Raw genomic sequence first — 57671 nt, 5'->3', positions numbered from 1 at the left:
TTCACGGATTTACCCTGCGGCAGATTGTTAACGCCTATCGTCAGCGAAGCGATTTGGTTGTAGTCCACCCACACATGATACATAGGATAGGCATAGGCCGTGACCCGGGACACATCCCGCAGCAAGTCGTTCCTGCGCCTGGTGTGCGCCCATTCGTACCGCGAAAGTTCTTCAGACTCCGGCTCGACCAGCCTGAAATACCGCCGTCCCGTGAAATTGATGCGGATATAGTGGTCCGCGAACCCTCCGCCCAGATGTTGGGGAGTCCGCACCTGCACATTGAGCACCTCGCCTTGTCCGTCACCGTCGACCCATAGACCCAGTCCCCGCTCTTTCATGCCGGCCGGCGGCGCAAACTCCTTGCGGAAGGCTGCCCACGCCCGGCCGCTCTCTACATCCGTGTTTTGCGCCGCGAGAACGGCGCCTATGCCCTTGTCGTCCGCGTTTTCGGGCAGCCTTTCCAGCGTTGCCGTGACGCCCTGCTGGGTTTCGGCCGGTCCGAACTCGCCGGGATTGCGCGGGTCCGCGAGCACCGTACCCGCCGGCGAATCGTAGTCTTCGGCATCAAGAAGCGCCTCGATACGCACCCGCAGGGGCTGTGGCCCGTACGGGTTATTGATCACCAGCTGCTCCGCTCCCGTCTCGGCCGTGATTTTGTGACGGGAATAGCTTGCGGGACGAAAAGCCCATTGCCCGTCATCAGCCACCTCGAGCGCAAACTCCTTGCCGGGAACCGCCAGTCGAGATTTGATGGAATCCGGCACGGCGCCGGCACTCCGAAGCGTCTCGTACTGCCGCGCGATAGCCGCCAACCGTTGCCTGTTCGCACGCTTGAGGCTGTCGGGACTGAACCCCACGATGTACGACAGACTGCTGTCCGTCGCCAAGGCTTTTGCGCAGAGATACTCCATGTCGTCCGGCATGGTGCGGTCCGGCTGGATGCCGTTCCAGTCAAAACACCCCCACCATCCCAGATGCGTCGGCAGAAAGGCCGATTTCCACTGCCTGTTGTGCAGCACATGGGAATCGACGAAATCCTTTACGCCGCGGGCCGGGCAGTCCCATGCCTGCATGCGCGACCGCACGCACCACAGATGATGGGAAAACGTGCTCATCTCCATGACGGGCGGCTTTTCGAGGCGGCGGGTCAGTTCATACACGAACTTGGCTGAGTAGTGCCAGGCGTATTCCGCTCCGCCCAGGATGTCCGCTCCGTCCAGGGCATCCAGGTAGAGCATGTCGAAACCGCACGCGTTATACAGATCTGCCGTGCGCTGGGCGACCTCCGCGAAGAGCGAGGAATCGCCTTGGGGCACGAACAACCCGAAACATTCCTTCAGGTGATACGCTTTGGTTCCCCGCGCGTGGCGCGCAGCATGTGTTCCGTAAGCCCCCCTCACACAATCTTTGAACGTAAACGGCGGCTCTTTCCCGATACCGCCGTATGTGATGAGTTCGTCGTCAAGCCGAAGGGTCACGCTGTTCCGCACCTGGAACCCAGTGACGGTCGACATCGCCTCCGTGCTTTCCTCGACGCCAATTGTGGCGTCGTCTTCATTGATGTCGTCAACGATGGTGAACACGGCATCCGTATCCAGTCGCGAATCGGGGACAGGCGTAACCCAGGGCGTTTCTTTGGCGATGAAGAAAGCGTACGTGTGCAGCCCCGCCGCAAATCCCGCATCGTGAATGGCGTCTACAACCGCCTTCAGGCTCTCCCGGCCGCGGGGGTACATATCCCTGTTGACCTCGAAATCGCCGAAGCGGAACGCATCGCCGCCGTGCAGGTCGATCTGGCTGGCGCCCACGCACCGGGCGGCGTCGAGCCACTTGCCCACGTTTTCCTGCGTGACATGCTCCTCCATCGCGATCAGGTAAGACCCCTGGTTGATGTCCGCATCGAGGGCCCACGGCCCTCCCAAGAGAGACGGCGCCAAGTCCGGCGATGATTTCACCGCGTCCTTCAACGCATCACGCAGCTCGCCAGGGTGGGCCGCTACGATAGCGCCCCGCGCGCCCACGAACCCGAAGCGCTTTGTCGCAATGAAGCCGGAGATGCCCGGGCACAGGCCCGGGATCTGAACGCAGTTGGTTTCAAGATTAAGCGCCAGCGGGCTGGCCCCGAAAGGCTCCGTGAACTCGCCCATGAGCGTCAGAGGAATCCGGGCGAACGTGAACTCCTCCGCGTTGCCGCACGTAAACGTGATGACCTCGAACACCAGACGCCGGGGTTCGGGAATCACCCGGAAGACGGCCTGCCCATCGATACCGGCGAATTCGAGCGTAAGCAGTTGCTCCCCGTACGCTGCAGCCGTGACGGGAAAGGTTCTGCCCCCGCCTCGAACTGACCCGAATGCTCCAGCCGCGGCGTGGTCACAGTAGTCAATCCCTGATCCCACGTCTACAAAACGCGCTACACGGCCGTCCGCGCCCACCCCGATGACGAACGAGTCCGTCTCGAGCAATATGGCGTCCTGCGCGCCAGAGTCCGCACTCGCTCCGGCCACGGCGATGAGCAGCGTCATCGAGACTGTAGAGAGGGTCATGCGCACATCCATCCTTAATGGACCGGCGCCGATTTCAAGAAATGATGAAAACCCGCTGCCATGATTCCGGCATCATTCCACAGACGTTCAGCCAGCCACAACTATTGTGTGCTCAGACACGCCCTTTGTCTTGTTACGTTTGGGCGTGCTATTGTAGGAATCCGAGTAACGCGTCATGCAACATGGGCCGTTTGGTCCGTATTGTGCGTTCCCAGGCGCCTGTTTGGTCTGGCGTTCGTTCTTTCAAATGCTATAACGTATCCGAGATGGGGTGCTGCGTTCGGGCCCGCGGGGCTGAACACGGCGCGGAGGTGAAGCGCTCAACAAGGCGCAATCAGCGGCGCTTGTGCGCGGGGGTGCAAGCATCATGAAGGAACATGGCTATGCCTTGGGCAATATCAAAGCCAGGGTCCGGTTTCGAGCCCCTCTACACCTCGACCCTTGACAAGGTAGGCGTGTCCGCGGACCGGCCTGTTCAAGTCGGTTCCTGGATGGCCGGAGACGGAGAATTCCGGCGCCTGGCCCCGGGCCAGCCCGAGTACCCGGGATGGCACTACGGATATCCGGTGTATGTGCCCGACCTCCAGGACCGCCGCCCGCACTCCCATGACCACTTCGAGATCTCCGTCATCCGGCAAGGAAAGGCCCTGCACCGCACCTGCTACGCGACGGATGAACTGGGGCCCGGCACCGTGATCGTCCTCGCCCCCGGTATGACCCATGCCATTTATGGGATTGCCGGGCTCCATCAGACGAACATCTATTACCTTACCGAATGGCTGGCCGACGACTTGATGGCCCATTGGCGTGAGACCGGACTGGTGCCGATGTTCCTGGCGGCCGCGTTGTTTCGACAACCCAAGGACGGGCCAGCGGTCTCGTTCAGCCTTTCGGAATCGGAATTGACGGCGCTGGACCGAGAATTGGCCGATATCACGCGCGAGTGCGTTGTCTCACAGCCCTCGCTCACGTTCCTGCGGTCGAGTCTTCTCAAAGCGCTGATACTCCTGAGCCGGTCCTACACCCGGCAAAGCCCGGTCGAGGTGGGACTCGGGTTCCGCGAGGAAATCGTTGCCGCTCTCGAACACATCGAGGAGTCCATTCTGCGGTGCGAACCGTTCAACGTGGGGCAATTGGCCGGCGGACTGGGCGTGTGTCCCGACCATCTGGGCGCCATTTTCCGCAAAGCCACCGGATGGAGTCCCATGACGTACTACCAGCGCCGGCGCGTTCAGCACGCATGCAACCACCTGCTCGACCTCAACCGGTCCCTTACCGAGATCGCGCACGCGCTCGGGTTCTGTGATTCCGCTCATTTCACGAACATGTTCAAGAAACATCAGGGCACTACGCCCATCATGTACCGGCACCGCTATACTTCGGGACAACGCAATCCTCATTCCTGAGAGGGTTGCCCGGTTGGCTCCAATGACGCGGCCACCCCGGAATCGCGCGGCATCTCTTCTTCGCGCGGCATGTTGTTGACCATGTACCAGCCGCTCACTGCGCTCACGGCAAGCGTCACAAGGGCCGAGCTGTATCGTCCTATGCATAAATAGCCCGTCCCGAACAAGCCCGTGTATATGCAGACGGTGCCAGCGAACCAGCCTATCCAGAGACGGCGCGAGGACGGCGCCTTGATTTCGGGATGCTTCCGGGCTATGTGGCCCCACCAGCCCCCGGGCCGGATGCGCCGGTAGAAGCGATCGAGGTGCGCATCCGACACAGGCGGGGTCAGGTACATCACTGCGATCCAGATCAGCGTGCAGATGCCGATGATGAAGATGATGCGGATGGCGTAGGTGTCCGAAGCATAAAACCAGTCAATTCGTTCCACGGCCTGCGGCGAAATGAGGCCAAGCCAAGCCAGCGGCTTGCAGAAGACGTTGCCGTTGGCGACGATCAGCGAGCTGATCATCGCGCCTATTTCCGCCCACGCATTGACGCGCCACCAGTACCAGCGCAGAAGCCCCACAAACGCTCCGCCCGCCCCGATGGTCATCAGGTATATCCACACCTTGGCGATGCTCTCCGATTGCCAGGCGGCAAGCGCTCCGAGGAGCATCAACACCAGCATGAGGACCCGCGATGCATTCACATAGTGGCGCTCGGAAGCCGCGGGGGCCATGAACCGCTTATACAGGTCGCTGACGAGGTACGAAGCCCCCCAGTTCAATTGGGTGCTCAGGGTGCTCATGAATGCGGCGAAAAGCGAGGCCACCATCAGTCCGCGCATCCCGCCAGGCATCAACTTTGCAATCATCTGGGGATAGGCCAGCTCGGGATCCTCGCCCGCTTGAAGCGGAAAGTACACCAGCGACGCCAATCCCACCACGATCCACGGCCAGGGCCTTACCACGTAGTGCGCGATATTGAACCACAAGAAGGCTTTTGCCGCGTGCCGCTCGTCCTTGGCTGAAAACATCCGCTGCGCAAGATAGCCGCCCCCCTGGCCGCCTCCCCACCACAGGAGCGATACCTGCACGACAAACGTGATAATCGCCAGGTTCGTAGCCGTCCGGAAATCCGGCACAAAGTGGAGCACCTTCGGTTCTACCCCTGGCGCCGCCAGCACCTGTTCCACCATCGGGCCCGGGCCGCCCATCTCAATCAGCACAATGACCATGAGCGTGATGGCCCCGAACATGGCCAGGGCGAACTGGAAGAAGTCCGTTACCACCACTCCCCAGTAACCCGACAGCGTCGTATACACCAGCGTGAGGATTACAAGGATGGCCACCGAAAAGACCTTGTCCCACCCCATCATAACGTTGAGGATCTTGCTCATCGCGAGCGTGACCCAGCCCATTACGATGCAGTTCACGAGCAGGCCCGAGTACACCGCGAAGAACGCGCGCAACGCGGCCGCCGACTTGCCTTCGTAGCGCAATTCCACGAACTCGACGTCCGTGATAAGCCCCGCGCGTCTCCAGAGGCCGGCGAAGAAGTAAACGGTGAGCATCCCGCCCATCAGCGCGCTCCACCACAGCCAGTTCTCGTAAATTCCTGCCTTGCGCACCAGTCCGGATACCACCAGCGGCGTGTCGGCGGCGAAGGTCGTGGCCACCATCGAGGTACCGACCAGCCACCACGGGAGGCTGCCCTCAGCCGTAAAAAACTCGCGCAGGCTGCGGCTGGCCCGCTTGGTGAAGTAGAGCCCTATCAGCAGCGAGAATACCAATGACGCGATGACTATCGACCAATCCAACGGGTTCAGTTGCATACGCTGTTGTCTTTCCTGCCTTGGTTATCGCGCCCCCGGGCTGTCAGGCCAACGTGCTCATCGCCGGCTCGTCAAGTTGCAGTCCTTCCTCTTCCGACAGATAGCGCAACAGTCCCGATTGGGTTCCTCTCAGAATCAAGGTCTCCGAAAGGAGCGTGCTGGCCAGCAAACGGTCCCCGGCCGCCTGCATGGCCCCAATCGTCTCAAGTTCAAAGAACCCGAGTTCGCCGCCGTTGAAAATGCTGTACAGGTCCGCCGTCGAAAACGGCCCCGCGAGCTGGTCATTGTCCGCGATATTGAAATAGACCCCCTGCAGGGGCGGGGTCTTGCGCAGGAACAACATGGAACGCCCCCGATCCAGAGCGCCGATGAATTGAGGTTCACTCTGGACCCGGACCCCTATCTGATGCCGCGCTTTTCCTCCCAGCCTGAACGAGAAATGGTCCCGGCGCCGGGCGATTCGGTCCCCCGGATCGCCGTAGAAATCACAATTCAGCGCATCTTCGAGCTCGGCCACTTTGCCGAAGGCGACGACGCCATCCGCTCCGGGGAACTGCTCGAGTGACCAGGGCGCCAGAAGCACCTTTTCCGGATCATACTCGCCCAAGGGTTCGAACGTGTCTTCCGTGTGGTAGCACATGCCTTCTAACGCGTACTCCTCCACGAGCGGACGAATGTCGCGCGCCGACACCAGCCTGCGGTACTCGAGGTCAACGCGCGTGCCTTTACGGTTCGTCAAGACGATGCGCTTCTCTATACCCACACAGTTTCTGTCGTCGCGGAATACCCTGGGCACCGCCTTGGCGATGCCGTGTTGCACCGTCCACGTGTTGCTGCCGGGAAGGTAGTTGAACGCAAAGGGCCCGCCTTCGGGAGCGGGCCAGAGGGAGTTGCCGCCAAGATTGTCGTATTCCGCTGGCGAGGGATGCGCCAGCGCCTTACCGTCAAGCCGGTGCACCAGTTCCCCGCCCAACTGACAGAAAATGCGCCCATTAAGCGACGGCGGAATAAGCATGCTGCCCTGCCCGCACTCCAGTTCGACCATCTTCGCATCATGCGCCCGTAACTGCTCCAACATCTCCGCACCTCCTCATTCCAGACGATGACCTGCGCTACAGTCCCAGACGAACCCCAAGCGACAGAAACCATTCGCCCCGTGCCAGCAGTACGCGCTTCGGTCCAAGCGACTGCGGCAGTCACTCCGTGAGCATCGTGTCCATTTTGGCGCTGAACGCGACGGGGCCATCCTTGGTGATTTCATAGCCCGTTTCGATGCGGGCGCCGTTCCATTCGGGATGGCCAAAGAAACTCACATCAACGCAAATCGTCATACCGGGCCTGAGGGCGTCCTGGCTGTTGGGCCCGAAGAAGGGGGCCTCGGCCTCATGCAGCCCTATTGTATGCGCGAACGGGCATACCAGGTATTTCAGCAGGCCGTGCTTCTCGAAATAGGCGCGGCCCGGCGCATCGATCTCGGTTCCTTTCCGGCCGGGCATCAATTGCGCTTTCGTCAGCCGAAACACCTCCTTGAGATGGCCCAGAAGTTCCTTCTGCGACGCCGTGTACTCGCCCGACACCGGCAGGGTGTGGCCCATAACCCCCGCGTATCCCTGTACTTTCGGGGCGAGACCAATCATGACCAGGTCGCCGGCCACAAGCCGTTTCGTCGTTGCCGTCGGCACAACCGCATTGGCCCGCGCACCGGACCCTACGATGGCGCTGAACCCGAAGCCCGTGGCGCCCCGGCTCCGCGCTGCATATTCGCCCGCGGCCGCCACTTCTATCTCCATGGCCCCCGGCTTGATGGCCTTCGCCATCGCGTCGTAGCACTGGTCCGCAAGCCCAAAAGCCGCACGGATTTGCTCACGTTCCCATGCTGACTTGTCGTGGCGCAACGCCAGGAAATCCTCCGTGATGTCCACCAGCTCCACACCCTTGAACCCTTCGGTGATTTGCCGGTAACAGTCCGCGGGCATTCGGCCGCCCCCAACCAGTCCCGCGCGGCGAATCGTCCCTTCCTTAGCTTTGAGTTCCGCGAACAGCGACGGGAAATCCGTGATCGTCGCGTTCGGATACTCCTCGTCCGGGACCATGAACACCGGGAAATTCCGTGTCTCGGTAATAGCGCTGTCCTGCTTCGCAAACGGCTCGCTCTCCGGCCCGCCGAGCAACATCGCACTCCCATCTTTCAGGACCAGCACGGCGCCGCTCTCGAACTGCGGACACCACCCCGTCAGATACCACCCATTGCCGATATTGAATTCGTCATAGTAGACAAGGGTCAGATCAAGGTTTTTCGCCTTCAGAATCGTCTGAACCTTGGCAAGCCGAATGTCGCGTTCTTCCTGACTGAGGTACCCCATCTTGTCATCTCCTTATAAGCCCTTCCCGGGCAGGTTGCCAGGTGTGCGGAGCCGTACCCGGGCAGCACAAGCACAGTTCCCGGAACCACTTCACTATACGCTCTTAAGTAATCTTTCACATAATTCTCCAACCCGATTGAGCATTTCTGTGGCCGCCTTGTAAGGAACCGAGGAACCCAGCCCGGCCGCGCCATCCGCATAGGCCGCTTTCGGCAAGGCTCCCCGGCTACGGCGCAGCGGCACGTTGCCTGAACAAACGCACGAACTCCTCGCGCGGCACGGTTGCGGCAGGAGAAAAACGGCTGCCGTTCATGTAGTCCCAGAAACATTTCAGGAGATACCGGGCCTCGACCGTCTCGTTCGGACACAAGGCTTCGGGCTTGTCATACGATGTCTGGCCCGCGGTATGAGGCCTCAGACACTGCAAGACACCCAGCGTGCACGCGAGCACGCGGCCATCTCCCACCTTGAACTCAAGCAGGTGGGCATTGTTGCGATGGGTGTAGTAGTGGTCAATCCCGCGGATTATCGGCGTTACCCCATAGCCCCGCAACGGGCTGAATTCCATGGGCAGATTGCCTTTCAACATGTTGATAAACGGCAGGTCGCACATCCCTTCGTGAGGAAACGCTTCCATCGCGGGATGTGGGCTTATGAGGGTCCCCGAGTTGCCGCTGTCCCCCGCGTTCCACGGAATCGTACGGAAAAGCGGGTAGAAACTGATGTTTTCATAGTACATCTTCATGTTTTCGAGCTCGGACCCGTGCGTGAACAGCAGACAGCGGCCTCCTCCCTCGAGGTAGTTTGCCAACGCCTCATCCGCTGTATCCGCAATGACAACCCGGGCCGAAGCCGGGATGGGCGCGAGTTTCTGGGCATAGGTGCGGAGAAACAGGCCGGTATCGAAGAGTTTTCCGGCATTTTCGGGAAGTGCCGCTGAGCGCAGCGGCTCCTCGACGTCCGGAAACGCCCAGAACGACCAGTTGTTGGTGTTGATGAGCCGGTTCTTATGATACAACGCGGCTTCCAGGCCGAGCTTGTACGCCCGTTTCGCGGCCGGCGGCTCGAACTGCGCGGAACCCGCGCAGGTGAACGCCCCCTGAGGCAAGGTATCAACCGGGATCTCGCCCTCAACCGCCCCCCACGGCCCCGTCGTCTTCCATTTCAACACGCTTCCGTCAAGAGAGGACTCACCATAGTGACTGATGCCCAGAGGAATGTCTGTCTTTGCACCCATCGGCAAACACCGGTTGCCGTCCTGCGCCAACACGATGACCGTGTCACCGTTGGATTTCAGGAATTCCTCCGGCGTGATGTTCTTCGGACTCCAGAAATCGTCGAGAAGGCCCTCGGTCCAATGCCCGTAGTCGATCAGCAGCCACAAGATGTACCCTTCGATCAACTTCCCTCTGCGCGCGTATTCGATGCCGTCTTTTCGGGACAGCGTCTGCAGCCAAGTGGAGTTCTTGTGATAGAGCGGTATCAGCTCGGCCTGGCCTTGAGCCCGCGCGGTCTCTTCGAGTCTGTCGAGCCAGAACGGTTTCAACTGTGAATCCGCGTATTTGTCCCTAAGGGAGACGTCGGGATAGCTGCTCCACCAGTTGTACTCGTGCAGAACCATCGGTGCGCGGCCGTCTGACTCCATATCCAACTCTTCAAACACGTCTTTCAACCACAAGGGATGTATTGAGGCATAGAAATCGGTGTCGCGCGCACCCTTTTTCGTTTCCATTGTGTTGACATAGCCCGTGCAGTCTATCACCAAGGCGTGCGGCGCCAGGCGCCGCGTCTGCCCCGGCAAACCGCCTGCGCCGCTGAAGTAATCGAACGATTCCTGGGTCTGGCTGTCAAAGGACATCTCGCTCGACATGCTGTAGGCCATGACGGACGCATGGTTCCGGCTGATCCGCACAAGGCCGTCGAGTTCGCCCGAATAATACCGCCTGAACCGCTCGTCGATGGTGTACCGGTTCGCGCGCAAGGTGGAAAGGCCAAACGGCATTTCCTGAATGACCAGTATTCCGGCTTCATCGCACGCTTCGAGGAATTCCGGCGGCACCGCCTCCACGCATCCCTTGACCGCATTCATTCCGTACTGGCGCGCCAGGCGGAGACGGGGCGCGTACCAGTTGACGTCCGATGGCGGACACAGCGTATCCGGGTAATAGAGGTGTTCGCCGAAACAGCGCACGTACAGCGGCGCCCCGTTCAGGTAGAACTTGGTCCCCTCCGTCTTGAATTCCCGCATGCCGAACCGCATGCCAACCTTGTCGGACTCGATGGACGCCCCCCGTTCCTTCAAACTGATTTCCAGCGTGTACAGCTTCGGATGTTCCGGCGACCACGCCTCAAACGTGCGCAGTTTCACTGAACTTCGCGCGTGCGTCTGCCTTTCAGGCATGCGCCCCAGCGCCCGGCCCAGCCGTTTCTCGCCATCCTTGACGGCCAGTTCGAGGTCCGTGGGAACCTCCGGCGCATGCGACAGGTCGACATCGACTTCCACAACCCCGTCCGAAAGCCGCGTGCGCACATACGCATCAATCACGCTGCATTTACCCGCGATTTCGCAATAAATGGGACGGTACGGGCCGCTCCACAACTGCGTACCCTCGTTCCACTCCAACATCCCGTCCATGCGGACTTCCGGAAGCTCGCACACCTTGATGGCGATGGCATTCTCGGCATTGGCGCGCACGAAATCCGTAATATCCACGCGCTGCGGCGTACGGCTGCTCTTTGTATAGCCCGCTTCACGGCCGTTGACGTAGATCCTGGCCGCCGGGAGAATGCCTCCGATGCGCAGCCATAGCCGCTCACCGTATGCCAACGGTGGAACAGAGAACGAGCGGCGAATCCAAAACGGTTCCATGAACATCGTGCGTTGGTACTGGTGCGGTTCGCCGTGACCCTGTGCCTGGGGCGCCCCCGGAACCGTCATGCACGCTTCAAACGCGCCCTTCCCCTCATGCCACCCCTGGCTCTCACCGATGTTGCCCGGGTCTCGTTTGAACTCCCAGACGCCGTTCAAATCCACCTCGCGCCGGTACGATATGCGGTGCGAGAAGACATCGGGCAGGAATCGTTCGCTCGGCTCCAGGTTCTTTTCGTCGGCCGCACTTGCGGGTACGGCCTGGGCAAAGGCAATGGGGACCGCCAAGAGCAACGCCAGCGCAACGCATAAACGCAGCCTCATCGTTAGCCCCCTTCGAATCTTCGCGGACAATACCCGGCTGCGGGAGTTCCGCGTCCGGCAATCCGGATGCGCCGCGACAAATCATATCTCAGATTGCCCAACGCAGACTACCATACCACACCCCGCTGATATTGGCGTTTTCCCCGCGCGCGTTGCATGGAACCCAGTACACGCATCCGCTATAGTGTGCGTCATGAGCAAACCCAAGAATAGGACCACGTTCACCCGGCGCGCATTCATAGGTGCGGGGGCAACGGGGATTGGTCTTGCGGCGTCGGCCAGCGCCGCTAACCCCCGCCGCGAAACGAAGAAATCCCGGGAGCAGCGCCCGGCGGCAAAGGAGCAATCCATGGGCCCGAAAGAAGCCGTGACAATTACGATGGTCCAGCTTACCACGGGGCCGGAAGCGCCGCCGCCCATCGAGCGAATGCCCCTGTTCTTCGAGAAGGCGGCGGATCTCGGCTCCGATTTGGTTGTCTTCCCCGAGTACGTCCTGGGCGATACGATCACACCCAAAGACGCGGTGGCCCGGGAGTTCTTCGCGCTGGCCGCAAAGCACAAGATCAACGCGGTCACCGGCTGCGTCGAAAAACACGGCACGGACCAGTGGTCTACCAGCGCATGGGTGGTCGATCGCGCCGGCAATTTTCTCGGCCGGTATCTTAAATGCCACCCCGCCTCGGGTCCCGAGCCTCACTTCTGGCCGCCGAACCAGGGCAACGATCGGGAAGCCCGCGGCATCCTCGGCAGCGAATTCAAGGTGTTCACGCTGGACTGCGCTCCGGTCGGCATTCTCCAATGCTATGACGGCTATTTCCCGGAGGCGTGGGGATGTACCTCATACATGGGCGCTGAGATCATCCTTTGGATAAACGGCCGCTTCGGCATGGTCGAAGACTCCCACTGCATCATGGCCGCGCAGTGCTACGGCTGCGTCGTCGGCGCGAACATCACCATGGGGTTCAACACCGGATTCGCAGGGCCGGGCTGCGTCACGCCCGCCGGCGGCTACTCCCAGGAACGCGAGCAGGCACGCCTCTATCCTCGCATCAAAGACAAGGGCGACGCCTGTGTCAGTGCCTCCATCAACCTCGCCGAACTTCGATGGAAACGCAAGCACTTGCGGACCATGCACCAGCGCCGGCCCGAACTCTACGGACTGCTCACGCGCGACGTCAAAATGTGGCAGAACTATCCAGAGATCCAGTGGGATTTCCCCGAGTGCGCGGGACTGGTCAATAAAGCTCAGCTTTAGGAGACCCTTGTCAGGGGCGCATGCCGTCACTTCTGCCTTCCGAAGCGGCAAGCGCAGACCTGTCCACCAGGCGCGGGGCGGCCTTTGTAGCAACCTCCAACTCGTCAATTCCCATTCGCTGACAATGCTGGCTTGACCTCGGAATCACATCGTATATCGAGATGGCCTTCGGGAAGGAACCATCTGCCGATACTTGGGGTTCAACAGGAAGGATTTCTCTGGAGAACCAAAAGTCATGAGACGCACTTTCTCACGAACGCCGGCAGTTGTGGCTGGTCTTCTCATTCTGGCTGCGGCCGGTTTGTCCCAGGAACAGGAACATCACCTTGGGGGACGCGGCCAGCTCGATGCCGTTCCAATGCGCGCAAAAGAACTTCAACGTGGTCCTTCGTCCGTTTTCTACACGGGCGTGCCAGCGCACGATTTCGACATCATTCTCGGGCGTCCGACTGGCCACTGCATAACACTCAGCATTCTGGGTTATATCCCCATGGACGGGTATGTTGCCTACGGAACCGCCGTCGGAGATTTGGTTCGAAAGACGAAGATATTCCCCCTTGGCCCCGGCCAGCCCCAGGAGGTCCTGCTCGATGAATTGACGCCCGGTACGCAGCATTACTATCAGCTGTACTTGCGGCGCGCAGGGACGGACGCTTTCGTACCGGATGAGACTTGCACATTCCACACCCAACGTACTCCGGGGACGTCATTTACGTTCACGGTGCAGGCCGATTCGCATCTTGATAGCCCGGAATCTCCTGAACTGTACGCGCGCGCCCTTCGCTCGGCCCTTGGCGACGCCCCTGATTTTCACATCGACCTCGGCGACACGTTCATGACCGACAAGCGCAAACAGGACTATCAGGCCGCGCTGCCTCAGTATCTGGCTCAACGCTACTACTTCGGTTTGCTTTGCCATTCGGCCCCGCTCTTTCTCGTTCTCGGAAATCATGATGGTGAGTTCGGACAACGCTTCAGCGCCCAGGGGGATTGCATCGCCGGATGGTCCAATGCCATCCGGAAGCGGCTCTTCCCGAACCCCGTTCCCAACGATTTCTATGCCGGCAACGATACCCCGTTCGAGTCACTGGGGCTGCTGGAAGACTACTATGCTTGGAAGTGGGGCGGTGCGCTCTTTGTGGTCCTGGATCCCTACTGGTACACGACAACTCGCGCGCACGGAGCACACGGGCAGTGGAACACAACGCTCGGGGAAGAGCAATACCGGTGGCTCGAGAGCACGTTGAAAGATAACACGGCGGCATTCAAGTTCGTCTTCATCCACAACCTGGTCGGGGGTACAGATGTCTCCATGCGGGGTGGCGCGGAAGCTGCCCGGTATGGTGAATGGGGCGGTCATGACTGGGATGGCCGACACGCCTTTCAGGAGCAGCGCCCCGGTTGGGGTATGCCGGTTCATGCACTTCTCGCCCGGTACGGAGTCAACGTAGTATTCCATGGTCACGATCACTTCTTTGCGCGCCAGGAACTCGATGGCGTGATTTATCAACTCGTGCCGCAGCCTTCCCGCTCGGGCGGCCGGGGAGCTGCGCGAATGGCCGCCGAGTACGGCTATGTGCAGGGAGACTTCCTGGCAAGTCCCGGCTATTTGAGAGTTAACGTCGACAAAGCGCTTGCGACCGTCTCCTACGTCCGCACGCCGGTGACAAATCGCACGGACGGCGCCGAAGGCGGTTCTCAAGTCGCTTTCGAATACCGGATAGCCGCGAGGGCGCAACAAGGGCAATCCAGAACAGGCGGTACCGCGGACGGTACAGGGCTACCCACCTCACAACAGGACCCCAACGATGAGATCCATGCTCAATAACCCCAGGCTTGCAGCCATTGTGTCACTGATCGCCCTACCGGCTTTCTGGAGCTGTTCTCTGAGGGAAACCGCCGACTCGCAACAACCATCGACTGTCCCGGAGCCGGCGCGAGCCGCCGATGCGTCCGCACCCGATGGCTGTGTGTTGATCCCGGCCGGCATCTTTGAGATGGGCGATCATCATGGCTTTGTGGACCCGAAGCATGGCGGCGACGAGACGCCGGTGCATCAGGTGCGGCTGGACGCCTTCTACATGGGCATCTACGACGTCACCACGCGGCAATACTGCGAATTCCTCAACGCCGCAGTTGCCCAACGGACCATTGAGGTGCGGCAGGGGGGCGTATATCTCGCCGGCGCAAACGAGTTGCTCTGCGAGACGCGGGCCATGTCGCCGTACAGCCGTATCGCGTGGGATGGGGTGCATTTCGCGGTCCTTGATCGCAAAGAGGACCATCCCATTGTCTGTATCCGCTGGCCGGGCGCCGCGGCATACTGCAATTGGCTGAGCGCGCAACAAGACCGCCCGCCTTGCTACGACACCGCCACTTGGGAGTGCGATTTCAGCCGGAGCGGTTTCCGGCTGCCCACCGAAGCCGAGTGGGAATACGCCGCGCGCGGCGGATTACACGATCCCTACTGCAACTTCCCCTGGGGCGACGATGCCGATCCGGCAAAGGCTAACTGGCCGGAATCGAATAATCCATTTCGCACAGGCCCTTTGCCGTGGACGACGCCCGTCGGTTTTTTCAACGGACAGCTTCGTGCGAGGGCCGATTTCGGCTGGCCCGGAACCGAGGAAACCTTCCAGACCGGCGACGGCGCAAACGGCTATGGTCTCTACGACATGGCCGGCAACGTGTGGCAGTCTGTCAATGACTGGTATGCCCGCGATTACTACGGATATAGCCCCGCGGACAATCCGCCGGGACCGGAACGTCCCAGCCTGATGCCTGACGGCAAGCCGTATCGTGGCATGCGCGGCGGGAACTGGTATAACGGCGAGTATGGCCACAGCCGCGTGTCGAACCGCAACCCCTCGTACTGGCGGGGGCCCGAAGACCCGGACCATCCTTACTACCATGTAGGATTCCGCGTCGTGCTGCCCATCAACGCCGAAACCCGGGCGGTTGCGAAATCAACCGCGGCGCAAGCGGAAAATCGCGGTAAACCTGCCACAAACGGCCGGCCGCGACAGCCCCTCCGTGAGCAGCGTCCGCCCCGGCGGGAAGAACGTCGAGGCCGTCCGGGCGGACCGGGTCCACGGAGAGGCAAAGACGCCGGCAACCCGCCTCCGCCGCGGGAGGGAACCCCAAAGAGACAAGCCGCGCTCGATATCACCACACTCTCGGAAGGAAAGCTCGGCCTTGTGGCCGATACCCCCAAAGCTTCGCCAGGCTATACCCTGTTCGCCCCCAAACACCGGACTATGACATATCTCATCAATAACGAGGGGCACGTCGTCCATGAATGGACCAAGAGTCAGTTTGAACCGGGGCAGACCGTTTACCTGCTTGAAAACGGACATCTCCTGCGGTGTTGCTTTACACATGCCCAAGGGTTCACCCGAGGCGGCGAAGGCGGCCGGCTCGAAGAGTACGACTGGGACGACAACCTCGTGTGGGAGTTTGATTATGCCAGCGACGAACATATGCTCCACCACGACGTTGCGGTAATGCCTAATGGCAATGTCTTGGCCCTTGCCGTCGAGCGCAAAACCCTTGAGGATTGTGTCGCCGCCGGTTTCGATCCTGACCTGCTCCGCGACGGTGAACTGTTCCCGGACTATGTAGTGGAAATCGAGCCCGTGCGGCCCAAGGGCGGAAGAATCGTCTGGGAATGGCATGTGTGGGACCACCTGATTCAGGATCGGGAGCCGGACAGAAGAAACTATGGCAATGTCGCCGAGCATCCTGAACGCATCAGTGTAAACTGCAACGGACGCGGTATCCCTGCCTTCTGGAACCATATGAACTCCATCGCGTATAACGCGAAGTTGGACCAGATCATGCTAAGCGTTCGCGGGTGCAACGAGATCTGGATCATCGACCATGCGCTGACAGCGGAGGATGCGGCTGGCTGCACCGCCGGACGATACGCCACGGGCGGCGGCCTGCTTTACCGCTGGGGCAATCCGGCCGCCTATGACCAGGATGACGGTCACGGCCGCCGGCTCTTCCAGCAACACGATGCGCACTGGATCCCGAACGGCTATCCGGGAGCGGGGAACGTCCTGATCTTCAATAACGGATTGGACCGCGGCTTCTCTTCCGTCGAGGAAATCGTGTTGCCAGTGGACGTCAGGGGAAGCTACCAAATGGCCACGGACCACACCTACGGTCCCTCGGAGCCGGTCTGGTGTTACGCGTCGCCCGACAAGGCCCATTTCTACTCGCCCGAGATCTCGGGCGCCCATCGACTGCCTAACGGAAATACCTTGATATGCGCCGGCGTCCTGGGAACTTTCTTTGAGGTCACCCCTGAGGGCGAGACCGTTTGGAAATACGTCAACCCGGTTGTCCGGGGAGGAACCCTTGCCCAGGGAGAACTACCCGGTGTTGATGAGCGCGGCCATTACTTGAATGCGGTATTCAAGGTGCATCGATATCCGCCGGACTATGCAGCGTTCGCAGGCAGAGATCTCACGCCCGCCGGGCCTATCGAACTGCCCGCCGCCATGAAGGGCAAGACCGGCCTGGACAGAGTGAATACGGCGCCCGAGCGAGGGCGTCGCCAGCCCGGCAAGGATTCAGCGCCCGAAAACGAAAACATCCTGCGCTCCCTGGGCTACCTGTAAAGGAAGCGAGAGAAACAACGGCGTTTCTATCCTGTCTGACGACCAAGAATGGACAAAGCCAGAACAGAGCGCATGGGAAGACAGCAATCCGCTCCTTGAATCTTCCTGGCCCAGAAGGAATACTGGACCTGCGGGGCGCCACGTCTTGTGAAGGGCGCCCGTTCCATTCCCAAACCGCCTCCGGCAGCGCTGAAATCAGGCCATCGAGAGGCAGAGGATATGTCAAATGGTTTCAGCAAGGAAAACATCGTTCACGGGCGTCTTCATGCTTGCCGGGTTGTGCGCGTGGTGTTGCGGGGCGGCCGCCGATTCTCTGGCCGATGACCTGTTGCCGCGGCCACGGCACGTCGAGGCGGGGGACAGGGCATCGGGCCTGAACTGGCGCATTGCGGAGATTCGGCTGTACACGCCGCAACCGGATGCTGGGACGCGGCTCGAGGCGCGGCTACACGAGTTGTCGCTGTGGAAAGGCCGCGAGGCGGCGGCGTCCATCGCGCTGGCGCAAGGGGAGGCCTTCAAGATTTGCCTCGGCGCACAGGAATCCGTTCCGCCGGCGGCTTTCGAGATTCCGGACGCCGGACGCGAGGAAGGGTACCGGCTCACAATCTATGAATCCGGCATCCAGGTCCTGGCGGAAACCGAGCGCGGTCTCTTCTATGGGATGATGACGCTCGACCAGCTTGTCGAGGCGGCCGAGCTCCGGGGTCTGACGGCGCTGCCGTTGCTGGATATCGTCGACTGGCCGGCCCTGTCCATGCGGGGACCTCACGAGGATTACGGCCGCGACCAATTGCCCACGATGGAGGACCACAAACGGAGCATCCGTACGGCCGCGCGGTACAAGATGAACACGTACTGCTGGTTCATCGAACCGGATCACTTCGTGTATGCGTTCGACCCCGCGATCAGCACGGAATACGATCGGTTCACGTTCGATGAAATCCGCGAACTCGTGGCGTATGCCCGCGACTATTACATCGAGGTCATACCCGTGGTCGAACTTCTCGCGCACATGGAGATGACCTTGCGCCACGACCGGTACCGGCATCTGTCCGAGACGGGCGACGGCGGCGGCACGTTATGCCCAACGTCCGATGAGTCCTTCGAGCTGGTCCGTTCCATGATCGACGAGATCGCCCCCGCTTTCGGCGCGCGGTACTTCCACTGCGGGTTAGACGAAAGCCAGGTCGTCGGCAGCGGCCGCTCCGCCGCAGCCATCCAGGAGAAAGGACTCGAGAAGGTGTATGCGGACTACTATACCCGCGTGAACAACACCGTCAAGGCCCACGGGCAAACCATGATCATGTATGCCGACATCGTGCTGAACCACCCCGGCATCCTCGAACTGCTTCCCAAAGACATCGTCATGATGTTCTGGGACTATGCGCCCCGCGAACACTACGAGGGTTTCGACAAGCTCAAGGAAATGGGGTTCACGACCATGGCCCTATCCGGATTGTGGGACTGGAACAACCTCTACCCCATATACCCGCCCGCGTTTCAGAATATGCAGGCGCTTGCGAAGCAAACGGCCGAACTCGGGGGGATGGGGCATTTTGTGAGCAGTTGGGGCGACGGCTACCGTGGGGCGGCCGGCATCAACCTCAGCGAGCTGAATCAATACGGCTTTATCTACTGCGGAACCGTCTCGTGGAATCCCGATGTGCTCGCCCTCGACGACTATTCCCGCGCGTTTGCCCGAAGCTTCTTCGGCGTCGATTCCGCGCCCTTTGCTGAGGCGCTGACGCGCCTGGCGCGCTGCCAAGGCGACGACCTCGCCCATGTGGCATGGGCGCGCCGCCTGTTGCATGACGATGTCAGACAACGCGTGCTCGAAATGATGGGGCAGCAAGACGGCGAGCTTTCCTTCCGGAATAATCTTAAAGCGGAGTCCGAGGCGGCGCATGCCGTCTTTTCCGACACGCATGCGCGGCGCAACGCCGATTATCTGCGTTCCGTCGATCTGTCCGCGCGTATGCTCGCCTGCGCTGCCGATATGGCCTTGGCGTACCGCCGCGTGGCGCAAAGCACGGCCGCGCCGCCTGCTGGAACCGAGGAGGTCGTGCCGCTATTGAACGAACTCGAGGCGCGGCACCGTGCCCTGTGGGAGGAGTATCGCCAGGTGTATGCGGCCACGAACCGCCCGCTCAATCTGAACCATATCGGGGCGGCATGGAACCGGACCAGCGACGAGTTGGCTGCCTTGGCCGCCGATGTCGCATCCCGCGCGTTCCCCCCCGAATGCACCAAGGAATTGCTGGCATCATTCACGTTCGACGGCAGCGGCTCCGAGGCCTGGAAGGAATCCGGCTCGACGGGCATGGTATTGCAGCCCGTTGCGGACCGGCCGCAACCGGAGATTGTCGAAGGGGGACCATCGGGCGCGGGCAGTTTTCTGCGCCTTCCCCATGGCGCCCATCTCGAGGCCACTGACCAGCAGCACGTGCTTGATGTAAGCTATTGCCCGCTGCTCGTCGAGGCATGGGTGCGCCACAACGGCCAGCGCGAGCAACAGTACGGCGCCTCCATTTTCAGCTACGGTCTCGGCGGCGGGTTTCGACTCGGCATCAATCACAAGGGGGAGGTCCTGTTTACGCTCTACGGAATCGGCGAGACCGCCGGAACCCATTCCATCGTTCCTCCCGACGGCCAATGGCATCATGTTGCAGTGAATTTCCATGACGGCCGGTACGTGGACAGCTACGTCGACGGCAAATTCACCGAGCGGCTCGAACTCCGCGGCTGTCCGGGCCACCCGGCTACGCCCCTGATCCGCGTCGGCAACGAAATTGGACTGGTTACCCCGTTCATCGGCGACATCGACCGGATCCGCGTCAGCCGCGGGCTGTTCAACGCAGACGAGCTTGACAGCACGCCCGCTCCTTAACCGGCGGGACAACCGGGTTCGAGCAAGGCGCCGGGCGCTCTATTTGACTCCCTCGCAGGACATAGGCTAAAATCTTGCCGCGATGCCGGATAGCCTAATGGTAGGGCACCTGACTCTGGATCAGGGTTGTCTAGGTTCGAGTCCTAGTCCGGCAGCCAAAAAAGGTGTTACTCTCTTTTAGTGCGGCCCGTTCATCTAGTGGTCTAGGATGCAGGATTCTCAGTCCTGTCACAGGGGTTCGAACCCCCTACGGGCTGCCATAAATACGGCAAGGGTTTACGCACGTTCGCGTAAGCCCTTTTCCTTTTCTTGTGACGCCTGCGTGGCGTCGTGAACCCCGTCTTCCCCCGTGTGCCCGCAGAATCCGCGAATCTGCGAAATTCCCCGGATGCCAGGGACTCTTCCCAATGCGCTGCACGTGCGAAATGCCTGTGCGGCCAGTTTCGCTTTCGCCTTGTCACTGGACGCGCACACATTCATCGAGACGGCGCTTGAATGGTCCACAGGGCCGTGCCGGGAGAATCGTCCGGGTCGCCGGGATACGACTCAAACGCGATTCGCCCGCCGTCGGGCGACCACGAAGGCGCACCGTCATATCCCTTGGAGTACGTGACGCGGGTACCGGCGCCGCCCGACAGTGGAACAACAAACAGGTTCGCGAACTCGAGGCCGCCCTCGTCCGAACTGTAGACGATCCACTCGCCATCAGATGAGAAGGATGCGTCAGTCTTATCGCCTGACCCCGTAGTGATCTGTTCCCCATCGGAACCGTCGGGGTTCATCACCCAGAGGTCCCATTGACCATTCTCCAGACGCTGATACACAATTCGATCGCCGCGCGGCGACCAGTTGGGCTGGCGGGAATCGTCCTCCGGGGCCGTGAGCGCCACGTAGTCGTCCGAGCCATCCAGGTCGTAGCGCATGATGACGCCATTATCTTCCACGTCGAGGAGGTGCGATTCAAAAACGACGGACTCTCCGTCCGGTGAAAAGGACGGTTCGTACGCCATATGGGCCGGCCGGTCCGTGACCTGTTCCTCGTCCCCGGGCGAGCCGTCCGCGTCGATGGCATAGACCTCGTCATGAGGCTCCCGTGACGAGGAAAAGACGACCTGATTCGTAAACCCGTTCCAGCATAAACCCGGAAGGTTGACATTGGCGCTCCCATCCGACACCAGGACCCGCACAGCCAGGGTGCCGGCGTCAACCACCATCAGGTCCGCCGGTTCTGCGTTATATCCCCCTATGAATCGCGTGAAGACCAGTTGAGTCCCGTCAGGAGACCAGGCCGGATTCTGTAAGCTTCCCCCTACGGGCACTTGGAGTTGCACTGCGGCGTCCCCGCGTTCGCCTTCGTTGCAGGAAAGGAGCATGGCAATGGACAACGCCACGCCGCTGCAGAGCGTCCACCGGGCGGAAAGTTGCTTCATTGGGTGTTTCGCCCTCCCTGTTTTCCTGCCCCATCTGCCGTGGTCAGAAAAGCCGCGCGCCGCTCGGCTTGACTCTCCGCGGGCACTCCCGGGGACGAATATCGACGCCCCGGCTTGTCCAAGGACGAGGTCAAGCCGTGATGTGCCGCCTCCGCCTCAAAGAGGAGACCGCACTCCTTTCAGCTACGTGATAACCAGGCTCTTATTGTAACACCACGTGTTCCATTCTCAACCCGGTTTTCCGCGCCATTTCGCTGGCAAGCGGTCCGGCGCGGATGGGGGGAAGTCAGCAACATGTCGGCATGAACACAGTGGACTATCGCGATCATGCTGGCTACGATCACCAGCAACGGCACAATTAGGCTCAAGACAACTACCACGGCACACCCGCTGCCACTCTTCAACATCCGCTTCATTTTTAGTTGCCGGCCCCTCTTTGTCAGCGGGACCCCTGTTGCCCGGGATAACTGCGACTTCATCCGGCTTATGCCCGTGGCACGCTTCCAGGAAAACCGTCTCCTGACCATCGTCCCTCTCCTCTCGTCGCAGTTTGGAGATCCGTTCTAGTGCAGGGCAGCCTTTGCGCTTCCCCCAAGTACGTACGCCGCCGCCCGCGCCACATGCTCAGGCGCTATTTCGTCCCCGTCGTAGAGGTCAGCTATGGTTCGCGAAACTTTGGCAACACGGTCCATCGCCCGCGTAGAAAGCGTGTTCTGGTCGATGATTCTCCGATAGCGATCGAATGCCTCATCAGTGAATTGGCAAAACTCGCGAATCCTTCCTCCTGGCATAGCCGCATTGAAGGGGATTTGGGTGCCACTGAAGCGCTCGTTCTGTCGTCGCCGCGCCCGCTCGACTCTCGCCCGGTACTGTTTACGCAAATTGGGATCCGTCTCACTGAATCGTTCATCGGTTGTGAGAGGCTTCAGGTCAACCTGGAGATCGATTCGATCGAGAATCGGCCCGGAGATCTTCTTCTGGTACTTCTTCACTTCCTGTTCCGTACACCGGCAACGAAGTTCATCGCCGTAGAATCCGCACGGGCAGGGGTTCATTGCCGCAACAAGTGTGAATCGGCATGGATATTCGATGGAGACGCCTACACGGGAAATCCGTACGCAACCCTCTTCCATGGGTTGTCGGAGGCTATCGAGGGTCGATTTACTAAATTCTGCAATCTCGTCTAGGAATAACACGCCCAAGTGACTGAGTGTGATTTCGCCCGGCTTAGGCTGTTTGCTGCCTCCGCCGATCAGAGATTGTTTCGAGGCCGAATGATGAATACTCCGCATCGGGCGGCGGCTCACGACAAGACCGTCGCGGTCGAATGCACCATACGCCGAATAGATGCGGGTGAGTTCGACAACTTCCTCATTCGAGAGCCGCGGGAGAATGCCAGGAATGGCGCTCGCCAGCAACGATTTGCCCTCGCCTGGAGGCCCGATAAGTAGCAGATTGTGCCCGCCGGAGGCCGCAATCAGCGCCGCCTCCTTCGCCCGGTCCTGCCCTTTGATACTCCCGATATCGGTGCATTTCGGAATGAAGTCTTCAAATTCCACACGTGACGAGAGTACGTTCGTCAGTTCGCTCTTTCCACTAAAAAAATCAATGACTTGCTTTAGACTCGATACTGCGGAAATGGTGCATCCTTGGTGTCCTGGAGCAGCGACGATAAGGGCACATTCCCGCTCATTGCCAGCGGGAACGACCAGATTCTGCCCGGCCTTTGTCGCCGCTGCAATTGAAAGAATACCCGGAACACGGCGAATCTCCCCGTGTAGACCTACTTCGCCAACCACGATGTACTTGCTCTCCCAGGCTTCGTGGAGGTCAGGCAAAATACCGGCAGCCTGGAGTGCTATGATAGCCATCGGCAGGTCGAGTAGTGCTCCCTCTTTTGGCAAGTCCGCAGGGGTCAGGTTAATCAGTATGCCTACTTCGGGTTCAGGTATCTCGAACTTTGCGAAGGCACCCGCTATCCGGTCCCATGATTCCAGAATGCTTCCTCGCGCCATGCCTGTCACCGAAACTGCTGACCTCCAAGGTCGAGGGTGGCGGAGTATCTCAGTTGCTCGGGCTTGGATTTCAATGATGTAGCCGTCCAATCCGAGAAGGACGCCCCCGAAAAGTGTGTGATCTCTCTTGAGAAGAGCAGTGAGTTTTCTTTGCTCAGCCGAAGTTTTCTCGCGCATATACCCCCCTCCAATGCGACATATCCTGCGTGCGCCAAGAGTCTCTTTGTACCACGGGAGGTCCAGAGACTGCAAATCAAAAATGCAAAACTAGAAATACCCCAGCATCTCAATCTGCTCGGCATCATAATTTCCGCGTCAATATCCAATATGATTTGTTTACTGGCCGGACAAGTCTGCTTGGCCGGAAAAGGGCTCCATCCAGGTGTCCGGCTCCCCACGCAGAGAGAACTCGACTGGCTGGCCCGGCTTCTTCAAAACTGTCTCGTCAACCATATCCCTGTATGAGAGTGGGCCGCCGCGAACACATCGGCAATCTCGTCCCGTGGATAACGGTCCGAAATAACCAAGCGGCATCAGATAGGAGGAGGGCTGAAGGCACGAAACATCCTCATCCCACACTCACTTGGTCGCATCTTCGTCCGCCTCATCTTCACGGTCAAAGGCAGCCGGGGACCGCCGGACCGCGAGTTCCGTTTGCGCAACCACGTGTATCTCGCGACCATCTCCTGTAACGTGAAATGAGAATGTTTTCGCGGCCGTTTGAACCATGTGCCGGGCCTTCAGCCCGGGGGATGCTTGGGACCCATTTCCCCCAGGCCTTCAGCCTGGGCTGGTATGTTTCGCGCCGTTGGCGCTGGGGAAGGGGAGTCCATTTCCCCAGGCCTTCAGCCTGGGCTGGTATGTTTGCGCGCCGTTGGCGCTGTATCGGATTGTTGTGTCCCAAGCGGGGACCTCCCATAAGCGGGCCGGGATATTTGCCGCGTCCACATCGACCACGACGTCCGGATCGGCGGCGGCATGGGGTCTCCGGAGCGCCGAAGGCGGCGGCACGGGGCCCCTCCGGAGCGCCGAAGGCGCGCAACATACCAGCCTGGCCCTTCGGGCCAGGCTTGCCCTCTGCAACCTTTGCGCAGCTTGGAAGGGTGTCGTGCAAGAATTGCTCGCATGGCGGGCCGCGCGGGCGTCGTCAAGGACGCGAATGGGCCCGAAAACAGGGTCTCTAGCCTGTTCAGGGTCGCGCCTGTCCGCTGGCACGGGGATTGCTCCTCTCTATCCGACACTTCACAACGTGAAACGCCCTGGTTACTGATGATATGGGAGAGACCGAATGAGAAACCCGGTGATACTGGCTGCAATCGTCCTGATGGCGTTTGTTGGCGTCACGCTGGGCGCGTACCTGCTGACAAAGGACGACCAGACCCCGGCGGCCCCGGCGCCTGAACCCGCGCCCGAAATCCAGCCCCAGGATACGGCGTCGGAGGTTCCCCAAACACCCGGTGACGGCCACCCCAGAAACAGGGCCCGCATGGATGTAAACGCCGACGGAACAATCACTTATGAGGAGGCGTCCGCCGCGCACCCCGAGATCACCCGGGAACAGTTCCAAGCCCGCGACACCAACGGTGACGGCGTTTGGAACGCGGATGAGGGATTCGGTCCGGGCAGTGGAATGGGGCCCGGCCGCGGCATGCGCGGACAAGGCGGCGGCGGCCGCGGGATGCGGGACCAGGGTGGGGGAGGCGGCGGCCGCGGCATGCACGGACAAGGCGGAGGCGCAGGCGGAGGCTACCGTGGAAATAGATAGAGTCTTGGTAGGTTTGGCGCGCAGCGACACACAACGCGCCTGACATCATCCCGTCGACTCCCAGGAGCGCCGCGGAATTCTCCTTGCTTCCGCGGCGCTCCGTTTTCTTGAATAATTGCCCTGTGGGCTCACCTGCCCCAATCGGAGGTCTCCGCCGCACCCGCTGGCGCTATGGCTGCACAATCACCCGCATCCCTGCATGGGATTCGGCCATTGCGAACGCCTCGGCTATCTTGTCCAGCGGATAACGGTGCGAAATGAAGGGTTTCACGTCCACCACGCGGTTGGAAATCAGTTCCGCCGCTTTCCGGTGATGCCGCGGCACGCACCCGTGGGCGCCGCAGATGAACAGTTCCTTGTAATGGATAATGTTGGTATCGAGGGTGACTCTTGATTTGTCTTTCGGAAGCCCGCCAAAGAAATTGACCCAGCCGCGGTTCTTCGCCATCTGAACCGCATCCACTTGCGCGTCGGGCGATGGGCACGCCGTAATAATGACATCCGCCCCGAGTCCGCCGGTTTCCTCTTTCACGCGCTCCACCGCGTTCTCCTCGGACGAGCAGATGTACACATCCGCATGGAATTGCCGGGCGTTCTCGAGACGAGGCCGCGAACGCTGGACCACGATGACTTTGCCCGCCCCCATTTTCTTCGCCACCTCGATGATCATGCAGCCAATGGGGCCCGCCCCGATGATGACAACGGTGTCGCCGAATTTCGGGGGCGAAAGCTCAAGGGCGTTCAACACGCACGCCAGAGGCTCCGCAAGCGCCCCTTCCTCAAACGTGACGTGCCCGGGAATCTTGTGCACCGGGCCAAAGGTGACCACGGTCCGGTTCAGCAGGACGTATTCGGCAAAGCTTCCCGGGAACTGGTACCCCATGGCGTAGTTGATCTGGCAATTATTGCCGATGCCCGCCTGGCAGAAAGCGCACTCGCCGCACGGGACGTCCGCCCCGATACAAACCCGGTCCCCCTCTTTGAGATGACGCACGTTGCGCCCTACGGCCACCACCTCGCCGGCGGACTCGTGGCCCATGATCGCCGGGGGTTTCAGACGCGAATTCCCGTGGTGAAACATCCGGATGTCCGAGCCGCACACCGCGCACGCCCGCACACGGACGACAACGCTGTCGTCGTCAGGCGCCGGCGTCTCCACCTCTCTGATGGCAAAACGCTCCAAACCTTCCAACACGGCCGCCTTCATGATACCGCTCCTTCGTTGTGAACACCCCCGGCGCGGGGGCGAAGAAAATCCAGTCTGCGCAGAGACCGCCGGGTCTCGCGAAGCCCGGCCCGGCAACCGCGCGCCTAGGCATTGCGCGGCGGATTGACCATCAGCACTTTGCTGCTGAATTCCGTCTTGTCCCGAATGCTGGCCAGCATCCCGGGCAGTTCCGAGAGGCCGACCCGGTGCGTGATCAGGGGGGTAGCCTCCAGTTTGCCGCTGGCCATGAAATCGAGTGCCAGCTGCCATTCGTCGCGGGGCGCCGAACGGTACAACGAGTTCCAGGTGCCGAATACTGACAATTCCTTCCTCAAAATCGCCCAGTACGCTTCTTGCGAGACTTTCATTTCGCCCGCCGGATTGCCCATGAGAACTACCCGGCCCAGCGTTCTCGCAGACAAGAGACTCTGCTCGTATGCGGCCGGACTCCCGGACGCCTCGACGACCACGTCCGGCGCCCGCCCGAAAAAGTCCCGCGCCCAGGAAACGCAATCGGTCCCGGCGGCATTGCACACACCCTCGAACCCCATTTCTTTCGCAAAGGCCAGCCTCCGCGAATCAATGTCCGCCAGCGCCACACGGCTTGCCCCCATCGCGCGCGCCCATTGGCCCAGCATCAGGCCGACAGGTCCCGTGCCGAAAATCATGACCGCATCGCCGGCATCGACCCCCGCACGCCGCAGCGCGTGAACCGCTACCGCGGCCGGCTCCGTCAGCGCGGCTGCTTCCTGCGAGACGCCCGGAGGCACCGGGGTAAGATTCCATTCCGGAGCGACAACATACTCGGCAAATGCGCCGTCGCTACGTGAACCAAGATAGCCGTAGTCCTCGCACAGAGCGTATCGCGCCGCCTGACAGGAGACACATTTCCGGCACGGAATGAGAGGAAACACCACCACTTGTTTTCCCACCCAGCGCGCATCGACGCCCTCGCCGCACTGCAACACGGTTCCCGAGAACTCGTGACCGGGAATGGTCGGGAACCGGTACGTCCCCTTCTGAAATACACGCGGTATATCAGAGCCGCACACGCCGCACGCATCGACGCGCACCAAAACCTGCCCCGGATACGGCCGCGGATTCTCGACATCTTCATACCGCAGATCGCCGATCCCGTAAAGCACACAGGCTTTCATCTCTTCCGCAATCTCCTCTCATTGCCAAGGGGGCCCGAAGGAAAGTCCTGTCCTTTAGTCTTGCCTGGGTTATGCGATCACGACCTCGAAAGCCTCACCTTGCTGAATGGTCACGTCTTGAGCCAGAGTCACCGTCACACGTCCGTCCGCGACGTTCGAAGAGGCATCAACGGGCTTGCCCGCGGCCTTTACCGTCACGGAAGCGGCCGTCTTGCCTTCGGCGAGGGCAAACGTGAAGGTTTTCGCCCGGAGTTTGCCCCATTTCAGAGCGATACGCCCGGTCTGCGCGCTGCCCGACCGCGATTGCTCGAACGTCCCCCAGCCCTCGGCCCATGTGAACGCCGCTTTGAATGCCTCGGGGGTGACCTTGGGCGCGAAACCCAGGTGACCTTTCGGTCCGTGGTACTCAAAACCCGCCAGGGCAAGGTAAACGCCCCAACTGGCCAGGGCACGAGCATAGTGATCCCCGCACTCGACCTCGTTGTACGGATTCTTGAGGTTCGGGTGGTACCGGTCGTGCACGGCGCGGCACATAGCCAGGGCTTCTTCCACGAACCCCTCGGCGGCAAGATGGCCCGCCACCTGGTACTCGATGCCGGTCCACACCTCGCTATGGTATAGAGTCCCCTCGGCAAGAAACTCGCTGTGCGGCCACGTGCACGTCAACAGCCCTGCCTGGCCCGGACTGATGAACCACCGGAACGGTGGGTGCTCGTCGTTGTAGGGCGTGATGTCCGGCGCCCAGTTGTATTTCCAGATCGACTGAAGGGCCGTGCGCACGTTCTCTTTCGGATAAATGTACCCGAGACCCAACTGGTGCGCCCAACCCTGGCCGAACAGGTGATCCGAAAGGCAACCGTCCTTGTATTGGTGCTTCGGGTACTCCTCGAGACTCACATCTTGCACAAAGTACTCACCGTTCCATAGCCGTTTGAGGGTCAGGTCCCTGCCGCTCTCGAATATCCTGCGGGCGCGGCCGGCAAACGCCGTGTCGCCCATTTCTTTCGCCATTTCCTCGCCGGCGCGCAACGCGGCAAGATACAGCGACCCGACAAACGTATTGGCCCCGTGGTAATTGATGTCGTAGGTGTTGTGCTGCTCGTCTTCGATCAACCCGTCGTCGTTCGCGTCGTGGCCAATCGAAAATTCCAAAGCCTTCTTGATGCTCGGCCAGTTTCGTTTCAGAAACGCGTCGTCGGCCGACATGAGGTGCTCGCGATAGGCCTTCAGGATCGTTCCGCACTGGCCGTCCGCGGCGTACGCATCGTTGCTGCGGAAACCTACCAGACCCGTGTCGGTATGAAATCCGCCGCCGTTCTCCCGGGGATTGAAATCCTGCATTTCGCGCACGCTGCGGGCCAGCTCGGGGAACTGGCGCGCGTGGCCATGAGCGTAGTTCCAAACATGCGTGCAGTTGCCGGCACAACACGTTACGCCCTCGTACGCATAGAACCGCTCATTTTTCCACCACTGGCATGTGCCCGTGGCGAGATACGACAGCGTCGAGTGCAGCCTGTCGAGAAGCCAATACGGCAACGAACTGTCGTAATACGTGTCGCGCCAGAGACGGGTGTCCGCCGTGAGACGCTCGTGATTGTCGAGCGCGCAGTTCGCTACTGCGGCCGCATCCTCGAACCGCGCGGCGTAATAATGCCCATTCTCCTGCTCCTGATTGGGGAAATGCCATGCAACGACGTACGTGAAGGTGTGTTTCCCGCCCGGTTCCAACCGCACGTCCTGTGTGCTCAGCAACCCCAGGCGCTTCTGTTCAAGCGCGTAGGTGTGTTCCCCTTCGATGAGATAGGTCTCGGGCGCGCCGGCGGGATATATCCGGCTTTCGAGAACGCCCGGCTCCAGCGCCTCCATGCATGCCAAAGCCATCGTCCCGTAATCGCGCGCATCCTTGAGCGGCGGCATCTCCGGTTTACGCGCTTTGTCGGCAAACTCGATCTGGTCGATGTTGATATGCCCCCACGGTCCGCTGGCGTCGTCCACAATCTCGAGATGCGCTTCTTTGCCCTGGATATCGCTGACGTCCCAAGCGTGCCATGAGAGGGCCTCGTCATTTCTGCCCGTAGCCGTGCGCGCAACGGCGCCGCCTACGACGAGGTTCATGCAGGTCTTCTCCTTATCCGAACCGCCTCCAATCAGAAAGTTGATGAACTTCCGGTTGATGGTGAATGCCGGCGAGACCAGCCGCCCGGTCGGTTCGTCGCCTCCCAGGAACGTATTCACAAGGCCTTCGCCTTGGTACCCGCTCACCGCCTGCTGGCCTGCTAAAGTGCCCCGCGCGGGCTTCTCGCCGAACGCCTCGCCCGACGCCGTCCAGTCGCCGTAATCATCGCCTTCGAAGGTCTCGAACACGAGCGGCTCGCGTTCAGCCCCGGCCTGCTCGACGGGCTTCGGCGGCTCCTCCGAGGCGTGCAACACCAGCCCGCGAGACCCCGTCCGCGTTATGCGGGTTTTCCCGACGACCGGACCCTGGTTCCTGTACTCGTTCGCAACCGCGTTCTCCAGCCGGCCCAGCACGCTCACCGTCAGCGGTCCCGGCGACACATTCTCGATGGTGATATTGAACACCGTCGCGGGCAGACACGATTCGCGGGCATTCAACGGAATAAATGGCGAATAGGCCTCCATTTCGGCACAAACCGGCGCATCCCCTCCCGAATACGTCACCGTCGCAATAGGGTATTCACCCTTGAACGATACTTCTCTGAAACCCTCCCTGCTCAACGAAGCGAAATCCCGTGCGCCGCCCGGCTTCTCCGCCACCACGGTGAACCCCTGCTCGAAGGGCTTGGCGATCCCTTCGTGGGTGTACGTGGAATTCGTCTGCCCGACCCAATACGACCGGGCATTGTTGAAGATCTGCCAGTCGCCAAGGGTTCCATCGCCACAAAGATAGAGTTGGCCCGACCCGATGCCGCCGCAGGGCATGCCTATCGCATCCAGGGCCGCACCCGAGAAAGCTTCTTTCGTCCCGCGCTCGAAGAGCCCGCGCACCCACTCCGGCGAAAGTTTCTTGTCGGCAGGAATAAGATGGCCCCCGCGGGTATCCGCTGCGCCAAACGGACCCGCCATAATGGCCGCCGGATGTCCCAGCGAACCTGCCAGCACGCCCCCGCCAGCCACTTGCAGAAACTCACGGCGCCGAATACCTTTGCGCCCCGGGGCGCCACAACATCCCGAAGGGCCGCACCCGCATGCCGGAACCGGCTGCAAACCGGGTTGCTCTCCCGGGCTGGTGTGCGTGCGGTTCTCCGTGAAGGGCTTCTCCTGTTTCGCCATGGTGGACGTCTCCTCTGATGCCGCTGAGGAAAGGGAATCTTTCCCTGGCCCGTGACTCGAATGGCCACATGCTCCGCGGTGAGTTTATCAGAGGGTGGACAGTCATTGCACCCGTGAGACGCCTACGCGCGTGTGTCGTAACGCGCGCTTGTCCAAACCCCACGAATGCGGCGAGGGGAAGGGGTTCCGCCTCCAAACGATATGCCATTGCGATGATGCCCGGCGCCCCCGCTTTCGAGAAGCCAAGACGTGTCGCGACAAAAAAACCACCCCCAGCGCTTCCCCTGGCGCCCGGGAGTAAAGGGTACCCTCGTCTCGTTCCCTCCTTGCCTGCATGCCTGACGCAAAAGATTACTAAAGGCCCTTCCCTCTCCCGAGAAGAATAGACAGGACATTCCCTACCCTCTGAGCGTCAATAACGCAGCCACCAGACCGTTTTGTAGGCGACTCCTCCAAACACTCTGTTCCTGGGTACATACGACTTTCTCACCAGATGGCATCCCAAGAATTGGCATAGATACCATGCAACGAGATGGGACGACGTCCGTGTCAATTCGTTTGTATCCCTTGCCTTCCCGGCGACATCAAAGGCAACCCCCGCGCAGGGATCGGAGAACCCCTCTGCCCCTTTCCAGCCGGTGCCTTCTCGTGTCAGCACGGTGACTTCGCCTCCTTTCAGTTTCAGTCCCGCAAGACTGTACGTTTTCCGGACACCCATTGTTTTCTCACTCACAACCTGCTGCTTTCCCTAAAGCGGACACCTTCGTAATCGTTTCAAATATCCGATTAACGGCATATGAGCATTTTTTCCTGCAACGACCCCGTAACTTGGTAAGGATGCACGGTCCTCGATTTGCCTCTTAACACCACAGGACCCATCGCGATGGCCTGAACCTCCGATGCCACCATTTCATAGGTAGCCTCTTCCACAAGGATCTGGCCGGGCATGGCGATCGAACACAGCCGCCGCGCCGTATTGACTGTATCGCCAACCACGGTGAACTCGCGAAGAAGCGGAGACCCCACATAGCCCGCAATCACTACGCCCGTGTTTATCCCAATGCCGAGCCCAAAGGTCGGCTGCTTCTTCTTCCTCCTAATCGTGTTGAGTTCGCGGTTCCTCTGCTGCATGGCCAGCGCAGCGCGGACACAACACGCCGCATCGGCCTCCTTGGTCTCCATGCCGCAAAAGACCGCCATCATCTCGTCGCCGAAGCACTTATCCAACGCCCCGTGATGGTCGAACAGAGTTTCCGTCATCGCCTCGAAATGCTCGTTCAACAGGCTTACCAGGGCATCGGGCGGAAAATCCTCCGCTATCTTCGAGAAACCCCGGATGTCGCAGAACATCGCCGTCACGATGCACTTGGCGCCCAGCGCAGCCGGATCGCCGTCGCCCAACCGCGACTCCGGATGGCAGGACAACGTGGAGACGTGGTGAAACGCTGCGTACGTTGGCCGGGCAGGCTCGCACTCGTTCTCGCATTCCTGCGATACGCACAACGCTCTGCCCACGTTTTTATGCGCATACAGCATGCCGAAAACCCCTCGCCTATTCTTACCTGACTGACTCTGCCCTACGGGTCACTCTTACCCTTTAGAATGCGCCCATCGGACAAGGGAGCATATCCCGTTCCAGTTTCTGCCGTATCCCATGTATTGTCTCGCAAACCATTATCACGAGTGGTGTTGCAAAAACATCACAAAGCAGGTCCCTCTTGCCATTGCATCGTGATTTCCCAGGATATGTCTAGATTTCAGACAATTCAGGTGTCCGAATTCCGAACAGCAGGCGCCAAACCGCACCGGTTACAGACTTCGAAGCGGCGATGTATCCCGGTTAATGGTTTTGTCTGTGGGCGTAGATTCCGGTGTGAGCATCTTTGACGTACTTGAGGAAGGTCTCGTGGGGCACGTCCACGCCGGTGACGAGTCCGATACTGTAGTTTTCGCCGTCGAGGGATCTTCCTGTAAGCGGCTGGTCGGTGTACTTGAACCAATGGCATCCCACGAAATTGGGATGCTCGGCGACACTTCTCACGTATTGGCCATAGAGTTTGCCGCGTTCGTCCTGGTTAGCCGCGGCGCAGAGGCCCGTGTGAAACATGCCCCGGTCGAGAGCGCCGAAATGGAACTCGCCGATCACAACAGGTTTATCGATGTCGCTCAAGATAGCCGGCGGCACCTGGGGAAGGTAGAAGTTGATGCTCACGACATCCACCACGTCAGCACACGCCTGCAACACGGGTTTCGGACAATACACCGGCGTGAACCGGCAACCCAGGTAAAGCTGGTTAGGGGCGTACTTGTCGATGGCTTCGGCGATCGTCTGGAAATAGTGGTGCGCGAAGGCATACTCGAATTCTTCCGCATCGGCCTTACTGGCGCTGGTTTCCTTCTGCGGAAGACGCACGGCGTCCCACGATTCGGCTGCAATGCCCCACGCGGCATTCAGCGCTTCGACGGTTTCGTATTTCGCTTTAAGCCGGTCGATGAAGACCACGCGCGCGGGCTGCTCAGGTGGGCAGCTGAGGGTCGAGGATGCAATGGCCACCCACGACATCTCGTTGTCGACAAAGTAGCCTACCACGAGCGGGTTGGCGGCAAAGGGCGCGGCATCGCGCCGCACGTTCCCGTCAACACGGACCGGGAACTCGGGATCGAACACGTCCATCATCTTTCCCCAGTATCCGGAGCTTGCCTCGAGCACGCGGCCGCCACCCGAGCCCGTGGTAACGGTAAAGGGCATGGTGCTCTCTTCGAGCGCTTCCCGCATCGACCAGTTTGCGATGGTGTTGAACCCCCAGGCCCGGAGCCGTTTGAATGCCAGCGAGCGGAATTCCTGTTCCCACGCGTCGCCGAACGTGCGTTTCTGGTTCATGGCATAGAAGCGCACGGTCTGCCCTTCGCCGCCGATGGCATCGGCCAGCATCAAGGCGCGATGGCTTCCGAGGAACTCGCTGAAGGGGCCGTCTTTTTCGGGAAGCCACTCGAACCAGCTCTTGCGGCCTGTTATAAACGTCATGTCGCCCGGGTAGATGCAATTGACTCCCCACGACAGGAACAGATGGCCCTCGGGGGTCACCAGCCACCATTTTCCGTCGCGTTTCTCGGTACGGAACCAGCCCGTGGCCTCAAGTTGGGGTCCGTCGGCCCACCCGCCAAGCGCGTCCTGACCCGCCACAACAGGCGCGGCTTCCAACGCCGCCAGCTCCTTTTCATGCCGGGCCCGTAAATCGGCCTCGCTATGGATTTTCCCGGGCCACTCGGCCTGGATGTATTGCCCGAACTTATCCACGAAAGGCATGGGAACGAGAAACGCAACGGGACTGTCTTCCTCAAACGTGACGAAATCATCGAGCAACAGCCGCACCTCTTTTCCTGGCTCGCGAACGGCCACCGTAACACTGGATGCGGTTGTAAGCCGGGTCTCGGCGGCCATGCCGGGCATCGTGCGCGAGACGGGGCCAATTACGGGGATTCCGTGCATTCCCCAGTAGGGACCCCGGCCATCGTTGCTGAAGTAGACGCGGAGCCAGTCGCTTTGGCCGGCTCCGATGATTGCTTTTCCGTCGATGGTACGCGGTTTGCCGCCGGCGGTCTTTCCAAACGCCGTGATCTCCATGGTAACCGGCGCATCGCCCGGGTTCTCGACACGAATCGCCACGCCCGCCGCGGTGGCGAAGTCCCAACCGGCTTCGGGACCGCGCAATGCGATTACCGGCCGTTTGACGGCCTGAAATGTGGCTTCCAAGGCGCTGCCCGCGCCGCCGGGAGCGTCTACAATCCGGCAAGCCGCGTCCTTGGGCTCGAGCGTAGCCAGCGCGCCCTCGGAGTCGAATGTCTCGATAGCAGCCGTGCCTTCCATGGATAAGGCAGCGGCGTCTAGACTTCCGGCAAACGCCAGCAGGAATACCGTCAGAATGTGTGGTATCGTCTTGGTGAATCGCATATTCGCCTCCGATGGGTAACAAGGGGTTTCAACACCGTGGCGCTTGCCTGCGCGGCATCGCGAATCACAGTATTGCCGCATTGAACGCGCGATTCAACCGGGAGGGTAAAATGAGCAAACAGGGTATCAGAAACTGGCGGCTGGCGGCGGGACTGGCGCTGTTTGGCATGTGCGTGCAGGCCATGGCAGCGAACACGCCGCCGCCATCGGCGAACACTGACGCCTTGGCCCATCCGAACGCCCGCCCGCGAGGCCCGGGCAAGATCGTCATCGCCCATCGCGGCGCCAGCGGGTATCTCCCCGAACACACTTTGGCTGCTTACGCCATGGCCTACGCGTTGGGCTCGGATTACATCGAACAGGACCTCGTGTTCACGAAAGACGGCCAGTTCATCTGCCTGCACGATATCGAACTTGACGCGACCACCAATGTCGAAGAGGTGTTCCCCGAGAGAAAACGCGAGAACGGCAAGTACTACGCAGCGGACTTCACCCTCGCGGAGATCCGGCAGTTGCGGGTGGAATCCAGAATGCCCAGCCGGTTTGAGCCGCGGCTGGACGGGTTTCGCGTGGCAACGTTTGTCGAGGCCATCGAGTTGATCCAGGCGCTGAACGCCTCGACAGGCCGCGGTGTCGGGCTCTATCCCGAATTGAAACAGCCGGCCTGGCACCGCGAGCAGGGATTGCCCATGGAAGCCGCGTTCATGGAAATCGTGACGCGGTACGGGTACAAGGGACCGGATGCGCGCATCTACGTGCAGTGTGCGGAGGCCGCATCCCTCAAACAGATGCGCACCGAACTCGGCTCGAAGCTCCCGCAGGTGCTCCTGATCGGAGGGAAAAATCCCGATATGCCCCTGCTCCAGGCCGAAGGGTTGGCGGAAATAGCTTCCTACGCGCAGGGCATCGGACCGGCACGCACGCTGCTCGAACAGCGCCCGGAGATCGTGTCCCTCGCCCATAGCGCAGGGCTCCTCGTCCATCCCTACACATTCTTCAAGGAACTGGTGGCCTCGAAGTATCCTTCGTTCGATTACGAGTTGCGCCACTACTATTTTGTGTACGACGTGGACGGCCTGTTTACCGACTTCCCGGACGCGGCTTACGAAGCGCTGTGCGCCGGCAAACCGTAAGTCCGCGCTGTTCGCCTGCGGAACGGCAGGGGTGTTTGCGTTTTGGCCCGGGAATCGGCTATTACTGCGAGCGTTGAAGGGGGCCCGGCCTCCACATGTCACGGCGGGGCTCCGGGAAGCACAGGCCCCGACAAGAACCAGGGTAGCCGGAACACCATGTTCGCCAAGCGCGGGATACTGCTCCTTCCACTCGTTCTCGCGGGTTGCCTCCAGGAACCGGCCCGTACGGGGCCCGGCGAGCCGCGCGTGGCCGTGGACGTCTGGAGCTGGAACATCGCGGCAGGCAGCTTGATGGCCCTCGTGCCCGAATTCGAACGGCAGCACCCCGAGGTCGAAATCCGCATCGACATGACCGGCGCGCAGATGCAGTCCCGGTTCTTGTTATCGCTCATTGCCGGCGTGGGCGCGCCGGACATCTCGCAACTGCAACTGGTCGATGCGCCCAAGTTCGCCCCCAGCGGCGCGCTCATGGACCTGACCGACAAGGCAGCGCAGTACGCCGACAAGTTCTCGCCGTCGTTCTGGGACAACTGTCTTCACGAAGGCCGCGTCTATGCCATCCCGTGGGACATGGGTCCCTGCGCGGTGTTTTACAAACGCGACCTGTTTGCGCGGTACAGCGTCGACCCCGAAACCATCGAGACCTGGGACGATTACATCGCGGCCGGCAAACACATTGTGGAGGCGTCCGGCGGGCAAACTCGCATGCTGGCCCTGTCGGTCTCGGGGCTCTTTCAATTCTTTGAAATACTCATGCAACAGACGGGCGGCGGCGTGTTCGACCCCGAAGGACGCATCATCATCTGTTCGCAAGAAAACGTGGCGGCGCTTGAGGTGCTGCGGGCGCTTCTCGGGGCGGATATCACCGCGTCGATCAACGTGTCCGGCCCCGAGTACTATGCATCCTTTCAGAATGATGCGATCGCGACCTATCCCCTGGCCGTTTGGCTGGGCGGGTCGATCAAGGATTACGCCGCGCCGAGCGCCGGTAACTGGGGCGTTTTTCGGCTGCCTGCTGTCGTACCCGGCGGGTTGCGGACAAGCAATCTCGGCGGGTCCGTGCTGGTAATCCCCGAGCAGTGCAAGAAGAAGGAAGAAGCGTGGAAATACGTCGAGTACGTCTTATGCACGAAAGAGGCCCAGCTCGAACAATACCGCAATTTCGACCTGTTTCCATGTCTCATGACCACATTCGACGACCCGTTCTTCGACGAACCCGACCCCTTTTACGGCGGGCAGAAGGTTCGGCGCCTGTTCGCGGAAGACATCGAAAGAATCCCGACCCTCACCCGGACGAAGGACTGGAACGAAGCCATGCGCTACATTACCCAGGCGCTGAGCGCGTGGGAAACGAACAAGCTGGACCACCGAGCCTTCTTGTCGCAGATGGCGGTTAAACTCGAGCGCCAGCTGGGCCGCGCGCTCGCCCCCGGCTGTGAACCGACGGAGGGCGGTTGACGTGGCGGCTCCGGTTCCTCGCAGGCGGCGATTCTGGCGCGATGCATGGCGCTACCGCCATTTCTATTTCTTCATCTCGCCGTTCTTTATCCTGTTCGCGGTGTTCGGCCTCTATCCGCTGCTCTTCTCGCTGTATCTCAGCTTCATGAAATGGGACGGGCTGACAACGCCGGCGCCGGCCGGGTTCCAGAACTTCGTCATGCTGTTTTCAGACGAGATGTTCTACACGGCGCTGTCGAACACGCTCGTTATCGGCTTGATGTATGTGCCGCCCATGTTCTTGTTTGCGTTCATCTTCGCAAACATTCTGAACTCGAAACGGCTTCGTCTTCGCGGGCTGTTCCGGGTAGGCGTGTTCATGCCGTGCATCACGCCCATGGTAGTCATCGCGATTGTGTTTTCGCTGCTTTACAGCGCCGAATCGGGACTATTCAATTATGTGCTGCGGGCCGTGACCGGAGTGTTCCCCGGCGGTCCCATTGACCCTATCCCCTGGCTCGAGAGCGAGGCGTGGTCCAAAATCTCGGTTTCTATCCTCCTGGTATGGCGATGGACGGGCTACAACATGGTCCTCATGCTCGCCGGGTTGCAGGGCATTTCGGACGACTATTACGAAGCCGCCATCATCGATGGCGCGACGCGCTGGCAGCGTATGCTCCACATCACCCTCCCCCTGATGCGGCCCACCATCGTTTTCTGCGGGATAATGTCCCTCATCGGCACCGTCTACATGTTCGACGAGGTGTTCGTCATGACCCAGGGCGGGCCAGGGACATCCTCCACCAACTTTGGACTGTTCCTGTTCAATCTGGCGTTCATGGACTTTCAGTTCGGGTACGCCTCGAGTGCGGCCTACACCGTGGCCCTTGCTGTTTTTGTGATTTCGCTGGTGGTCCTGAAATGGCGCAGGCCGGCAACGGATTAGAACGATGATTTCGAGAGTATTGAAACAGGGGCTTACATACGCGGCGATGCTGGCCGTCGTGGCGCTGTTCATCTTCCCCTTCTATTGGCTCCTGATTTCGGCGTTCAAGACAAAGGCCCAGATCTTCACCTTGCCTCCGCAATTCTTCCCTCACCCCGTGGTGGTGCAGAATTTTGTGGACGTCTTCAGGACCACTCCTCTGCCTCGCGCGTTCCTGAATTCGTGCGTCATCGCAGGCGGCCACACGCTTCTGGCGCTGTTCCTGTGCTCAATGGGAGGTTACGCCTTCGCGAAGTTTCACGAAGCGCCGGGGCGCGACAAGCTGTTCGCGTTCGTGCTGGGGACCATGATGATCCCCGCGGCGGTCACGCTGATCCCGGTATTCATCGTGCTGACGCGGCTGCATCTGGTTAATACGTACTGGGCCATGATCATACCCGGGGCGGCTAACGCGTTCGGCATTTTCTGGATTCGCCAGTACATCGCCGCCAACATTCACGACGACCTGCTCGCCGCGGCGCGAATCGACGGGTGCAGCGAGTTCGGAATTTACTGGCGCGTGGCCATTCCCATTGCCAAACCGGCTATGGCCGCGCTGGGCATCCTCGTCCTCATTACCTCGTGGAATAATCTCATGTGGGCGTTCATCGTGCTGCGGGAAAAGAGCATGTACACCATGCCGCTGCTCATCTACCTGCTCAATGGCGAAGTGCGCACGCCTTACGGCATGGTCATGGCGGGCGGGCTGCTCGCGACCCTCCCCCTGATCGTCGCGTTTCTCGTATTCCAGCGGTCGTTCATCCAGGGCATGACCGCGGGCGCGCTGAAAGCTTGAGGCGCGTTCCTACGCGCCCAGCCGGTACCATTTCGAGGCCGTATCGTTGAACAGATGGCGGCGGTCCGCCTCGGAGCAGCCCTCGAGCGCCCACATCACGGTCTCGACCCAACGCGGATACGTCGTGGCGCGCAGCATGACCGGCCAATCGCTTGCAAACGCCGTCCGCTCGAACCCGAAACACGCGAAAACATGCTCGAAAAATGGCCCGAGTTCTTCGCGGGTCCAATTATCAGGGTCGGCCAGAGTGGCCATGCCCGACAGTTTACAAATCACGTTCGGGAGCGCCCCCAGCGCGCGAAGCTCCTCGCGCCACGGGTCGAGTTTCCGGTTCCTGATGTCCGGCACGCCGATGTGGCACAGCATGAACTGCACGTCCGGGAAACGTCTTGCAAGTCTGGTGGCAAGAGGAAGTTCGCCAGCACCAACGCCGAGGTCGCAGGACAATCTGCCGCGCCCCAACAGCTCGACCCCGCGCACGTAACCGGGGGTGAGTTCGCCATCAACGATGCCGTTTCGCAAAAACCGCCGTACGCCTTTCACAAGCGGATTCCGGGCGAACGATTCGAGCAACGGCGCAACCTCGTCGCCTTTCTCGAGGGGCGCGTCGGCCACGATGCCTCGAATGCGCGCATCTTTCCGGGCCAGCCCGGTCACCCACGCCACTTCTTCGGCCGCCTGTTCGGTGAGGCATGCCGCTTGCACGAATACTATCCGCCCCACGTTCGTCGGCAGGGATGCGGCGGTGTAGTCCTCGGGCAGATAGGGTTTATTGAGCAATTCCGAGTTATCCAGCCACGGATACCGCAGATTGGCCGGGTCCCAGAAATGCACGTGAGTATCCGTGATCGGGAAGTCAGGCATGGTCACATCCTCGGGCACTGCGGCTTGTTCGCCGGACCGGGCCGTTCCCGCCAGCCCAAGGCCCGCCAGCGCAAGAAAGGTGCGTCTACGCATCAAAAAGAACCCCCGTGTAGTCTTTGAGTCCGTGCAGAGTATAGCAGGCGCCACCCCACGCCTCATGGCTAACTCCCGTGAGAGCGCCAGCCGGCCAGACAATGGATTTCCCGCTACGCCGCGGACCAGCTTCGCCGAAGCGCTCAAATCACGCTGTGGACGTTATGCGTCCAGCGCGAACCCTTCCATATTTCGCGGAGAGCCCGGGCTATTTCGGGTTTTTCGCACTTAAAATATTCGGGTTTGGCATTTTCCTGGAAGGTAAAGTAGAATACTCAGTGGGGAAGGGGGACGTGTTTTCGCATGTGGTAGGGGGCCGTTTCATGAATGTCTTTGCCGTAGCATCATTGCTCTCATTTGTGGCCTCGCTGTTTCTGGGCGTCCTGGTTCTATCGCTGGATCCCTGGCGCAGGCTCAATCAGGTGTTTTTCCTGCTCTGTTGTGCTCTTGCGGGCGGAGCGCTTGTCGAATTTGGCTACCGCAGTTCGGTCACTTTCAATCAAGCGGTTTTTTGGTGGCATCTGGATTTTTGCTGGCCATTGATTCCCGCGTTCTTGCTCCATTTCGTGCTGCTGTTCACCCGGCGCGAGCGTCCGGCTCCGCGGTTGCTTCTGGCGTTGGTGTACGGTGTGAGCGTGGCATTGTTGGGGCTGGAAGTTGCCGGCGTGTGGATTACAGCACCGCCCGAGAAGACGTGGTGGGGATGGACGTACGGATTGCCGCCACAGCGTGCATGGGCATGGGGGGTGACACTTTGGGGAAGCGGGGTCGGATTCACTGGCGTCGTTCTGTGCATGCGTTACTTCTTTAGAACCCAGAGCCGCTGGCGAAAACGGCAAGCGGCTTTGATTACTCTTGGAGCACTGTTTCCCTATCTCGCCTGTTTGATCGTGGATATCGTCTTGCAGTCCGTGTATGGCCGTTTCCCAGACGTCGGATACACCATGTTCGTCATCAGCGGCGCGCTGGTGGCATTCGCAATCTGGAAATATCACACGTTCGAACTCACCCCGCGCCGGGCAGTTGACACGATTCTCGCTACCATGCCGGATGCGATGTTCCTCGCGGACGCGAACGGGGAAATCACGGTGGCCAATCCGGCGGCATCTCTGTTGCTGGGATACGCTTTGACCGAGCTGGTAGGACTTCCCCTGAATCACGTCCTCCCCGAAATTGCCGGCATACCGGGAGCGACCCCAAAAGCCTCTCGCGAGAACCACAGCGCACCGTCGTTGAAACAGCACGATACGCACCTTCTGACGCGGGAAGGACGATCCATACCGGCCGACCTCTCGTGGACACATCTGACGGATCCCGCCGGGAGACCGCTCGGAACGGTCTTCGTGGCCCACGATATCTCCCGGCGCAAGCGCGCGGAAGCCGAATTGGCCCGGCAGCGGGACCATCTGGAACGCATCGTGGCCCAACGCACGTCCGAACTCGATGCGAGCACCGCCCAATTGCATCAAGCCCAGAAAATGGAAGCGGTCGGGCAACTTGCCGGGGGCATCGCCCACGATTTCAACAATCTGTTGACGGCCATCCTCGGCAACCTCAGCCTGGCGCAGACCGAGGAGACTATACGCGGCGCACGGCCGTACATCGAAGAGGCTAACAAAGCCGGGTTGCGCGCGGCCGGTCTGGTGCAGCAATTGCTCGCCTTCAGCCGCAAATCTCAGGTGATAATCGAGGCGGTGGACATGGGCGCCATCCTCAAGGAGATCGAGAGTATCGTCCGTCAAACCTTTGACAGGCGGATCGAGCTCGCCTTCGTGGTCCCCCCGGAGCTTCCGAAAGTGCGCACAGACGCCAGCCAAATCCATCAGGTGATCCTGAACCTCTGTGTGAATGCGCGGGATGCCCTGGACGAGGTGCGCCGGCGCCACAAGACGCCCAATCTGCGCATCACGGTCCAAGCGAAGACGGTCGCGGTCTCCGCATCCGATTGCCGGGGCAAGAAGCACTCCAAACCGGGCGAATACATCTGTGTCAGCGTTTCGGATACCGGCACAGGCATCAGCCCGCACGTTCGCGCCCGGATGTTCGAACCCTTTTTCACTACCAAGGGTGCGGGAAAGGGTACCGGTCTCGGTCTCGCGACGGCATACAGCATCGTCGAGCGCCATGGCGGCTGGATAGATATCGAGACCGAGATGGGCGCCGGCAGCACGTTCCTCGCCTATTTTCCTGTGCACGCGAAACCCACAGCCGCACGCGCTCCCCAGGACGGCCGGCTCCGGCTTCTTGGGGGTTCCGAGTCTATCCTCTTGGTCGACGACGAACTCTCGATACGGTTGGTGGGTAAAGCCATTCTAGAACGCCTGGGATATGCCGTTACCCTGGCAGTCGATGGACGGCAATGCCTGCACACTTTGTTCGACAAGGAGGCCGCGATCGATCTCGTGATCCTGGACCTCTCGATGCCCGAGCTTTCCGGTTATGAGGTACTTGCCGAGATACGCCGGCGCGGGGCCGCTGTGCCGGTGATCATCTCGAGCGGATATCCGCAAGATGCGTCGGAGCTCGAGGCCGCCGGCGCGGCCGCGTCCGTCAACAAGCCGTTCACGATCGAAGCCATGGCCCGAAGCATCCGCCACGTGCTTGACGGTCAGGCCGAGCAGGAACACGCCGTCTCGAACACCTGACGATCATGCCTTTCCCGCTCTCTGCGCAGCTTTTTGCGCACGGACCCTTCGCCAAGGGGCCTCACGGAGGTCTTGCCAACGCCCTTCCATGGGAGTGGCCGCAATCACGTTCTTTGGCGCAGCGTGACGTGCTGGGGGCTGGGCGCGACGTCGAAGCGGGTTCGGAACACCTCGAGGTACGGGCTGCCAGTAGCCGCAACACCGTTGATGGTCTCCACGCACAATGAGGCGTGCGGCAGGAATGAACGGCCCAACATGTGACCGAACACGTCGAGGTAGTCCCGCGTCCGGGGGTGGGACGGCTCGGTATAGAAGGTGATGCGTTTGGCGCGGCGTTCCGAAACCACCACCAGGCGCGGACCATGGTACACGAGGTGCGTGCTTGCAAGACGTTTGGGCAAGTTTGCCTTCAACCCTTCCACAGCCACGCCGCAGAGTGAGGCGGGATCCGCTGCGTTGATCCAATACACCGCGTCATCAGGCAATCCCATGCGCAATATGCGAAACGCCTCCGGAGATGCAAACTGGAGCCCGGCAATGCCCTCAAAGAATTGCCCTGTCACGAGTTCGCCGGACAACTCCATCAGACGCAGCGTCCGAAACAGCGCCCCCCAGCGAATCTCAGGAGCTTCCTGATCCAGCAATTCGCGGAAGAGCACGCCGTACCGATCGAGCAAGACCCGCACACGTTCCTTGTTGGCTTCTTCACGTTCGAGCGGATCGGCGGGCTCGAAGGGCGCCGGCAGCGCGTACCATGCCCCCGCAAACGGCCGTGTCGCCTTCCACCGATTGAACGCACGTCTGCGGCTCAAGGGATGGCGCGCGGACTCCCGGGACGCCGGGCGGAACTTCGTCTGGACCCCTTTTCGTAATGCCTCGAAACTGTCGTTTGCGAGCCGGCCTTGCCATGCCCCGTCCCACAAGGCATTGCTCAACGCGCCCGAATCGAGCCTCGAACGCTCGAGCAGGTCTTCAAAGGCATACCGGCCGCGGGGGTCCGGAAACAACGCGTTCGGTTCGCCGCTGCCCTGTTCCTGGCGGCCACGAAACAGGCCTGCGTGTTCGGGGAATCCGACCGCCACGCGTCTGAGCCCGCATCCGAACCACATCAGTTCGGTGCGCTGGTTGAGCGCATCCAGATCGGCGCCGCGGTACCCGCGCACACGGGCCGGAAGCACCTCACTCTCAAGAAGCTCGGCCGCCATGGGATAACCAAAGAGCTTTTCGAGAGCGCTCTCCAGGGCGCCCGGGTCTCGATTCCCAGCTCTCGTGCCCGTTTGGACGGCGGCGGCCACCGCTCCCGGTGATTCGGCAACCACCCCCTGCCATTGCGCCAGGAACAATGGCAATTCTCCCGCCGGGCGCGGCTCAAACGGCGGCCGGGCGGCGGTCCGCGTCATACGCAACAGGAGTTCCAGGTTCTCCGCATCGCAAACCTCGACCCCGGCGGCGTCTTCGGTAATCCGGTCCACCACGAGCGCGCCGGTATCCGCCAACTCACTCACAGCTGTGTCGATTTGCTCCGGCGTGACGGGGAGGGATTCGCGGAGAGCCGGTTCCGGCACGGGACCAACGAACCGCAACCATTCAGCCAGCCAATCGAAGAGGGGCACGTGGCCCGAGACGGCGGCCGCCGATGCCAGGAATGGTGGCTCAATGAGCTTGCCGGGCGCTGCGATGTCGTAACAGCGCACGGCATTCAGCGGCCATCCGAACGCACGCGCAGCGCGCGGGACAGATTCGATGGCTGCAACGAACCGCTTCGAACCGCCCGGGCCGGATACCCACACCGCCCGCTCGCGCAACTCCGTGGCAACAGTGGCAGCCTCCAGACCCGCATCACGCTTCACCGCCGCCAGCAGCGCAATCCACTCCGACTCGCCCAGCAGGAGGCGCTCCTTGAGCCATTCGAGCACATCACTGGAGGAAGCGGGTGCGTACCCGGAACAAAGCCGCTGGGTCTTGGCTTCGAACGCAGCCACAACGGATACCGGGATTCGCGGCCGCAATTCGGATGTTCGCGCCACTTCGGCCAGCAGTTCGCCGCTCAGACGCGACTGAGGGCCCGCCATGGGCGTGTCATCGAGGTACATGAACAAGTTGGTCTGCCGCCACACCATCGACTCAGCGAACGGAGACGGCTGCTTGGTGAAAGCCTCCGACACGGCGATGGCGCCGTCCCGCAGTTCCTGAAGCATGTGTTTGAGACTGACAAGGTCAAAATCGTCACACAAGCACGTTCGCCACGTTTCGGCCAGGATGGGAAAGTCGGGGTATTTCATGACGGCATGGAGCAGTTTCTGAGACCGTCGCCGGTTCAACCACAAGGGCATGCGCCGGCGAAATGTCTGCCGGGGCAGCTGCAGGGCAATGCCCGCGTTCTCGCGGAAACGCGCGCCGAAGAAACCCGACTGCTCGAGGCGGTTTCGGAGGAGCGCTTCCAGGCGTTCCGGTTCAACCAGTCCGGCGAGCCCCCGAGCATCGGTTTCGTGGGGAAGCATCAGCGCTACGCAATCGTTGTTGGCGAAGACCTCGACCCGGTAACCGTGACGCTCTTCCCACGCCTGCGCGAGAGCAAGCGCGAAGGGCTGGTTCAACGCTCCTCCCCAGAGCGTATGAAGCACCGCCTGCACGCTGTCCGTTTCCTGTTCAGGGGCCGTGTATTCAACCAGCAGGTGGCGCCGGTGGGGCAGCGGCGCCCCGGTGGACGCGCGCTGGCGCTTCAGAAACCGCACGAGCTTTTCCGCAGCCTCGGGAACAAGAGAATACTCACCCTCGAGCGATTCGACGAAACCATCCTGATCCAATTCGTTCTCGGCACGCTCGAGGAACCCCGCGATGCGTTCCGAGAAATGGAACGGCCGCGCGAGTTCCTCCGCTCTCCAGAACGGGGCATCGGAACGCTTCGCATCCCCCGGAACGACCAGCACGTCGTTGTGGGTGATCTCCCGGATCTTCCAGGCATGGGTTCCCAGCGTGAAGGTCTGTCCCACGCGGCGCTCCCAGACGAATTCCTCGTCCAACTCGCCTATCCTGGCGCGCGAATCGGCCCGTCGGAGCGCATAGTAGCCGCGATCGGGTATGGTTCCGCCGGAAAGATACAGCAGACGCAGGCTTTCCCTGGAACCCCGGATGGTGTTACTGACCCTGTCTATCGAGAGCACCGGCGATAGCGCGCGCAGCCGGGACTCGGCATACCGCCCCGCCAGCATCTCTGTGACGAGGTCAAACTGCCTGCGGGCCAGTTCACGATAGGGCCAACTCGTGCGCACAAACCGGAAAAGGGCGTCGAGGTTCCAGTCCTCAACGCTCGCCATGGCCACGATCATTTGCGCGAGCACATCAAGGGGGCACACCACGGGCCGGCACGGTTCGATATCCTGGTCCGCCACCGCCTTCGCCATTACCGTCGCGTCGAGAAAATCGCGCTCGTGGGTAGGAAACAACACGCCCCGGCTTACCGCGCCGACCTGGTGTCCGGCCCGGCCGATACGTTGCAGCGCGGACGCAACGGAAAATGGCGTCTGCAACAGCACCACCTGGTCAAGCGCGCCGATATCGATGCCGAGTTCGAGGGAATTTGTCGCCACGATAGCCCTGAGTTCGCCCTTCTTGAGGCGCTGTTCGACCACCGTCCGGAGTTCGCGCGACAACGACCCGTGATGCGAGTAAGCGACCAGTTCTCCCTCGGCATCGTTGATGAGAAGCGTCGCACGTTCACACATGCGGCGGCTGTTCGTAAACACCAGCGTCGAGCGGTTCTCTCGGATGATTTGACCGACCGCCGCCATGAGACCCGGCATGCGCGTGCCTTCCTGAAGCAGTGCGCCGCTGTCCCCAGGGAACTCCACCGCGACCTCGAAACGTTTTTCAGCCCGAGACGCGAGCACGCTCACCGGACGCTTCTCGTATGCCGTCTGTTCGCCGCTGCCTACCGCGCGGCATCCCCCCACAAACGCCGCGATTGTCTCGAGAGGCCGAACCGTTGCGGACAACGCGATGCGCTGGAACTCTCCCGCCAACGGTACGATGCGGTCAACGGCGGTGATCAGATGCGTGCCGCGCTTCGTGCCCGCCACAGCATGGATTTCGTCGAGGATGACCGTGTTGAGGCTCGCAAAGAGCATGCGCGCTCGCGGCGAGCTCAGCATGATGTTGAGGCTCTCGGGAGTCGTGATGAGGACATCCGGCGGATGCCGCAGCATACGCTGCCGCTCCTCCTGGGGGGTATCGCCGCTCCGCGTCAGAACGGATATTTCGGGCACGTCCCGGCCAACTGCCCGAAAGCGGTGATGCAATTGGCCCAGAGGCGTGAGCAGGTTGCGTTGGATATCGTTGTTCAGCGCCCGCAGGGGAGAAACGTAAAGCACCCGGGGCGCGCCCGGCGGCCACGCACCCGTCAGCAACTGGTTCAATGCCCACAGAAACGCGGTCAAGGTCTTGCCGCTGCCGGTCGGAGCCGTTACCAGGACATGCTTACCCGACGCGATCTCCGGCCATGCCTTGGACTGCGCATCGGTGGGCCGCCCGACGGACTCGACAAACCAGTCGCGGATGACGGGATCGAAGATATCCAGCGCATCGTGCATCATGCCATAGCTTGACCCCTGGCCGGGGGCTGGTGCAAGCGCCCGCCACGGACGCGAGACGGGCCTGTTCCGGTCTTGTTTCTACACCTTGCCTGCTTCTTTCGCGTCTTCCCAGGCGCCGGGGTAGTTGGGGCCATAGAGCAAGGACTCCTCGCGCACAACGAGTTTCCCATCCTTGACAAACTGCTCGCCTCGCACCGACAAGTGCTCGATCATGCGCTGCCGCCACGTTGCCGTTTCAGCGGCATTCGTTTGCGCGAGGTCTGCCAGTTCCTGGGGGTCGTTTTCGAGATCGAACAACTGCTCTTCGCCAAGATGCGCGTGATAGATGTATTTCCAGCGGCCGTCGGTCAAGGCGTTCCAATGATTCTCGGGGCCGTAACAGCGGCCGTGTTCGAGGTCAAGCCAGGGACGCCACCCGCCGGTCTCGCCCCGGACAAGTTTGAGCAGGCTGTCGCCGTCGATGTCGTCCGGCACGCCGGCGCCCGCCGCATCCATGAACGTCGGCAACACATCGCGCAACTCGACGGGATAGGACAGGCGCTGCCCACGTTTGGCGTTCACAAGTCCTTCGGGCCAGCGGACGAGCATCGGGATGCGGGCCGACGCCTCATACGCGTACGTCTTCCGCCAAAGGTGGTGATCGCCCGTCATGTCGCCGTGGTCTGAGGTGAACAGAATCAGCGTGTTCTCGAGCCAGCCGCGGTCCTCGAGCGTCTTGAGCATGCGTCCGACCTGCTCGTCAATGAAGGTGATGTTTCCGTAGTAGCCGATTCGCGATTTGCGCACCTGCTCAGGACCCAGCTCACCGTGCCAGATGCTGGACTCCGTGCCGCTTCGCGGCGTGTATTTCTTCGCCCATTCGCCCACAACCGCTTTCGGGATATCGCGGCCTTTGTACATCTCCCAGAACCGCTCAGGAGCGTCGTAGGGGCTGTGCGGCCGCGCGAACGAGACTTTCAGGAAGAAAGGCTCTTCGCGGCTGTAATTCTCCAGGAAGTTCACTGCGGTGTTGCCGGTCCATGCGGTCGTGTGCAACCGTTCGGGCAAAGCATACGGTTTCGCATCGTAGTCGTTGAAACCCAGGCCGGTAGCCTTCCAATCCAATGTGGGCGCTTCCGAATAGAACCACGATACATAATCGCTGCGGAAATCGATGGACTCGACCCGGCTCGACTCGTCGAGGATGGTGTCGTGGAACCCGTGCAGGCTGCGCTGGGGCGACCAATGCATCTTGCCGATGCCCAAGGTATAGTAGCCGGCGTCCCGCATCTCCTGGGGCAGTTCGTGGGGATACTTCCATCCTACGCGGCCGTAAGCCAGCATGCCGTGGTTCCACGGCGACAATCCCGACAGCAACCCCGCCCGCGCGGGCGTGCAACTCGGCGTCGACGTGTACGCTCTCGAGAACAGCACCCCCTCGCGCGCGATACGGTCCAGGTTGGGCGTAATGATGGCATCGTTGCCGTCGGCCCCAACGCAATCGCCGCGGTACTGGTCGGCCATAATGAACAGGATGTTCGGCTTCTTCGAGACGGGTTGCGCTGCCCTGGAATACGACGCCACGGTCAGCGCCGCAGTACTTGCCGCGGCAAGCTTGAATGCCTCGCGCCGACTGAGCTTTCGTTCAATTGCTCGCATCAGTGGCTCTCCCTTCCATGTCATTTTGCCCATTTCCCTTTTCGCATTCTAGTCTGTTCTTTCATGATTGCGTGCGGGCCCCGTTGTGGCCCAATTTTTCTCCTCGCCCCACTCTTGCGGCCATGGATGAAGCAAGCCCAACGGCCATACGGGTGAAGGCAGGAATCCTCACCAAGGCACAGTGCTGCAAGAACTGGTGCGGTGCTAAGGCGTTTGTGCTAGAATCTACCAGCGGGGAGTATGTCCTGATACGAAGGGGCGAAACGCCGTTTCGGAGAGAATAGGTGGTTAATCACTGGTCACACAAGCTGGACAGTGTGGGAGAGAGTCCTTCTTCCCGCGCGTTGCGGTCGGGGCACGCTCGCGTTACCGCCTTAGTCCTGGCCGTATCGGAAGAGAGCGTCGAATCCCAAGCAAGTGTGCCGGAGTTGATCCTGTTTGCACGGAATTCCCAGGTGCAGGAGGTGCGCGAATGCATCGAGCGGGGCGACGATTTCGAGGCGACGGATAACCACGGACTGACTGCCATGCATTGGGCGGCCATCACGGGCTGCCTGGACCTGATAAAGCTGCTGGTAAACCGCGGCGCCTTGGTGAATCCCCGCGACATACAGCTCACCGACCTTACCCCGCTCAACATTGCCCGCCTCATGGGCTATGAAGACGTGGCGCAATTCCTGGTCAATCACGGCGGTCTGGAGTAGCTACTTCCCCGGCGCCCACGGCGTGTCCAGGATGGCGAGACGCGTTTCATTGGTGTTGTTGGGCCGCGCCGCCTCAAAATACACGTACAGCTTTCCGTCCACCGGGAGCCAATGAGAATACCGCCAGGTATGATACTGTCCGGGCGTGGTGCTCTTCAGGAGCGGCTCGTCGGGAGTCAGATCGACAAACTCGTCGAGGTCAGGCGAATAGGCCAGCCCCGTAGCGATGTTGTACATGGGATCCCGCCAGGAAATGTGCGACCCTTCATACACGAGCAGGTATCCGACAGCCAGTGGCACCAGGCACGCGGGCCGCGTGTAGAAGTTGTGCCACCCCGCATTCTCCAGGATGGGGTTGTCCCCCGCGAATTCCCAGCGTTCGCCGTCGCGGCTGGTGAGATGGTAGGCCCGCTCGATCTCGTCGTAGCCGATCACGACCATGTGCCATAGACCGCTGTCATATATGACAAACGGATCCTTGAACCCCGCCAAACCGGCGAAACCCTCCTCCCGGGGGGCTGCCTGTAGAATGGTTTTCCGGGTCGCGACGTCGAAGTGGGCGGGGTCCGTCACGTCGTCAAGCTTGAAAATGCCCCAGCCGGGCCCCAGGTTGGCGCACCCGTACAGACGGAACCTCCCCGTTGCCGGGTCCTGCACGAGCGCTGGCCGCTCGAATCCGGGCAACCCCGCGTCGTCGCGCTTCAAGCTGCGGATAGGCGTGAACTTGCGGCCGTCCGGACTCTTCAGCAGCCGTATTTCGTAGCCCCGGCACCCCCGCGGCGAATCGCCTTCCCGCATCCGTGCGCCAAGATAGAATGTGCCGTCTTTCGCCCGGCAGACCGAGGGCGCGCCCGCCCACCATTCGGGCGTATTCTGATCGGGTTCGAGCACCGTGTCGTACCGCGACAACGATTCAACAAGCTCGTGGAAAGTCATCGTCTGAACTCCTTATTCGGGGCGCCATGCCTCACGGCGTTGATGCGGGTTGAAGCGTGGTTGTAACGGTTTCGACCTGCTTTTTCAACTTTCGAACCCGGCAAGGGACAGCTTCCTTTGCCAATTGGGTGTTGTTTCACGCATTGTTTCCGCGGTTCAGAGCTACACGCCCCCAAAAGAGGATGGCGCCGGAGGCTTTGTCGCGGATGAGAAACACGAACGGGTGGCCGGCGCGGAACACGGAGAGCGGCTCGGGTACAGACGCCGGCGTCTAGTTCCTGCTCGCCGCCGCGGCTTTATCCTTCGCAGTCCGCCAGCGCAGGAGGAGGAGTTGCCGTAAGGTCCTCGAGGGAACGCATGGTCACCAATCCGACAAAATGAAACCGCTCATGCTGGGCGTAAGCGTAGTCCGCGTGCTCCTGCTGAAGCGCATAATCCACCACGAAGACCGGTATCCCAGCTTCGAGGTAATCGGCCAGGGCCACGACGTATTCCTCGGAGCTCATCTCCAGCGTGTCCAGGCCCAGGCAATAGGCCGGGTTGTCTGATGGCGCAGGTCCGCCTTCGTGAAGCGGAAGGCGGCAGTCCCCTTGTTGCGGGTCAGTCGGGCCGGTCCCCTCCGCGGACCCGTCGAAGAACACTTGCTCCTGAGCCTGCGCGTCCAGCAGTGCCAGGTAGCCGGGTGCGGTGCGCAGGTCGGTGGCGTTCTGCGCAACGATCAGGAAGTTCGGATTGAGGCCCCGGGCCTTGTCACGGATCCCCTGGATGAGCAGCGTCATCTCGGCCAGGGGGTCCACGCCGTCCGTCTGCGCTTGGTCCACAACAGGCTCGAAGGTCGCCGCCTCGATCCAATCCAAGTAGATTCCGTCATAGCCGTCACTGACCACGCGGTCCACGAGCGAATCGGCCGCAGCATACACGATATCGTGCCAAGCCTGGTTCCAGTAAGCCACGGGGTAGTTATCGGACCAGCCGTCCGGATCCTCTGACATGATCCAGGAGGGCGACCCCACGCGCCAGCCTGTCTGCCAGTAATACCTGTAACTTTCCGCCTCACCAATGTCCACGTATGCGAGCACGAGCTTCGGCTCACCGGCGCAGCCCTGTGTGGCGTGCAGGGCAGCCACATCGGCCGCCGCATCATACGACTCCTCGTCCATGAAGGTGCGCGGGTCATCAATCACAATGAGATCGTACTCGCTGGCGGCGAGGCGCGCGATCTTGTCGCCCGCCGTCTGGTCCTGGATGACATAGGCCCAAGTTTGCACATGCGCCAACGGATGGGATGGCGACACGTTGTAGGAGATCGGCACATTCAACTCGTCTTCCCCACCGGTCACCTCAATGAAATCATCTTCAACCAAGACATCCCCGCCTTCAGACGTGGTCACGGTCAATGAAACGGTATAGCTTCCCGGCGTTTGATAGACATGGACAGGATGCTGGAGGGTGCTTGTCTGGCCGTCGCCGAAATCCCATAGCCATGCCGTTATCTGCGCCGCTCCTTCATCGGACTCGTCGGTGAATTGAACGGACAGCGGCGCGGGACCGGAGCGGGGCCCTCCGTTGAAGGCAGCCTCCGGGCCGGTCGTGCCCGGGCACGCCAAGAAGATCATTGGACATAGGAGCAACAACGTTCCCGCGGCGATTCTTGCGCTGGCGGTCATGTCTGGCTTCTCCTTGGCCTACTCAGGCGAGAGGTCAAACAGCATCCTATACCCGCCGCCGGAAGGTGTCAATCGCCGGCCTCGGAACATGCCCAGCCGTGTACGCATTCACACGGCAGGGTCGCACCAATTACGGTACCTCTTGTAGTCGTCAAAGCGCTCTGTCACAGATATCTGAGGGTCAAGACAGTACACGCGGCCTATGGCCTGTACGCGCAAACAGTACCACTCTCTATGTTGGCGCCGAAGAATCATGCAAAGCAGACCGTTTCGGCCGATTTCCTCACTGTGCGGAGAACCCGGTTCAAAAACCTCGATATTGTCCTGTTTTTATCGATTGATGGGCGTCGCAGCGTTTACTTTGGCGTTACGCATCGCCGGAGTGCCGCATGGACCTTAACCCACGGCAGACATTTTCGGAACGCGCAATCAAACGACATAGAGGTTATCGGTCGAGAAAAACGGGTCACTGGTCAAATGGAGGCCCACCGTTCGTAAACCTGCTTCGTCGCCGGGCGTTGGAATGTGTGTGCTGTGCATGTCGCAGCCGCGGAGGTTCCCCAGCTGTTCGATGGCTAGTTGGGCCGCGCTGTTGAAGGGAGCAGACGCACCTACGGCGATCAGGGCCTCCTCAAGGTTAAGACTGATACTCTTGCCGTCTTTGATGTCTTTCTTCATGTTGCCGATGGCTTCGATAATGTTCGGGGAGATCAGATGGATCTTGTCGGGAATCCCCGCAAGGTGTTTTGTGGCGTTCAGAACCGCGCTGGCGGCAGCATGCATGAGGGATGAGTTGTTGCCCGTTATTATCGTTCCGTCTTTAAGTTCAATCGCGTTCCCGCAATAGACGCCTTCATGGCCTTTCTTCTCGGACTCCGCCCGTTTGGCGGCATCCCTTGCCGGACGAACCACGCGCCGGTCTTCTATCTGCACCCCGAGTTCATTCATGATCAATTCGACCCGTTCGACCGTTTCCCGCGTCGTCAAACCCATCATGTATTCACAGCGGTACCGCAGTACTCTGCGGATTACTTCCTGTGTGGCTGCCTCACGGACGGCCTCTTCGTTTACAATGCCGAAACCGACTCGATTGACTCCCATGTCAGTCGGGGAACGGTAGCAGGATTCCGTGCCCATGATTTTCTCTAGAATGCGCTTCAGGACGGGGAATGCTTCCACGTCGCGATTGTAATTGACCGCGGTCTCTTCATATGCCTCTAAATGAAATGGGTCGATCAGGTTGACGTCTTTGAGATCCGCCGTGGCAGCTTCATAGGCCATGTTCACCGGATGCTTCAGGGGCAGGTTCCAGATGGGGAATGTCTCGAACTTGGCGTACCCGGCTTGCACGCCGCGGTTGTGTTCGTGGTACAGCTGGGAAAGGCATGTACCCAGTTTGCCGCTTCCAGGACCAGGGCCGGCCACCACCACCAGCGGACGGGTGGTTTCAATATAGGTATTGCGTCCATAACCTTCGTCGCTGACGATGATATCTACGTCGGTGGGGTACCCTCTTGTGGCACGATGGGTGTATACCTTGAGATTCCGCCGTTCGAGTCTATCCTTGAATAACTGAGCCGAGGGTTGATCCTCGTACCGCGTGATGACAATGGCCGTGATTTCCAGCTGCCATTGCCCGCGCAAATCATCGATCAGTTTGAGCACATCCACGTCATAAGTGATGCCAAAGTCAGCGCGTATCTTCCTGTGGTCGATATCCCCGGCATGAATGCAGAGAATAATGTCCGTCTTGTCTTTGAACTGTTGGAGCAATCGCACCTTCACGTTCGGATCGAAGTTGGGCAACACCCTGGATGCGTGGTAGTCGAAGATCAATTTCCCGCCGAACTCCAAATAGAGTTTGTTGTTGAATCTTCGGACTCGGTTGAGAATCTCCGACGATTGCTCGGCTAGATACTTGTCCATGTCAAAGGTGATTTTCCTGGCCGTGCTCATAACTCGTTCCATCCCCCCATCGTTTCGGAATGCGGAAATGTTAGACCCCGGAGAACACTATAATCAACGCGCATCGTGACTCGCCGCCGAAGGCTCGATTTGCGGCTGTCCGAATGGTTGGACAGCCCCGGTTGATGTTTTCCAGCCCCTTGGAGTAGCGTTGATGGGCTCAGTCGTGTTTTGGCGGTTTGGGCGGGGTGGGGTCGTCAGGGGCGGCTGAGGGCGCGAACGTCAGGACTCTTGCGCGGGACGACTCACACCAAAGGCGGTAACCTCAAAAGGGAGCAGGTCACCTATGATTAAGGAAATCACGGCGCAGGAACTCGATACGGAACAGTTCATCAATGAGAAGGTCCGGGAGATCCAATCGGATGTCGGGGAAGGCACGGCCATCAATGCGCTGTCAGGTGGGGTCGATTCGTCAACGGTTACGATGCTGGGCCACCGCGCCTTGGGGAATCGTTTGAGGACGGTCTTTGTCGAAAACGGGCTGATGCGCGAAGGGGAACCCGAACAGGTGGTGGGTTTCTTTCGAAAGCTGGGCGTTACGGTTGAAGTACTTGACGCTCGCGAGCAGTTTTTTGCGGCCCTCCGGGGAATCACCGACCCCGAGGAAAAGCGTGAAGCCATTACCCAGACGTTCTACAAAGACGTTTTTGGCAAGCTCGTTAAGAAGAGCGAAGCGAAGTTCCTGCTTCAAGGAACGATCTTGACCGACGTTGATGAGACCGTGGCGGGAATCAAGCGGCAGCACAATGTCTTTGAGCAGCTTGGGATCAGTCCGCAGAAGGCCTTTGGCTACCGCATCCTCGAGCCGCTGATTCAGTTGCGGAAGGACGGCGTCAGAAAAGTGGGCAAGGCTCTCGGCCTTCCGGCGGAGCTGTTCGAGCGCATTCCTTTCCCCGGCCCGGCGCTCTCGGCGCGTGTAATTGGCGAGGCAAATCCCGAGCGCATCGCTACGGTCCGCAAGGCGACCTCGGTTGTCGAACGGCTGCTGAAGAATAGCGGCGCATTTCAATATATGGCAATCCTTCATGAGGACCGAGTGACCGGAATGCGTAACGGCAAACGCGATTTTGGCCAGCAGATAGAGGTGCGTTGCTGGGACAGCGTTGACGCTCGAGTCGCATCTCCGACCCGGCTTTCTTATGAGCTCCTTGAAGAGCTTGCTCGCGAGATCATAGAGAAAGTGCCCGGCGTTGTGAGTGTGACGTACAACATTGCCCCGAAGCCGCCCTCGACGCTCGAAGCGGTGTAACCGCAAGAATCCTCGGGTGCGCGCCAGCACCTGGAGAAATGCTTTAGCTAGGATTCCAGAGGTTTTGGTCGCGCTTTCCTGCGCCTTTGCTGCCAGCAGTATTCGTATATTTGCCGGCGCCAAGACATCCAAATAGCATTGAAAATCATCTGGCCAGCCCGGGGAAAATCCGTCAAATCGTCAAAAAAGAGGAATCCAGCCATGGCCGGAAAGTGGTGATACCTGCCTGACGAAATGACCACTGGTGCAAAGGCACCCGCGCCATTTCGTGCAAGAAAGACCAGATACCACAAACACAGGCCCTTTTTTCAAGAACCCCCGAGACCCTGAATGTCTGCCACGCTGATTTACCGTAAATGCCGAAAAACATTGTATATAGGCATGGAGTTTGCTAACATTTACTCGGAATAGCATCGACATTGGGATAGGCATACAGCTATACGGGTCTTCCAAGCAGGGGTATTTACTTGACAAAGGGGGTTCTTGAGGCCCGGGCTTCCAGGTATGAGCGAGAGTTTGGTTTGGGTATCGCACTTTTGAATCATGGCACGTCCTATTTCGACAGCTTGCTGGCGACGCCATATCTCGGTTCACCATGCACTGAAGTCGCTGAAAGGAGCCAGGAATGTGGTACGCGGGAAGACATTCAGAATGGGCGAGGGCCTGTCTATACGGCACGTTCGTGCTTATCCTCATTTTCGCCAGCACCGGCCCTGCCGGTGCGCAAGAGACGATTCTCACAATAGAGAGAGTTATTCCGCAGGGATATTACCTGTCGGGCCAGACCCTGGACATTGCAGTGACTTTCAACATGGAAGGCGCCGCCCCAGTCACCGCCCTGGCCCTGTATGAGACTCTCCCAGGCGGCTGGACATACGACAGCTATGTGAGCGGACCTTACCCCGTAATCGCTCCCGCGCCCGGTGCGGCAGGGCAGCTTCAATTCGCGTATCTCTCTGTGCCGGGTTTCCCGGCGACGTTTGTCTACAGAGTCAATGTCCCATTTGATGAAAGTGGTACTCAGATTCTGTCCGGGTACGCTGAATACCGCCTTGGCGGGGGTTCAATTCTAACGCCTGTTCTGGAGACGGCTATTCCGAGACAGAATCAGCCTCCTGTAGCCAATGCCGACGCTTACGCGGTGGGCGAAGACGCGGTCCGGACAGTGAGTGCGCCGGGCGTTTTAGGCAACGATACAGACCCCGATGGCGACGCCTTGACGGCGGTGCTGGTAAGCGGCGTGAGCCATGGCGCTCTGACATTGAACGCCAACGGCTCGTTTTCGTACGTGCCGGCGGCGAACTACAACGGACCAGACAGCTTCACCTATCAAGCCAGCGATGGTGAATTGGATAGCAACGTAGCGACAGTGAGCATCACGGTAACCCCCGTCAATGATCGGCCGGTAGCCGCGAATGATTTATACACAATCGCTGAGGACCAGACGTTGACGGTGGCCGTTCCGGGCGTCCTGGGCAACGACAGCGACGCGGACGGCAACAACTTGACTGCGGTGCTGCTGACAGGCGTGAGCCACGGAACGCTCACTCTGAGGTCCAACGGTTCGTTCATCTATACGCCCGCACATGATTACCACGGACCAGACAGCTTCAGATACGCAGCCAGCGATCAGATTCTGGTGAGTCTTGCGGCGGTTGTTTCGATTACGGTAACGCCGGTTAACGACCCGCCTGTAAGTGCAAATGACGCGTACACCGTGGCCGAGGACGGTGCGCTGACAGTGACCGCGCCGGGCGTGCTGGGCAACGATACCGATGCGGAGGGCGATGCTCGGACGGCGGTGCTGGTGAGTGGCCCCGGCCATGGCACTCTGACGCTTGACCCGGATGGTTCGTTCGTATACACGCCCGAGGCGAATTACAACGGCGCGGACAGCTTTACGTACAGGGCCAACGACGGAGCAATCGACGGCAACGAAGCGGCGGTGACCATCACGGTCACGCCGGTCAACGATGCGCCGGTTGCGGACGCGGGCGATGACCAGATCAACGCGCTCACCGGCCGGACAATCACATTGGACGGCAGCGACTCGTACGA

Annotated in this window: 32 protein-coding genes, 2 tRNA genes and 1 pseudogene (1 of these 35 running past the window's edge); 16 read left to right on the top strand and 19 right to left on the bottom strand. The window is 60.5% G+C overall.

Annotation, left to right across the window (positions count from 1 at the left end; all coding sequences use genetic code 11):
* Window positions 1–2546, bottom strand: part of the annotated coding region (locus PLJ71_10550) for a hypothetical protein (GenBank protein HQM49118.1) (this coding region is incomplete at its 3' end). Its footprint begins 46 nt before the window's first position; 2546 of its 2592 annotated nt are in view.
* A 383-nt stretch (window positions 2547–2929) separates the two neighbouring features.
* Between PLJ71_10550 and PLJ71_10545 the strand changes: the two genes are divergently transcribed.
* A complete protein-coding gene (locus PLJ71_10545) occupies window positions 2930–3952 on the top strand; it encodes an AraC family transcriptional regulator (GenBank protein HQM49117.1) in 1023 nt (340 codons plus the stop codon).
* On the opposite strand, the gene PLJ71_10540 is transcribed toward PLJ71_10545, so the two are convergent.
* The 4 genes from PLJ71_10540 to PLJ71_10525 form a co-directional block, all read right to left on the bottom strand.
* Window positions 3943–5769, bottom strand: coding sequence for a Na+:solute symporter (locus PLJ71_10540; GenBank protein HQM49116.1), 1827 nt, complete (start codon window positions 5767–5769; stop codon window positions 3943–3945). The two genes, PLJ71_10545 and PLJ71_10540, sit on opposite strands and share 10 nt — an antisense overlap.
* A 43-nt stretch (window positions 5770–5812) precedes the next feature.
* Window positions 5813–6847 (bottom strand): hypothetical protein, encoded by a 1035-nt coding sequence (locus PLJ71_10535; GenBank protein ID HQM49115.1) that lies wholly within the window; start codon window positions 6845–6847, stop codon window positions 5813–5815.
* A gap of 118 nt (window positions 6848–6965) precedes the next feature.
* Complete coding sequence (locus tag PLJ71_10530; protein ID HQM49114.1) at window positions 6966–8132, bottom strand: Xaa-Pro peptidase family protein; 1167 nt, start codon at window positions 8130–8132, stop codon at window positions 6966–6968.
* A gap of 226 nt (window positions 8133–8358) precedes the next feature.
* Window positions 8359–11325, bottom strand: coding sequence for a glycoside hydrolase family 2 TIM barrel-domain containing protein (locus tag PLJ71_10525; GenBank protein ID HQM49113.1), 2967 nt, complete (start codon window positions 11323–11325; stop codon window positions 8359–8361).
* Between the two features lie 349 nt (window positions 11326–11674).
* Here PLJ71_10525 and PLJ71_10520 point away from each other — a divergent pair, with 349 nt between their 5' ends.
* The 6 genes from PLJ71_10520 to PLJ71_10495 all read left to right on the top strand — a co-directional run bounded on the left by PLJ71_10520 (window position 11675) and on the right by PLJ71_10495 (window position 20352).
* Window positions 11675–12580 (top strand): carbon-nitrogen hydrolase family protein, encoded by a 906-nt coding sequence (locus PLJ71_10520; GenBank protein ID HQM49112.1) that lies wholly within the window; start codon window positions 11675–11677, stop codon window positions 12578–12580.
* A 235-nt stretch (window positions 12581–12815) separates the two neighbouring features.
* Entirely contained in the window at window positions 12816–14408 is a 1593-nt protein-coding gene (locus tag PLJ71_10515) for a metallophosphoesterase (GenBank protein ID HQM49111.1), read from the top strand.
* Entirely contained in the window at window positions 14389–17205 is a 2817-nt protein-coding gene (locus PLJ71_10510) for an SUMF1/EgtB/PvdO family nonheme iron enzyme (protein HQM49110.1), read from the top strand. The genes PLJ71_10515 and PLJ71_10510 overlap by 20 nt, the downstream gene beginning before the upstream one ends.
* 226 nt (window positions 17206–17431) lie before the next feature.
* The gene (locus PLJ71_10505; GenBank protein ID HQM49109.1) at window positions 17432–20092 is read left to right on the top strand and encodes a family 20 glycosylhydrolase; all 2661 of its coding nucleotides are present in this window, start codon (window positions 17432–17434) and stop codon (window positions 20090–20092) included.
* An 83-nt stretch (window positions 20093–20175) separates the two neighbouring features.
* Window positions 20176–20250 (top strand) — tRNA-Gln (locus PLJ71_10500).
* A 26-nt stretch (window positions 20251–20276) separates the two neighbouring features.
* A tRNA-Glu gene (locus tag PLJ71_10495) sits at window positions 20277–20352 on the top strand.
* A 216-nt stretch (window positions 20353–20568) separates the two neighbouring features.
* Here PLJ71_10495 and PLJ71_10490 read toward each other — a convergent pair.
* On the bottom strand, window positions 20569–21522 hold the full coding sequence (locus PLJ71_10490) for a hypothetical protein (GenBank protein ID HQM49108.1): 954 nt from the start codon (window positions 21520–21522) through the stop codon (window positions 20569–20571).
* A gap of 563 nt (window positions 21523–22085) precedes the next feature.
* Window positions 22086–23714 (bottom strand): YifB family Mg chelatase-like AAA ATPase, encoded by a 1629-nt coding sequence (locus PLJ71_10485; GenBank protein ID HQM49107.1) that lies wholly within the window; start codon window positions 23712–23714, stop codon window positions 22086–22088.
* Window positions 23715–24825: 1111 nt separating this feature from the next.
* On the opposite strand from PLJ71_10485, the gene PLJ71_10480 reads away from it, so the two are divergent.
* Window positions 24826–25302, top strand: coding sequence for a hypothetical protein (locus tag PLJ71_10480; GenBank protein HQM49106.1), 477 nt, complete (start codon window positions 24826–24828; stop codon window positions 25300–25302).
* A gap of 169 nt (window positions 25303–25471) precedes the next feature.
* On the opposite strand, the gene PLJ71_10475 is transcribed toward PLJ71_10480, so the two are convergent.
* The 5 genes from PLJ71_10475 to PLJ71_10455 all read right to left on the bottom strand — a co-directional run bounded on the left by PLJ71_10475 (window position 25472) and on the right by PLJ71_10455 (window position 34909).
* Window positions 25472–26509: an alcohol dehydrogenase catalytic domain-containing protein gene (locus PLJ71_10475; protein ID HQM49105.1), complete on the bottom strand. Its 1038-nt coding sequence runs from the start codon at window positions 26507–26509 to the stop codon at window positions 25472–25474.
* Window positions 26510–26613: 104 nt separating this feature from the next.
* Window positions 26614–27666 (bottom strand): galactitol-1-phosphate 5-dehydrogenase, encoded by a 1053-nt coding sequence (locus PLJ71_10470; GenBank protein ID HQM49104.1) that lies wholly within the window; start codon window positions 27664–27666, stop codon window positions 26614–26616.
* 69 nt (window positions 27667–27735) lie between these two features.
* Window positions 27736–30957: a GH116 family glycosyl hydrolase gene (locus PLJ71_10465; protein HQM49103.1), complete on the bottom strand. Its 3222-nt coding sequence runs from the start codon at window positions 30955–30957 to the stop codon at window positions 27736–27738.
* A 786-nt stretch (window positions 30958–31743) separates the two neighbouring features.
* Entirely contained in the window at window positions 31744–32493 is a 750-nt protein-coding gene (locus tag PLJ71_10460) for an adenylate/guanylate cyclase domain-containing protein (protein ID HQM49102.1), read from the bottom strand.
* A gap of 304 nt (window positions 32494–32797) precedes the next feature.
* Entirely contained in the window at window positions 32798–34909 is a 2112-nt protein-coding gene (locus PLJ71_10455; protein ID HQM49101.1) for a beta-galactosidase, read from the bottom strand.
* 110 nt (window positions 34910–35019) lie between these two features.
* Between PLJ71_10455 and PLJ71_10450 the strand changes: the two genes are divergently transcribed.
* From PLJ71_10450 to PLJ71_10435, 4 genes are all read left to right on the top strand, one after another.
* Window positions 35020–36042 carry a glycerophosphodiester phosphodiesterase family protein gene (locus tag PLJ71_10450; protein ID HQM49100.1) on the top strand — a complete coding sequence of 341 codons (1023 nt, stop codon included), beginning with the start codon at window positions 35020–35022 and terminating at the stop codon, window positions 36040–36042.
* Window positions 36043–36198: 156 nt separating this feature from the next.
* Window positions 36199–37500: a sugar ABC transporter substrate-binding protein gene (locus tag PLJ71_10445; GenBank protein ID HQM49099.1), complete on the top strand. Its 1302-nt coding sequence runs from the start codon at window positions 36199–36201 to the stop codon at window positions 37498–37500.
* 1 nt (window position 37501) lies between these two features.
* Window positions 37502–38425 (top strand): sugar ABC transporter permease, encoded by a 924-nt coding sequence (locus PLJ71_10440; GenBank protein HQM49098.1) that lies wholly within the window; start codon window positions 37502–37504, stop codon window positions 38423–38425.
* A gap of 4 nt (window positions 38426–38429) precedes the next feature.
* Window positions 38430–39260, top strand: a complete 831-nt coding sequence (locus PLJ71_10435) for a carbohydrate ABC transporter permease (protein HQM49097.1) — start codon at window positions 38430–38432, stop codon at window positions 39258–39260.
* Window positions 39261–39269: 9 nt separating this feature from the next.
* Here the strand turns inward: PLJ71_10435 and PLJ71_10430 are convergent, their stop codons facing one another.
* The gene (locus PLJ71_10430; protein ID HQM49096.1) at window positions 39270–40217 is read right to left on the bottom strand and encodes an amidohydrolase family protein; all 948 of its coding nucleotides are present in this window, start codon (window positions 40215–40217) and stop codon (window positions 39270–39272) included.
* A 323-nt stretch (window positions 40218–40540) separates the two neighbouring features.
* On the opposite strand from PLJ71_10430, the gene PLJ71_10425 reads away from it, so the two are divergent.
* Window positions 40541–42862 carry a response regulator gene (locus PLJ71_10425; protein HQM49095.1) on the top strand — a complete coding sequence of 774 codons (2322 nt, stop codon included), beginning with the start codon at window positions 40541–40543 and terminating at the stop codon, window positions 42860–42862.
* A 104-nt stretch (window positions 42863–42966) separates the two neighbouring features.
* Here the strand turns inward: PLJ71_10425 and PLJ71_10420 are convergent, their stop codons facing one another.
* Both PLJ71_10420 and PLJ71_10415 read right to left on the bottom strand, forming a co-directional pair.
* On the bottom strand, window positions 42967–47454 hold the full coding sequence (locus tag PLJ71_10420) for a DEAD/DEAH box helicase (GenBank protein ID HQM49094.1): 4488 nt from the start codon (window positions 47452–47454) through the stop codon (window positions 42967–42969).
* A gap of 78 nt (window positions 47455–47532) precedes the next feature.
* Entirely contained in the window at window positions 47533–49092 is a 1560-nt protein-coding gene (locus PLJ71_10415; GenBank protein HQM49093.1) for an arylsulfatase, read from the bottom strand.
* 284 nt (window positions 49093–49376) lie between these two features.
* Here PLJ71_10415 and PLJ71_10410 point away from each other — a divergent pair, with 284 nt between their 5' ends.
* Window positions 49377–49796: an ankyrin repeat domain-containing protein gene (locus PLJ71_10410; protein HQM49092.1), complete on the top strand. Its 420-nt coding sequence runs from the start codon at window positions 49377–49379 to the stop codon at window positions 49794–49796.
* Here PLJ71_10410 and PLJ71_10405 read toward each other — a convergent pair whose 3' ends face one another.
* The 4 genes and pseudogenes from PLJ71_10405 to PLJ71_10390 form a co-directional block, all read right to left on the bottom strand.
* Entirely contained in the window at window positions 49797–50732 is a 936-nt protein-coding gene (locus PLJ71_10405) for a hypothetical protein (GenBank protein ID HQM49091.1), read from the bottom strand.
* Between the two features lie 136 nt (window positions 50733–50868).
* Window positions 50869–50973, bottom strand: a pseudogene (locus PLJ71_10400) (serpin family protein).
* Between the two features lie 55 nt (window positions 50974–51028).
* Window positions 51029–52399: an endo alpha-1,4 polygalactosaminidase gene (locus tag PLJ71_10395; GenBank protein ID HQM49090.1), complete on the bottom strand. Its 1371-nt coding sequence runs from the start codon at window positions 52397–52399 to the stop codon at window positions 51029–51031.
* A 429-nt stretch (window positions 52400–52828) separates the two neighbouring features.
* Window positions 52829–54355, bottom strand: coding sequence for a DUF1846 domain-containing protein (locus tag PLJ71_10390; protein HQM49089.1), 1527 nt, complete (start codon window positions 54353–54355; stop codon window positions 52829–52831).
* Between the two features lie 295 nt (window positions 54356–54650).
* On the opposite strand from PLJ71_10390, the gene PLJ71_10385 reads away from it, so the two are divergent.
* Both PLJ71_10385 and PLJ71_10380 read left to right on the top strand, forming a co-directional pair.
* Window positions 54651–55613 carry an ATP-binding protein gene (locus tag PLJ71_10385; protein ID HQM49088.1) on the top strand — a complete coding sequence of 321 codons (963 nt, stop codon included), beginning with the start codon at window positions 54651–54653 and terminating at the stop codon, window positions 55611–55613.
* A 625-nt stretch (window positions 55614–56238) separates the two neighbouring features.
* Window positions 56239–57671, top strand: a 1433-nt coding sequence (locus tag PLJ71_10380; protein HQM49087.1) for a cadherin-like domain-containing protein, incomplete at its 3' end; no start/stop codon positions are given.

This window comes from Candidatus Hydrogenedentota bacterium, from assembly GCA_035416745.1.
Taxonomy (GTDB): domain Bacteria; phylum Hydrogenedentota; class Hydrogenedentia; order Hydrogenedentales; family SLHB01; genus UBA2224.
The sequence above is the reverse complement of the archived record's forward strand: the minus strand, read 5'-3'. Positions and strand labels throughout refer to the sequence as shown.

Coding starts and splice junctions, on each gene's coding strand:
- PLJ71_10545 (HQM49117.1), top strand. CDS start 2,930: ATGCCTTGGGCAATATCAAAGCCAGGGTCCGGTTTCGAGCCCCTCTAC.
- PLJ71_10540 (HQM49116.1), bottom strand. CDS start 5,769: ATGCAACTGAACCCGTTGGATTGGTCGATAGTCATCGCGTCATTGGTA.
- PLJ71_10535 (HQM49115.1), bottom strand. CDS start 6,847: ATGTTGGAGCAGTTACGGGCGCATGATGCGAAGATGGTCGAACTGGAG.
- PLJ71_10530 (HQM49114.1), bottom strand. CDS start 8,132: ATGGGGTACCTCAGTCAGGAAGAACGCGACATTCGGCTTGCCAAGGTT.
- PLJ71_10525 (HQM49113.1), bottom strand. CDS start 11,325: ATGAGGCTGCGTTTATGCGTTGCGCTGGCGTTGCTCTTGGCGGTCCCC.
- PLJ71_10520 (HQM49112.1), top strand. CDS start 11,675: ATGGGCCCGAAAGAAGCCGTGACAATTACGATGGTCCAGCTTACCACG.
- PLJ71_10515 (HQM49111.1), top strand. CDS start 12,816: ATGAGACGCACTTTCTCACGAACGCCGGCAGTTGTGGCTGGTCTTCTC.
- PLJ71_10510 (HQM49110.1), top strand. CDS start 14,389: ATGAGATCCATGCTCAATAACCCCAGGCTTGCAGCCATTGTGTCACTG.
- PLJ71_10505 (HQM49109.1), top strand. CDS start 17,432: ATGGTTTCAGCAAGGAAAACATCGTTCACGGGCGTCTTCATGCTTGCC.
- PLJ71_10490 (HQM49108.1), bottom strand. CDS start 21,522: ATGAAGCAACTTTCCGCCCGGTGGACGCTCTGCAGCGGCGTGGCGTTG.
- PLJ71_10485 (HQM49107.1), bottom strand. CDS start 23,714: ATGCGCGAGAAAACTTCGGCTGAGCAAAGAAAACTCACTGCTCTTCTC.
- PLJ71_10480 (HQM49106.1), top strand. CDS start 24,826: ATGAGAAACCCGGTGATACTGGCTGCAATCGTCCTGATGGCGTTTGTT.
- PLJ71_10475 (HQM49105.1), bottom strand. CDS start 26,509: ATGAAGGCGGCCGTGTTGGAAGGTTTGGAGCGTTTTGCCATCAGAGAG.
- PLJ71_10470 (HQM49104.1), bottom strand. CDS start 27,666: ATGAAAGCCTGTGTGCTTTACGGGATCGGCGATCTGCGGTATGAAGAT.
- PLJ71_10465 (HQM49103.1), bottom strand. CDS start 30,957: ATGGCGAAACAGGAGAAGCCCTTCACGGAGAACCGCACGCACACCAGC.
- PLJ71_10460 (HQM49102.1), bottom strand. CDS start 32,493: ATGCTGTATGCGCATAAAAACGTGGGCAGAGCGTTGTGCGTATCGCAG.
- PLJ71_10455 (HQM49101.1), bottom strand. CDS start 34,909: ATGCGATTCACCAAGACGATACCACACATTCTGACGGTATTCCTGCTG.
- PLJ71_10450 (HQM49100.1), top strand. CDS start 35,020: ATGAGCAAACAGGGTATCAGAAACTGGCGGCTGGCGGCGGGACTGGCG.
- PLJ71_10445 (HQM49099.1), top strand. CDS start 36,199: ATGTTCGCCAAGCGCGGGATACTGCTCCTTCCACTCGTTCTCGCGGGT.
- PLJ71_10435 (HQM49097.1), top strand. CDS start 38,430: ATGATTTCGAGAGTATTGAAACAGGGGCTTACATACGCGGCGATGCTG.
- PLJ71_10430 (HQM49096.1), bottom strand. CDS start 40,217: ATGCGTAGACGCACCTTTCTTGCGCTGGCGGGCCTTGGGCTGGCGGGA.
- PLJ71_10425 (HQM49095.1), top strand. CDS start 40,541: ATGAATGTCTTTGCCGTAGCATCATTGCTCTCATTTGTGGCCTCGCTG.
- PLJ71_10420 (HQM49094.1), bottom strand. CDS start 47,454: ATGATGCACGATGCGCTGGATATCTTCGATCCCGTCATCCGCGACTGG.
- PLJ71_10415 (HQM49093.1), bottom strand. CDS start 49,092: ATGCGAGCAATTGAACGAAAGCTCAGTCGGCGCGAGGCATTCAAGCTT.
- PLJ71_10405 (HQM49091.1), bottom strand. CDS start 50,732: ATGACTTTCCACGAGCTTGTTGAATCGTTGTCGCGGTACGACACGGTG.
- PLJ71_10395 (HQM49090.1), bottom strand. CDS start 52,399: ATGACCGCCAGCGCAAGAATCGCCGCGGGAACGTTGTTGCTCCTATGT.
- PLJ71_10390 (HQM49089.1), bottom strand. CDS start 54,355: ATGAGCACGGCCAGGAAAATCACCTTTGACATGGACAAGTATCTAGCC.
- PLJ71_10385 (HQM49088.1), top strand. CDS start 54,651: ATGATTAAGGAAATCACGGCGCAGGAACTCGATACGGAACAGTTCATC.